General features: G+C 63.7%; 55 protein-coding genes and 1 pseudogene (2 of these 56 cut by a window edge). 26 read left to right on the forward strand and 30 right to left on the reverse strand.

Going from position 1 to position 54,876, the window contains the following annotated elements; translation table 11 throughout:
- The 3 genes in view from AC3WVQ_RS23705 to AC3WVQ_RS23715 are tightly spaced (at most 3 nt apart) and all read left to right on the forward strand, a layout consistent with a single transcriptional unit that may run on beyond the window.
- A protein-coding gene (locus AC3WVQ_RS23705; protein ID WP_492383036.1) for an amino acid ABC transporter permease crosses the window boundary here: on the forward strand, positions 1–1,064 show its 3' portion. It extends 85 nt beyond the left edge of the window; the window shows 1,064 of its 1,149 coding nt (coding positions 86–1,149); the start codon falls outside the window, past its left edge; it ends in the stop codon at positions 1,062–1,064.
- A gap of 3 nt (positions 1,065–1,067) precedes the next feature.
- Positions 1,068–2,174 (forward strand): amino acid ABC transporter permease, encoded by a 1,107-nt coding sequence (locus AC3WVQ_RS23710; protein WP_034799638.1) that lies wholly within the window; start codon positions 1,068–1,070, stop codon positions 2,172–2,174.
- Complete coding sequence (locus AC3WVQ_RS23715) at positions 2,167–3,606, forward strand: amidohydrolase family protein (protein WP_034799639.1); 1,440 nt, start codon at positions 2,167–2,169, stop codon at positions 3,604–3,606. Before AC3WVQ_RS23710 ends, AC3WVQ_RS23715 begins: the two co-directional genes overlap by 8 nt.
- A 16-nt stretch (positions 3,607–3,622) precedes the next feature.
- Here the strand turns inward: AC3WVQ_RS23715 and AC3WVQ_RS23720 are convergent, their stop codons facing one another.
- Together AC3WVQ_RS23720 and AC3WVQ_RS23725 are read right to left on the reverse strand one after the other, a co-directional pair.
- Complete coding sequence (locus tag AC3WVQ_RS23720; protein ID WP_492383037.1) at positions 3,623–4,210, reverse strand: YqaA family protein; 588 nt, start codon at positions 4,208–4,210, stop codon at positions 3,623–3,625.
- Positions 4,211–4,339: 129 nt separating this feature from the next.
- Positions 4,340–5,245, reverse strand: coding sequence for an AraC family transcriptional regulator (locus AC3WVQ_RS23725; protein ID WP_492383038.1), 906 nt, complete (start codon positions 5,243–5,245; stop codon positions 4,340–4,342).
- A 97-nt stretch (positions 5,246–5,342) separates the two neighbouring features.
- Between AC3WVQ_RS23725 and AC3WVQ_RS23730 the strand changes: the two genes are divergently transcribed.
- The gene (locus AC3WVQ_RS23730) at positions 5,343–6,086 is read left to right on the forward strand and encodes an SDR family NAD(P)-dependent oxidoreductase (protein ID WP_492383039.1); all 744 of its coding nucleotides are present in this window, start codon (positions 5,343–5,345) and stop codon (positions 6,084–6,086) included.
- Positions 6,087–6,111: 25 nt separating this feature from the next.
- Here AC3WVQ_RS23730 and AC3WVQ_RS23735 read toward each other — a convergent pair whose 3' ends face one another.
- The 4 genes from AC3WVQ_RS23735 to AC3WVQ_RS23750 form a co-directional block, all read right to left on the reverse strand.
- Positions 6,112–6,234: a hypothetical protein gene (locus tag AC3WVQ_RS23735; protein ID WP_492383040.1), complete on the reverse strand. Its 123-nt coding sequence runs from the start codon at positions 6,232–6,234 to the stop codon at positions 6,112–6,114.
- The gene (locus AC3WVQ_RS23740) at positions 6,227–6,940 is read right to left on the reverse strand and encodes a phosphate/phosphite/phosphonate ABC transporter substrate-binding protein (RefSeq protein ID WP_492383041.1); all 714 of its coding nucleotides are present in this window, start codon (positions 6,938–6,940) and stop codon (positions 6,227–6,229) included. The genes AC3WVQ_RS23735 and AC3WVQ_RS23740 overlap by 8 nt, the downstream gene beginning before the upstream one ends.
- 109 nt (positions 6,941–7,049) lie before the next feature.
- Positions 7,050–9,329: a methyl-accepting chemotaxis protein gene (locus AC3WVQ_RS23745; RefSeq protein WP_492383042.1), complete on the reverse strand. Its 2,280-nt coding sequence runs from the start codon at positions 9,327–9,329 to the stop codon at positions 7,050–7,052.
- Between the two features lie 164 nt (positions 9,330–9,493).
- Complete coding sequence (locus tag AC3WVQ_RS23750; protein WP_492383043.1) at positions 9,494–10,141, reverse strand: TetR/AcrR family transcriptional regulator; 648 nt, start codon at positions 10,139–10,141, stop codon at positions 9,494–9,496.
- A 133-nt stretch (positions 10,142–10,274) separates the two neighbouring features.
- Here AC3WVQ_RS23750 and ligD point away from each other — a divergent pair, with 133 nt between their 5' ends.
- The 6 genes from ligD (at position 10,275) to AC3WVQ_RS23780 (ending at position 16,539) form a co-directional block, all read left to right on the forward strand.
- A complete protein-coding gene (gene ligD / locus AC3WVQ_RS23755) occupies positions 10,275–12,746 on the forward strand; it encodes a DNA ligase D (RefSeq protein WP_492383044.1) in 2,472 nt (823 codons plus the stop codon).
- A gap of 26 nt (positions 12,747–12,772) precedes the next feature.
- Entirely contained in the window at positions 12,773–13,657 is an 885-nt protein-coding gene (ku, locus tag AC3WVQ_RS23760) for a non-homologous end joining protein Ku (protein WP_034799645.1), read from the forward strand.
- Complete coding sequence (locus tag AC3WVQ_RS23765; protein ID WP_492383045.1) at positions 13,657–14,739, forward strand: tetratricopeptide repeat protein; 1,083 nt, start codon at positions 13,657–13,659, stop codon at positions 14,737–14,739. The genes ku and AC3WVQ_RS23765 overlap by 1 nt, the downstream gene beginning before the upstream one ends.
- Position 14,740: 1 nt before the next feature.
- The gene (locus tag AC3WVQ_RS23770) at positions 14,741–15,382 is read left to right on the forward strand and encodes an alpha/beta hydrolase family protein (RefSeq protein ID WP_492383046.1); all 642 of its coding nucleotides are present in this window, start codon (positions 14,741–14,743) and stop codon (positions 15,380–15,382) included.
- Between the two features lie 13 nt (positions 15,383–15,395).
- The gene (gene xth, locus AC3WVQ_RS23775; RefSeq protein ID WP_492383047.1) at positions 15,396–16,169 is read left to right on the forward strand and encodes an exodeoxyribonuclease III; all 774 of its coding nucleotides are present in this window, start codon (positions 15,396–15,398) and stop codon (positions 16,167–16,169) included.
- Positions 16,170–16,332: 163 nt separating this feature from the next.
- Positions 16,333–16,539: a TOBE domain-containing protein gene (locus AC3WVQ_RS23780; protein WP_034799649.1), complete on the forward strand. Its 207-nt coding sequence runs from the start codon at positions 16,333–16,335 to the stop codon at positions 16,537–16,539.
- Positions 16,540–16,597: 58 nt separating this feature from the next.
- Here AC3WVQ_RS23780 and tsaA read toward each other — a convergent pair whose 3' ends face one another.
- Genes tsaA through AC3WVQ_RS23800 form a run of 4 tightly spaced genes read right to left on the reverse strand, consistent with a single transcriptional unit; the run spans position 16,598 to position 19,983 of the window.
- On the reverse strand, positions 16,598–17,119 hold the full coding sequence (gene tsaA / locus AC3WVQ_RS23785; RefSeq protein WP_060586264.1) for a tRNA (N6-threonylcarbamoyladenosine(37)-N6)-methyltransferase TrmO: 522 nt from the start codon (positions 17,117–17,119) through the stop codon (positions 16,598–16,600).
- The gene (locus AC3WVQ_RS23790; protein ID WP_492383048.1) at positions 17,094–17,918 is read right to left on the reverse strand and encodes an ABC transporter ATP-binding protein; all 825 of its coding nucleotides are present in this window, start codon (positions 17,916–17,918) and stop codon (positions 17,094–17,096) included. The genes tsaA and AC3WVQ_RS23790 overlap by 26 nt, the downstream gene beginning before the upstream one ends.
- Positions 17,915–18,922: a FecCD family ABC transporter permease gene (locus AC3WVQ_RS23795; RefSeq protein ID WP_060601341.1), complete on the reverse strand. Its 1,008-nt coding sequence runs from the start codon at positions 18,920–18,922 to the stop codon at positions 17,915–17,917. Before AC3WVQ_RS23795 ends, AC3WVQ_RS23790 begins: the two co-directional genes overlap by 4 nt.
- A gap of 23 nt (positions 18,923–18,945) precedes the next feature.
- Complete coding sequence (locus AC3WVQ_RS23800; RefSeq protein ID WP_060601338.1) at positions 18,946–19,983, reverse strand: iron ABC transporter substrate-binding protein; 1,038 nt, start codon at positions 19,981–19,983, stop codon at positions 18,946–18,948.
- 225 nt (positions 19,984–20,208) lie between these two features.
- Between AC3WVQ_RS23800 and AC3WVQ_RS23805 the strand changes: the two genes are divergently transcribed.
- The 10 genes from AC3WVQ_RS23805 (at position 20,209) to AC3WVQ_RS23850 (ending at position 30,697) form a co-directional block, all read left to right on the forward strand.
- The gene (locus AC3WVQ_RS23805) at positions 20,209–21,978 is read left to right on the forward strand and encodes a cytochrome c biogenesis protein DipZ (protein ID WP_268087703.1); all 1,770 of its coding nucleotides are present in this window, start codon (positions 20,209–20,211) and stop codon (positions 21,976–21,978) included.
- A gap of 9 nt (positions 21,979–21,987) precedes the next feature.
- Positions 21,988–22,728 carry a peptide-methionine (S)-S-oxide reductase MsrA gene (msrA, locus tag AC3WVQ_RS23810; protein WP_440657583.1) on the forward strand — a complete coding sequence of 247 codons (741 nt, stop codon included), beginning with the start codon at positions 21,988–21,990 and terminating at the stop codon, positions 22,726–22,728.
- Between the two features lie 181 nt (positions 22,729–22,909).
- Entirely contained in the window at positions 22,910–23,104 is a 195-nt protein-coding gene (locus tag AC3WVQ_RS23815) for a hypothetical protein (protein WP_113136220.1), read from the forward strand.
- Positions 23,105–23,167: 63 nt separating this feature from the next.
- Positions 23,168–24,493 carry an acetamidase/formamidase family protein gene (locus tag AC3WVQ_RS23820; protein WP_246810390.1) on the forward strand — a complete coding sequence of 442 codons (1,326 nt, stop codon included), beginning with the start codon at positions 23,168–23,170 and terminating at the stop codon, positions 24,491–24,493.
- 328 nt (positions 24,494–24,821) lie between these two features.
- Positions 24,822–25,619: an SDR family NAD(P)-dependent oxidoreductase gene (locus tag AC3WVQ_RS23825; protein ID WP_192444869.1), complete on the forward strand. Its 798-nt coding sequence runs from the start codon at positions 24,822–24,824 to the stop codon at positions 25,617–25,619.
- Between the two features lie 82 nt (positions 25,620–25,701).
- Positions 25,702–27,045 carry an epoxide hydrolase family protein gene (locus AC3WVQ_RS23830; RefSeq protein WP_268087700.1) on the forward strand — a complete coding sequence of 448 codons (1,344 nt, stop codon included), beginning with the start codon at positions 25,702–25,704 and terminating at the stop codon, positions 27,043–27,045.
- Between the two features lie 53 nt (positions 27,046–27,098).
- Positions 27,099–27,737 (forward strand): VOC family protein, encoded by a 639-nt coding sequence (locus AC3WVQ_RS23835; RefSeq protein ID WP_060530350.1) that lies wholly within the window; start codon positions 27,099–27,101, stop codon positions 27,735–27,737.
- An 88-nt stretch (positions 27,738–27,825) separates the two neighbouring features.
- The gene (locus tag AC3WVQ_RS23840; RefSeq protein WP_192445861.1) at positions 27,826–28,767 is read left to right on the forward strand and encodes a GlxA family transcriptional regulator; all 942 of its coding nucleotides are present in this window, start codon (positions 27,826–27,828) and stop codon (positions 28,765–28,767) included.
- 154 nt (positions 28,768–28,921) lie between these two features.
- Positions 28,922–29,974, forward strand: a complete 1,053-nt coding sequence (locus AC3WVQ_RS23845) for an alpha/beta fold hydrolase (RefSeq protein WP_060586318.1) — start codon at positions 28,922–28,924, stop codon at positions 29,972–29,974.
- A gap of 306 nt (positions 29,975–30,280) precedes the next feature.
- Entirely contained in the window at positions 30,281–30,697 is a 417-nt protein-coding gene (locus AC3WVQ_RS23850; protein ID WP_034799671.1) for an organic hydroperoxide resistance protein, read from the forward strand.
- A gap of 188 nt (positions 30,698–30,885) precedes the next feature.
- On the opposite strand, the gene AC3WVQ_RS23855 is transcribed toward AC3WVQ_RS23850, so the two are convergent.
- The 6 genes from AC3WVQ_RS23855 to AC3WVQ_RS23880 form a co-directional block, all read right to left on the reverse strand.
- Positions 30,886–32,214, reverse strand: coding sequence for a sensor histidine kinase (locus AC3WVQ_RS23855; RefSeq protein WP_268087698.1), 1,329 nt, complete (start codon positions 32,212–32,214; stop codon positions 30,886–30,888).
- Positions 32,211–32,951, reverse strand: coding sequence for a response regulator (locus tag AC3WVQ_RS23860; RefSeq protein WP_034799675.1), 741 nt, complete (start codon positions 32,949–32,951; stop codon positions 32,211–32,213). The genes AC3WVQ_RS23855 and AC3WVQ_RS23860 overlap by 4 nt, the downstream gene beginning before the upstream one ends.
- A 238-nt stretch (positions 32,952–33,189) precedes the next feature.
- The gene (locus tag AC3WVQ_RS23865; protein ID WP_060530353.1) at positions 33,190–33,429 is read right to left on the reverse strand and encodes a tautomerase family protein; all 240 of its coding nucleotides are present in this window, start codon (positions 33,427–33,429) and stop codon (positions 33,190–33,192) included.
- Between the two features lie 64 nt (positions 33,430–33,493).
- Positions 33,494–34,207 carry an SDR family NAD(P)-dependent oxidoreductase gene (locus tag AC3WVQ_RS23870; protein ID WP_492383049.1) on the reverse strand — a complete coding sequence of 238 codons (714 nt, stop codon included), beginning with the start codon at positions 34,205–34,207 and terminating at the stop codon, positions 33,494–33,496.
- Positions 34,208–34,350: 143 nt separating this feature from the next.
- Entirely contained in the window at positions 34,351–35,283 is a 933-nt protein-coding gene (locus tag AC3WVQ_RS23875; protein WP_060586309.1) for a LysR family transcriptional regulator, read from the reverse strand.
- A gap of 107 nt (positions 35,284–35,390) precedes the next feature.
- Positions 35,391–36,419, reverse strand: a complete 1,029-nt coding sequence (locus tag AC3WVQ_RS23880) for an NAD(P)H-dependent flavin oxidoreductase (RefSeq protein ID WP_435383328.1) — start codon at positions 36,417–36,419, stop codon at positions 35,391–35,393.
- A 237-nt stretch (positions 36,420–36,656) separates the two neighbouring features.
- On the opposite strand from AC3WVQ_RS23880, the gene AC3WVQ_RS23885 reads away from it, so the two are divergent.
- The gene (locus AC3WVQ_RS23885) at positions 36,657–36,851 is read left to right on the forward strand and encodes a hypothetical protein (protein ID WP_034799687.1); all 195 of its coding nucleotides are present in this window, start codon (positions 36,657–36,659) and stop codon (positions 36,849–36,851) included.
- A 15-nt stretch (positions 36,852–36,866) separates the two neighbouring features.
- On the opposite strand, the gene chrA is transcribed toward AC3WVQ_RS23885, so the two are convergent.
- The 4 genes and pseudogenes from chrA to AC3WVQ_RS23905 all read right to left on the reverse strand — a co-directional run bounded on the left by chrA (position 36,867) and on the right by AC3WVQ_RS23905 (position 40,598).
- Positions 36,867–38,273 (reverse strand): chromate efflux transporter, encoded by a 1,407-nt coding sequence (gene chrA / locus AC3WVQ_RS23890; protein ID WP_113188787.1) that lies wholly within the window; start codon positions 38,271–38,273, stop codon positions 36,867–36,869.
- 1 nt (position 38,274) lies between these two features.
- Positions 38,275–39,096: a chromate resistance protein ChrB domain-containing protein gene (locus AC3WVQ_RS23895; RefSeq protein WP_034799692.1), complete on the reverse strand. Its 822-nt coding sequence runs from the start codon at positions 39,094–39,096 to the stop codon at positions 38,275–38,277.
- Positions 39,097–39,383: 287 nt separating this feature from the next.
- A pseudogene (locus AC3WVQ_RS23900) lies at positions 39,384–40,141 on the reverse strand (alpha/beta hydrolase).
- A 190-nt stretch (positions 40,142–40,331) separates the two neighbouring features.
- Complete coding sequence (locus tag AC3WVQ_RS23905) at positions 40,332–40,598, reverse strand: hypothetical protein (RefSeq protein WP_034799696.1); 267 nt, start codon at positions 40,596–40,598, stop codon at positions 40,332–40,334.
- A 151-nt stretch (positions 40,599–40,749) separates the two neighbouring features.
- On the opposite strand from AC3WVQ_RS23905, the gene AC3WVQ_RS23910 reads away from it, so the two are divergent.
- Positions 40,750–41,079, forward strand: a complete 330-nt coding sequence (locus tag AC3WVQ_RS23910) for a YciI family protein (protein ID WP_034799698.1) — start codon at positions 40,750–40,752, stop codon at positions 41,077–41,079.
- Here AC3WVQ_RS23910 and AC3WVQ_RS23915 read toward each other — a convergent pair.
- From AC3WVQ_RS23915 to cysT, 3 genes are read right to left on the reverse strand one after another with little or no spacing between them, the layout of a single operon-like run.
- The gene (locus AC3WVQ_RS23915; RefSeq protein ID WP_064817028.1) at positions 41,076–42,224 is read right to left on the reverse strand and encodes a sulfate/molybdate ABC transporter ATP-binding protein; all 1,149 of its coding nucleotides are present in this window, start codon (positions 42,222–42,224) and stop codon (positions 41,076–41,078) included. The two genes, AC3WVQ_RS23910 and AC3WVQ_RS23915, sit on opposite strands and share 4 nt — an antisense overlap.
- A 31-nt stretch (positions 42,225–42,255) precedes the next feature.
- Positions 42,256–43,176, reverse strand: coding sequence for a sulfate ABC transporter permease subunit CysW (cysW, locus tag AC3WVQ_RS23920; RefSeq protein WP_112773461.1), 921 nt, complete (start codon positions 43,174–43,176; stop codon positions 42,256–42,258).
- Positions 43,166–44,026, reverse strand: coding sequence for a sulfate ABC transporter permease subunit CysT (gene cysT / locus AC3WVQ_RS23925; RefSeq protein WP_192358718.1), 861 nt, complete (start codon positions 44,024–44,026; stop codon positions 43,166–43,168). Before cysT ends, cysW begins: the two co-directional genes overlap by 11 nt.
- A 418-nt stretch (positions 44,027–44,444) precedes the next feature.
- On the opposite strand from cysT, the gene AC3WVQ_RS23930 reads away from it, so the two are divergent.
- On the forward strand, positions 44,445–45,050 hold the full coding sequence (locus AC3WVQ_RS23930) for an RBBP9/YdeN family alpha/beta hydrolase (protein ID WP_192358724.1): 606 nt from the start codon (positions 44,445–44,447) through the stop codon (positions 45,048–45,050).
- Between the two features lie 312 nt (positions 45,051–45,362).
- A complete protein-coding gene (locus tag AC3WVQ_RS23935; RefSeq protein ID WP_492383050.1) occupies positions 45,363–46,769 on the forward strand; it encodes an FAD/NAD(P)-binding protein in 1,407 nt (468 codons plus the stop codon).
- Positions 46,770–46,779: 10 nt separating this feature from the next.
- On the opposite strand, the gene AC3WVQ_RS23940 is transcribed toward AC3WVQ_RS23935, so the two are convergent.
- The 4 genes from AC3WVQ_RS23940 to AC3WVQ_RS23955 all read right to left on the reverse strand — a co-directional run bounded on the left by AC3WVQ_RS23940 (position 46,780) and on the right by AC3WVQ_RS23955 (position 50,214).
- Positions 46,780–47,631, reverse strand: coding sequence for an ABC transporter permease subunit (locus AC3WVQ_RS23940; protein WP_492383051.1), 852 nt, complete (start codon positions 47,629–47,631; stop codon positions 46,780–46,782).
- A complete protein-coding gene (locus AC3WVQ_RS23945; protein WP_034801977.1) occupies positions 47,628–48,419 on the reverse strand; it encodes a taurine ABC transporter ATP-binding protein in 792 nt (263 codons plus the stop codon). Before AC3WVQ_RS23945 ends, AC3WVQ_RS23940 begins: the two co-directional genes overlap by 4 nt.
- Before the next feature lie 71 nt (positions 48,420–48,490).
- The gene (gene tauA, locus AC3WVQ_RS23950; protein WP_060610805.1) at positions 48,491–49,498 is read right to left on the reverse strand and encodes a taurine ABC transporter substrate-binding protein; all 1,008 of its coding nucleotides are present in this window, start codon (positions 49,496–49,498) and stop codon (positions 48,491–48,493) included.
- Positions 49,499–49,665: 167 nt separating this feature from the next.
- Complete coding sequence (locus AC3WVQ_RS23955) at positions 49,666–50,214, reverse strand: flavin reductase family protein (protein WP_083523842.1); 549 nt, start codon at positions 50,212–50,214, stop codon at positions 49,666–49,668.
- A 188-nt stretch (positions 50,215–50,402) separates the two neighbouring features.
- On the opposite strand from AC3WVQ_RS23955, the gene ssuD reads away from it, so the two are divergent.
- Both ssuD and AC3WVQ_RS23965 read left to right on the forward strand, forming a co-directional pair.
- Positions 50,403–51,596 (forward strand): FMNH2-dependent alkanesulfonate monooxygenase, encoded by a 1,194-nt coding sequence (gene ssuD, locus AC3WVQ_RS23960; RefSeq protein WP_210187493.1) that lies wholly within the window; start codon positions 50,403–50,405, stop codon positions 51,594–51,596.
- Entirely contained in the window at positions 51,593–53,074 is a 1,482-nt protein-coding gene (locus AC3WVQ_RS23965) for an FAD/NAD(P)-binding protein (protein ID WP_268087691.1), read from the forward strand. Before ssuD ends, AC3WVQ_RS23965 begins: the two co-directional genes overlap by 4 nt.
- On the opposite strand, the gene AC3WVQ_RS23970 is transcribed toward AC3WVQ_RS23965, so the two are convergent.
- The 3 genes in view from AC3WVQ_RS23970 to AC3WVQ_RS23980 are tightly spaced (at most 26 nt apart) and all read right to left on the reverse strand, a layout consistent with a single transcriptional unit that may run on beyond the window.
- Positions 53,021–53,776, reverse strand: coding sequence for an MOSC domain-containing protein (locus AC3WVQ_RS23970; protein ID WP_090301751.1), 756 nt, complete (start codon positions 53,774–53,776; stop codon positions 53,021–53,023). The genes AC3WVQ_RS23965 and AC3WVQ_RS23970 overlap by 54 nt on opposite strands.
- A complete protein-coding gene (locus AC3WVQ_RS23975; RefSeq protein ID WP_268087690.1) occupies positions 53,769–54,476 on the reverse strand; it encodes a glutamine amidotransferase in 708 nt (235 codons plus the stop codon). The genes AC3WVQ_RS23970 and AC3WVQ_RS23975 overlap by 8 nt, the downstream gene beginning before the upstream one ends.
- A gap of 26 nt (positions 54,477–54,502) precedes the next feature.
- Positions 54,503–54,876, reverse strand: partial view of a peroxiredoxin family protein gene (locus AC3WVQ_RS23980; RefSeq protein ID WP_210187492.1) — the 3' portion only. It continues 181 nt past the right edge of the window; only the last 374 of its 555 coding nucleotides appear in the window; the start codon falls outside the window, past its right edge; the stop codon is at positions 54,503–54,505.

A 54,876-nucleotide genomic window follows, 5' to 3' on the forward strand; every position in this document is an offset into this window, starting at 1 on the left:
TGTTCAGCACCGCAAGCGCCAATCTTGCCAAGCAGGATATTGCGACCGGTTTCGGCTTCCTGGCGCGCCAGGCCGGATTTGTCATTACCGAATCTGCCATCACCTATGAGCCGACGGATACGATCGGCCGCGCGATCCTCGTCGGCATCACCAACACGGTCAAGGTTTCGCTGCTCGCTGCCCTGTTCGGCACTGTTCTCGGGCTGTTGGTCGGCATCGGGCGGCTGTCGCACAATCCGATGTTGTCGCGGCTGATGCTTGCCTATGTGGAAGCGCTGCGCAACGTGCCGCTGCTGCTTTATCTTCTGCTCTGGTATTCGCTGATCATCTCCGTGTTTCCGCCAGTCAAGCAGGCGATCGAGATGCTTCCCGGCGTCTTTCTGTCGAACAGCGGTCTGGTCACGCCGGCGCTGCACTGGCAGAGCGGTTTCGCTGCGCTGGTCACGGCCTTTGTTGTCGGCGTCGCTGCCGCCGTCGTTACCGCGCGCATTCTCGGCCGCCGCCGCATCGTAACCGGCAAGGAGCGGCCGATTGCCCTGTTCGCGACGATCGCGTTTCTGCTGCCGCTCGCCGCAACCATCCTCTTCGCAAACATCTCGGTCACCTGGGATGTGCCGGAACTCGGCCGCTTCCGCCTGAGCGGCGGCTATCATTTGCGCCCCGAATTCGTGGCGCTTCTGCTAGGGCTGACGCTCAGCGTGTCGGCCAATGTCGCGGAAATCGTTCGCGCTGGCATCCAGGCAGTCAGCAAGGGGCAGTGGGAAGCGGCGACGGCACTTGGCCTGTCGCGGGCACGCACGCTGAAGCTCGTGATCCTGCCGCAGGCGCTGCGCATCATCATTCCGCCGCTCACCAACACCTATCTGACCGTGTTCAAGAACAGCTCGCTCGCGATCGCCATCGGCTATCCGGATCTGGTGATGGTCTCAAACACGATTATGAACCAGACGGGCCAGGCGATTGAAGCCATTGCCATTTTCATGGGCGTCTATCTCGGCCTGTCGATCCTGATCTCGCTGGTGATGAACTGGTACAATGCGCGGGTCGCGCTGAGGGAGCGCTGAGCCATGACACAGGTCGACACCCTCGCGAGCAATGCGACGCTTGCGCCGAGCCGCGAAGCGCCACCGGCATCGCGCAGCCGCTGGTTCAGCGCCTATTTCGGCACGCCCGGCAATGCGCTGATCACCATCCTCTGCCTCGGCACGGTCTTTGCGCTCGCCAAGCTCGCAATCGGCTGGCTCTTCGTCGACGCCACCTTTGTGGGCACGCCGGCGGAATGCAAGGCGACCAGCGGCGCCTGCTGGCCGTTCCTGTCGGCGAAGATGCGCTACATCTTTTTCGGCTTTTATCCCTTTGAAGAGCAATGGCGTCCGCTGACGGCGATGCTTCTGTTTCTCGGCGCCTGCCTCGTCTCGATGATGCCGAAGGTCTGGGGGCGGGGACTGCTGATCGCCTGGGTCGCCGTCGTCCTGCCGGTGCTCTATGTGCTGATGGCGGGCGGCTATTTCGGCCTCACGGTCGTGCCCACGACGCAATGGGGCGGGCTGCCGCTTTCCTTCATGCTCTCCTTCATCGGGCTTGCCTGCGCGCTCCCGCTTGGCATTGCGCTGGCGCTCGCCCGCGCATCGAGCCTTCCGGCAATCCGCGTCCTCGGCGTCGGCTTCATCGAGATCGTGCGCGGGGTGCCGCTGATCAGCATCCTGTTCATGGCGACGGTCATGCTGCCCCTGTTCATGCCCAATGGCATCACCATCGACAAGCTCGTCCGGGCGCAGGTGGCGATCATCCTCTTTGCCGCCGCCTATATCGCCGAGATCGTGCGCGGCGGCCTGCAGGCGGTTCCCAACGGGCAGGTCGAGGCCGGCCATTCGCTGGGTCTGCATTACTGGCAGATCATGCGTAAAATCGTGCTGCCGCAGGCGCTGAAGAAGGTCATTCCGCCCTTGGTCAGCCTGTTCATCGGCTTCTTCCAGGATACAACGCTGGTGACGATCGTCGGTCTGCTCGACTTCCTCGACACCGTCCGCACCGCCATGCGCGACCCGCAATGGCAGGGCATCGCGGTGCTGGAGGGCTATGTCTTCGCGGCTGTTGTATACTTCGTTTTCAGCGCTCTCATGGGGGCTTACAGCCGTTTCCTTGAGCAATATTTCAGGACCACGCATGACTAAAGAGATCCACGTCATCCGCAAAGCGCATACGCTCGTCGCCTTCGACCGCAAGCTTAATGGCCATGTCTATCTCAACGACGCCGACGTCGCCTATGACGAGAAGGGCTTCGTGCATGTCGGCGGCCACTATGACGGTCCGTTCGTCAGCGAAAGCTCCGGCCGCGACCGGATGATCCTGCCGGGCTTCGTCAACGTGCATTGCCATTCCGGCGAGGAGCCGATCTCCAAGGGCATCTTCGAGGACATGGGGACGGCAGCGCTCTGGGGCAATGCGCTCTACGAATACTCCAACCTTCTGGAAATCGATGACGATGCGATCGAGGCGTCGCTGACGGTCATGGTCGGCGACCTGATGCGTAGTGGCGTCACCACGTTGCTCGATATTGCCGGCCCGCATGCGAGCTGGCTGCCGACGCTTGCCAAGAGTGGTGCACGCACCTTCGTCGCGCCGGGTTTCCGCGAAGCGCAATGGCACGTCGAAGACAGCCATCGTCTTGACTTCCGTTGGGACAGGGCGCGGGGGCGCGATGCCTTTGCGCGAGCGCTTGAGGTCGTCGATACTGCGAATGCACACCCATCGGGCCGCCTTGGCGGCGTCGTCGCACCGTCGCAGATCGAGACCTGCTCGCCGGAACTGCTGCAGGATGCGGTGGCGGCAGCGCGTCAGCGCGGCATGCCGATCACCATTCATGCTGCCCAGACCATGACCGAGCACGAAGAACTCTTGCGCCGGCACGGGCTGACGGCCGTACAATATCTTGAAAAGCTGGGTCTGCTCGGCAAGGACCTGATCCTTGGTCATTGCATCTTCGTCGACAGCCATTCCTGGACGCGACAGCGCACGGAGATCGACTTGCGTCTGCTCGCCGAACGCCAGACGACCGTCGCCCATTGCCCGGTCACCTTCTCGCGCAGCGGCATGGCACTGGAATCGGTCGGCCGCTACCGCCGCGCCGGCGTCAACGTCGCGCTCGGAACCGACAGCTATCCGTTCAACATGCTCGAAGAAATGCGCCAGGCGATGATCTGCGCGCGGCTCTCGGGCAAGTCCGTCTTCGACGTATCCACCGGCGACATCTTCGAGGCGGCGACGACCGCCGGCGCGCGGGCACTTGGCCGGGACGACATCGGCCGGATCGCCGTCGGCTCGAAGGCGGATTTCCTGGTGGTCGATCTCAGGCACCACGCCATGCAGCCGGTCTACGACCCCTTGCGCAATCTCCTGCATTGCGCGGCCGAGCGGGCGATCGAGCGTGTCCACGTGGACGGCACTTGCGTCGTCAGTGATGGCCGCCCGACCTTGATCGATTATGACGGCGCGCTCGCAAAGCTCCAGGAAGCGCAGGACTACGCTTGCCGCAAGGCGGCTGAGAACGACACGAAGGGTCGCGCAATGGGGACGCTTGCGCCGCTCTCACTGCCGCGCAGGTAATTCCGGCCGCGGTCCGTCAGGACAGAAAGCGGTGTGCGGCGAAGAGGCAGATCAGGACTGTCGCCGCCGCGCCCGCCAGCGCGCCAAGACGCCTTTCGAGGAAATCCCGGATCTCTTCGCCGAAACGGCGCAGCAGCCAGGCGAGCAGGAAGAATCGCGCGCCGCGGGCAATGATCGCCGAGACGATGAACAGGCCGAGATTGATGTTGGCGGCGCCTGAAAGGATGGTCACGACCTTGATCGGCGGCAGATGCGCCAGGCCCGAGGTGACGAGCAGCAATGCCAGCATCTCACTGTCGACCGAGGCCTTCAGATGCTCGAAGGTGTCGAGCTTGCCGTAGAACTCGAGCAATGGCCTTGCGATGGTGTCGAAGGCATAATGGCCGAGATACCAGTCGGCGATGCCGCCAAGTACCGAGCAGACCGTCGCCACGAGCGCATAGCGCCAGGCCCGTTCCGGGCGCGCCAGCGCCATCGGGATCAAGAGAAGATCGGCCGGAACCGGGAAGATCGAGCTTTCGACAAAGGCAATGATGCCAAGCCAGACAATGGCGGTTTCCCGTGTCGCGAGCGACATTGTCCAATCGTACAGGCGTCGGAGCATGAGGTGCGGTTCTCTGTTGGCCCGGGGTCCGTTTACGGGCCCCAAGGCTCGTCTATAGGCCAGAGAGCAGGGTGTAAATGTGGCTGACTTCTGTATTTGAGACAATTCTCACGAGAAGCCGTGCCGGTATTATTGGGCAGCCGCCATGCGCGCGTAGCGCCCTGGCGGTTGCCCGACATGGCGGCTGAAGGCCGTGCTGAAGGTGCTTGCCGAGCTGTAGCCGACATGTTCGGCGACGGCGGCAAGATCCAGTTCGCGTTGCCGCAGCAGGTCCTTGGCGATCGCCATGCGCCAGACGAGCAGATACTCCATCGGTGGCACGCCGACGGCGCGCGTGAAGCGCTCGAAGAAGACGGAGCGCGACAGTGCGGCCTCGTGCGCCAGCTCCGTCACGGTCCAGGGATGGGCGGGATCGGCGTGGATCTGGCGAATGGCCACCGCCAGCCGCGCATCTCCCAGCCCGCGCAACAGGCCGGGTGCCGCGCTCTCCCCTTCAATTGATCGAAGCGCCTCGACAAGCATCACTTCCACAAGGCGTGCGAGAACCAGGTCGTGGCCCGGGCGTTCGTCGCGTGCTTCTTCGCCCACAATGCGGACGAGCGTCGAAAGCCGTTCTATCCCGCGCAGATGCATCAATGCCGGCAGCAGCGAAACGAGCAGTCCGGCGTCGGGCGAGTCGAGGACGAAATAGCCGCCGAGCAGGCGCACGTCCGGTTCGCCGTCCTGCCTGCCATGGCGAACGTCGCCGACCGGTGACGGCGCCGCCTTGGGATCGATGAAGGTCGGCTGAACCGGATCGAAGCCCGAGATGGTGAAGCCGGGCGTGCGAGGCAACAACACGAAGTCGCCCGCCTGCAGCGTCACCGGCGCCGCGCCATCGACTGCCAGCCGGCACGATCCCTCGATGGCGGTACAAAAGCTCGGATGACCGAATTCGGAGTAGCGAACCGCCCAGCGGCCGGCACCGCTGATGCCTTTGGTGAACACTGTGCGTGGGCGGAGAAGCTGAATGAGCTGCGAGAGGGGATCGGTCATTTCAGGATGCTAGCAAATAAAATCAGGACTTCAAGCCGTAGAACGTCCGCAGTCCGCGCAGTACTCCGTTTCCATCGCAACCACGAAGGATACCGCTATGAAGACCGTACTGATCACTGGCTGCTCTTCCGGCTACGGGCTGGAGACTGCGCGCCGCTTTCATGCCGAAGGCTGGAGCGTGATTGCCACGATGCGCTCGCCCCGACACGATATTCTGCCGAATTCGAAGCGGCTTCGTTTGCTGGCACTCGATGTCACCGATCCCGACAGCGTCTCTGCCGCCATCGCGGAAAGCGGTCCGATCGATGCGCTCGTCAACAATGCGGGCATCGGCGTGGTGGGTGCCTTCGAGGCAACTCCGATGTCCCATATCCGCAAGGTCTTCGACACCAATACCTTCGGCGTGATGGCGATGACCCAGGCGGTGATCCCGCAGTTCCGTGCTCGCCGGTCCGGCGTCGTCGTCAACGTCACCTCCAGCGTGACGCTTGCTTCCATGCCGCTGGCCGCGGCCTATACCGCCAGCAAGGCGGCGATTAGCGGCTTCACCGGTTCGCTTGCCCACGAGCTTGCCGCCTTCGATATCCGTGTCAAGCTGGTCGAGCCAGGTTACGCGCCAACCACGCGCTTTGCTCACAACACGACGATGCGGGTCGAGGACCTGATCCCCGAGGCCTATGCCGAATTCGCAGCGCCGATCTTCGCCCAATTTGCAGCACCGTCTCTGGTGACGACCGAGGCCGACGTCGCGGAGGCCGTCTGGCAAGCGGCGAACGATTTGTCCGGCCAGCTCCATTTCCCGGCCGGCGACGATGCGGTGGCGCTGGCACAGGCAGGCTGACGAACCTGAACTCAACTGCGCGTCTTCAGGCGATCTCGGGGTAGCCGAGACGATGCGCGAACCGCGCCAGTTCCGCCACAGGCTCGTAATCGGCATCCGACAGAACCGCGAAGTCTTTTAAGGAAAGCACAGCGCGGGCCTCAGCCAAATTGGGCTCCGTGATCGCCCGTCCGAGTGAACTGCGCAGCAGCAAAAGCTCGTCGTCCGAGGCGTCGCCGCGGGTGACGAGAGGCAGGCCCGGCGTGCCTGGCAGTGGCGGTCAAGACCCGCAGACCGGCCACGCGTTCCGGATCAAAACGTTGCGTGTTGCCATAGGTCACGCAGTCGATGGTGGCCACGTCGGCAGTGTCCGATGCAACCGCATCGATGCTTGCCAAATGGCTGCCGGTTTCCGCAACAGAGGAGAAGAACCGGCCATTGCGGCTGCGGGGCGCGATCGCCGCGCGCAACAGGTTGGTTCCGGAATTGCTGATCGGATCGTTGATGGCAGCCCGTGTCCCCCGGAGATCTTCGAGGGAACGGACCGGTGCGTTTGCTCGCACGATGACGAAGCTGCACATGTCGGGCCCGTCGCAGCCCGGGTGCCCGTAGACCGGCGTAGCGACAAGGCGAACCTTGCCGCGCAAATGCCGCACGTAGGGATAGCCGCAGGTTTGCGCGAGCAGCAGCGCCGGATGAAGCCAGGCATCGGCATGATGGAGGACGGCGTCCAATCGGTCGGGCACATCCGTCAGGCCCTCGCGCCGCAGGTCGTCGCGCAGGAACGCCCAGAGCGTTGCCGTTGCGGCCGCGAGCGGCTGAGGGCTGACATACATCGCAAGGCTGGCTATCCGCATGGTTTCCCCGCGCTCCATGAGCACTCCCGCCATGGCGTAAAATGCGTTCGGCGAAGCGTCAAGGCCGTGGTCGCGGCGCCAAAGCGGTGGCAGCCATGCGTCTGGATGGCGGCGCCGATGTGCGGTGCTAGGCCGTGCGGCGAAGGCCAGCCCGCTCCACCGCGGCCGTTTCAGATCGACGTCCGCTGGATGTCGTGCGGAAGCGCTCGACCAGATCGAACAGGCCGGATGCCTGGCCTGAGAGCCTGTGGGTCATGGCGGTGCTGTCCTCGACCATCGCATTGTTCTGCTGGGTCACGGCGTCCAGCGACAGCATGGTCTGGTTGATGTGCTGCAGGTCGGTTGCCTGGTTGCGCGCGTCGCCCGCGATCTGCAGCGTCTGCTCGTTGATCGCGTGGATCTGACCGGAGATTTCGTCGAGCGCGTCGCCAGCGGCCCTGACGAGAGAAACGCCCTTCGCCACTTCCTCGGCCGACGCGGTGATGATCGCCTTGATCTCCCGGGCGGCCTGCGCCGACTTCTGCGCGAGTTCCCGCACCTCATGGGCAACGACCGCAAAGCCCTTACCCGCTTCGCCGGCACGCGCCGCCTCGACCCCTGCGTTCAGCGCCAGGAGGTTGGTCTGGAAGGCGATATCGTTGATCGTGCCGATGATCTGAGAGATGGCGACCGATCCCTTCTCGATCTGGGCCATGGCGCAGACGGCGTTCATCACCACCTGACCCGAACGATCGGAACTCGCCTTGGCCGCGGCGGCGATCGTGGTTGCGGATGTGGCGTGTTCTGCGGTGCGGCCGATGGTGGCGGTGATTGCGCCGAGCGCCGCGGTCGCTTCCTCCAGCGTCGCCGCCTGATGTTCGGTGCGCTTGGCGAGTTGGCCGATGGCGTCGCGCATCTCGCCGGTTTCACCGTCGATCTCGGCGCTTCTCGCCTTCACGTCACCGAGCGTAACCGCCAGGCTCTCCAGCGACAGGTTGAAGTCCGAGCGCAGGCGATCGAAGCCGGCGCCGAAGGGGCGGTCGATGCGGGCCGTCAGATCGCCGTGGGACAAACGTTCGAGCCCCGAGGCCAGCATTTCGACGGCCTCGTTGATCTGGCGCGATACCTCGGCCTGGGTCGTCTCGCGCCCGTGCCGTTCCTCCTCGATCATGGTTTGCGTCTCCGCTGCCTCGGTTTCGAGGCGGGCCCGGTCGCGAAGAGCGTCGCGGAAAACAAGGACGGATCGGGCCATGTCACCGATCTCGTCCTTGCGGGTACCGCCAACACCGCTGATCGTCGTGTCGCCATCGGCGAGCCGGCTCATGTCGCGGACGAGACCGGTAATCGGGTGCGTCAGTCGGCGCGAGTACCAGATGGAGATCGCCAGCGCAGCCGCGAGGACGGCAAGCGCGGTCGCGAGCGTCCAGTTGCGCAAGGCGGTAACCGCGGAAAAGGCCTCCCGCGAGGTCATGACCGCAGCAATGGTCCAGCGCGTGCCGAAAGCATCAAGATTGGTGGCCGCCATCTGGGTTTCCTCGCCGCGGAAATCCGCAAGCCTGCTGCTGACGATGCCGTCTTCCGCCGGCTGGTCGGCCACGATCCGGGCGTTCAGCATATCGTTGCCGGGTGTGGCGGCGCTGTCGGCGAGGAAGAACCCGTTACTGTCGAGCAAAATCGTTTCGCCGGTTTCGCCAAGGCCCGTGCGGTTGCCGACGATTTCGCCGATGCGCCCATCCGGCATTTCAAGGATCAGCGTGCCGATCTTGCCGTCAATCGATTCCAGGGGGATGGCGACGAACGCAGCGGGGCTGCCGCCAAGCGGGGCATAGGCTTCGTAGGACGCAAAGGCGAGCTTGCTCTTGTCCGTTCCCTCGGCCGTTTCCCGGAAGACGCGGCCAAGCCCGGTGTCCTTCCAGGCCGCGTCCTTGAGGTTGAAGCCAAAATCCCCTTTCTTGTTGAGGGCGTATACGACATCGCCGCTGAGATTGGCGAGCAGCACGTCGCGATAGCCGTGGGCTTCGGCGAAGCGCCGGAAGAACGGGTGATAGCGCGCATGCAGCGCGTCGTAGTCGTCGATGCCGGCGGAGCTGTAGAGGGCGCGCTTGTCTTCGGCGTTGGGGTTTTCCGCCAGGTAGCGGCGCTGCAATTCGCTTTCGGTCTTTTCCCCGAACTTGGCGGCTGCGCCATTGAGGTCGGTTAGCGCCTTGGCGACGGACTTCTGTGCTTGCAGATTGCGCAGGTCGTTTTCCACGGTGGTGAGGTAATGGCGTAGCTCGTTGCGGCGGGCATCGGCGAGCGCCTCCAGCTTTTCGATTGCCGCGCGTGACGAGAGATTGCCGCTGACGGTCAGGCTGGCAAGACTGGTGGCAGCAATGGAAAAGGCGGCCAGAGCCGCCGCAGCGAGAGGAAGCTTCGCGGACAAACGCATAACAATCACCGGACGTGCAAGGGGAGGAGGCCATGCCGAAGGCTGGTCGCGACGCCTCATGCGTCCGGCGGAAGGGCTTCCGCGCGGAGAGTTATACGGTCTCACGTTACAGCTTGATGACAGCTGGATGACATCGCCAAAGTTTGCCGTGGAGAGCGACGGCTCTATCTCGGCAAGGCGCCTGTCAGGAAAATGTCGGCGCAGCTTTCTGCTCGCGCCGTGATCGTCGCCTCGTCGATGGTGCCAAGGCAACCCATCATGACGGCGCGTTGCGGCTCCATCGCCATCATGCCGCGCAGCATGCCTGCGGTCAGACGCGGGTCTGCCACCGCGAGCCGGCCGTGGGCCACCTGCGTCCTCAGCCATCGCTCCAAGGTGGCACTTGTCCGCTGGATCGCCTGTTCCCAGAAGGTGGCAGCAACTTCCGGAAAGCGTTCTGCCTCGGCGAGCACCAGGCGGATGATCGCGATCGTGTCGTGCGAGAGCACGAGATGTCCGTAGGCGGCAAGCAGGTGCACCAGGCCACCCCTTACGCCCAGATCTTCCAGGTTCTCTTCATCGGCTTCCAGTACGAACTCGGCGATCCTGAGGGAGATGACGCGCTCGAAGAGATCGGCCTTGGTGGGAAACAGCCGATAGAGCGTCTTGGTGGAAACGCCGGCATTCTGAGCTATGACGTTGATGTTCGCCGCCTCGTAGCCGAGGTCGCAGAATTGCCGTTCGGCGGCGAGGACGATCACCTGGCGCGTCTCGTCGTCCGGTCGGACCTGGGGACGGCCGCGGGAGCGTGGCGTCTTCTGCTTTTCGATCATGGCGGCTTTCCAAATTCTTCGAATTTTTAGGTGAGCCGAGTTGAGAAAGCAATTGTTTTCCGAAATTTCTGTGCCGCGTGTCCTGGCCGTGGCGGATATTGCGACCTTTGCGAACACGTTCTAGCTTTGCTGCATGGCGACGTCGAAACTCACGACCTATCGTGCGAAGCGGGACTTTTCCCGGACGCCGGAGCCTGCCGGAAGAAGTGGCGGGGAGGGCAATCGTTTCGTCGTGCACAAGCACCATGCCACTGCCGATCACTATGATCTCAGATTACAGGTCGGCGACGTGCTGAAAAGCTGGGCGGTCCCCAGGGGGCCGTCGCTCAACCCCGCCGACAAACGGCTGGCTGTCGAGACTGAGGATCATCCGCTCGACTACGTCGACTTCGAGGGCGTCATCCCGGAAGGCGAATATGGCGGTGGGCCGATGATCGTCTGGGATACCGGCGTCTGGGCACCGATGGACGATATCGAAAAGAGCCTGAGAACCGGCGCGTTCAAGTTCCGTCTAGCCGGCGAAAAGCTCAATGGCGGCTGGATGCTGACGCGGCTGAAGCCGAAACCGGGAGACGACGACACGCGCAACTGGCTGCTGTTCAAAGAGCATGATCCAGCCGCCGATGCTGATGTCGACATTCTGACGGCACGCCCGGAGAGCGTGAAAAGCGGGCGGCGCATCGAAGAATTGGTCGAGCCGCCAAAGAAGCCGGCTAAAGCGGCGAAGCCGGCCGTCCTCAAGCCCGGCTCGTTGCCGGGCGCTGTGAAAGGTCCGAAGCCGCAGCGGATCGAGCCGCAGCTCGCCAGCCCGACCCCGAAACCGCCCGGGGCCTCACCGGGAGAACAGACCTGGCTGCACGAAATCAAGTTCGATGGCTACCGCACGATGGCGGATCTCTCGGATGGTTCCGTACGGCTAATCACGCGCAGCGGGCTCGACTGGACGAAACGCTACGGCGATCTGCCAGACGCATTCCGCAAGTTGCCTTGTCGGGAAGCGATGATCGATGGCGAGATCGTCGCTCTCGACGACAAGGGCATTAGCCGCTTCTCGCTGTTGCAGGAGGCTCTTTCATCCGGGACCGATGGCAAGCTCGTCTTCTATGCCTTCGACATCCTCCATCTCGACGGCTGGAATCTCGCCGAAGTTCCATTGGAAAAGCGCAAGGGTCTGCTGGCGCAGCTGCTTGAAGGGCAGATATCGAGCCGTTCCGCCATTCAGTTCAGCGACCATGTGGAAGGTGACGGGCGCGGGCTCTACGATCAGGTCGCCGAGCTGGGGCTGGAAGGGATCGTATCAAAGCGTGCCTCCGCACCCTACCGCAGCGGACGCACCCAGACCTGGACCAAGACCAAAGCGCTCAAAAGCGAAGACTTCGTGATCGCAGGCTACACCGTCTCCGAGGCGGCCGAGGGGCTGGCGGCACTGGCGCTCGGGGAGTGGGTGGGCGGCGAGCTGCACTACCGCGGCAAGGTCGGCACCGGCTTCGATGCGGCGACAGCCAAGCAATTACTCGCCCGGCTGCAAGCCTTGCGCGGGGGTGAGACCGCGCTGGACGGTGCGCCCAAGGAAATCCTCTGGGTGCGGCCGGTGCTATCCGCCCGCATCCACTACTCCAACCGCACGACCGACAATGTCTTGCGGCATGCGGTGTTCAAGGGGCTTCGCGATGTCGAGCTTTCGGCCCCGGCGACGGCGCCGCGCAAGCGGCTGATCACGGACGCCGACCTGGCGACGATCCAGGTGACCAACGCCGACCGCCGGGTGTTCGGAAGATCCGGACCGACCAAACTCGACATTGCCGTCTACTATGCGCTCGTCGGCGATTTCATGCTGCCGCATATCCTCGGACGACCGGTGTCGCTTTTCCGCTGCCCGACGGGGAAGCGGGCCGATTGCTTCTTCCAGCGCCATCCCTTCACCGGCATGCCGCCCTCCATCGTCAGCTTCAACGCGACCAATTCCGAGGGCGAGAGCAAGTCCTTCCTCTCGATCGAGGGCACGAAGGGTTATCTGGCGCTCGCTCAGTTCGGCGTGATCGAGCTTCATAGCTGGGGTTCGCGGCGCACGCGCTTGGAGAAGCCCGATCGCGTCGTCTTCGATCTTGATCCCGGCGAGGGGATCTCGTGGCGCGACGTGGTCGAGGCAGCGGTCCATATTCGCGGCGAGCTGGAAGCAATCGGCCTCGTTCCTTTCGTCAAGACGTCTGGCGGCAGCGGCATCCACGTCGTGGTGCCGGTCAAACCGAAGCTGGACTGGAAGAAGACACACCAGGCAACGAGCGCGATAGCGACGCGGCTGGCGGCGACTGCACCCCAGACCTTTACCACGACCATGGGCAAGGAAAACCGCGTCAAGCGGATCTTCATCGACTTCCATCGCAATGCGCGCAGCCATACGGCGGCCGCTCCCTATTCGCTGCGGGCACGCACCAATCTGCCGGCTTCGGCCCCGCTTCAGTGGGCGGATCTGGAGACTATCGACGCTCCGGAGGATTTGAACTATTCTTCGCTGCCTGGACTTCTGGATACTTTCGGCGATCCCTGGGCGGATATCGACGACTTTGCCAAGGATCTGCCGCTTCTGTCCGAAACGAGGACGTAATGCGTTTGGCCGCGTAGGAGACATCAATGGCGCCCAGGGCAAGTTGGAAAGGTTATCTCAAACTCAGTCTCGTCAGTTGCCCCGTCAGGCTCTATCCGGCGACCAGTTCGAGCGAGCGCATCAGCTTCAACCAGCTGCACAAGGACACCCACAACCGGATCAACATGAAGCCGGTCGATCCGGAACTCGGGCTCGTCGAGCGCTCGGATCTGGTCAAGGGCTACGAGTACGAGGACAAGAAGTACATCATCATCGAGGACAGCGATCTCGACAGCGTCAGGATCGAATCCAATCACACGATGAACATCGAGGCCTTCGTCGATGAAGGCTCCGTCGACGTGATCTACCAGGACGCGCCCTATTATCTCGCGCCCGACGGCGCGATGGCCGAAGAAACCTTCGTCGTCCTGCGCGAAGCGCTGAAAAAGAGCGGCAAGGTGGCGATCGCGCGCCTGGTGCTTTCGAGCCGTGAACGCGTCGTGACCATCGGCGCGCGCGAAACCGGAATGTTCGTCTGTACGCTGAGAAACCCGAGCGAAGTGCGCGGAACCGCTGAATATTTCGGCAATGTACCCGTTGGTCATCCGGACCCTGAAATGCTGCAGCTTGCCGAAGCCTTGATCCAGCAGAAGATGACGGTCTTCGACCCGAAGAACTATGAGGATCGTTATGAGATCGCGCTGATGAAGATGATCCGCGAGAAGCTCAAAGGTCATAAGCCGATCATTGCGGCAGCCCCTGAGCGCGGCAATGTCATCAACCTTATGGATGCGCTGAAGGCGAGCCTGTCGCAGTCGAAGCCGCCTGCAAAGAGCAAGCCCAAGGCCGAGCCGGCAGCCAAGCAAACCACCAAGGCGGCAGCGCCAGCCAAGCGGACGGCGGCAAAGCCGGCCGCGAAGAAGAAAGCCTGATGGCTGTTGCAGGCCAGACATTCGGTATCGTCGGGGCGTTGTCGGCCTTCCCGCGCCGGCTTGTGGCGCGCGAGGTCGAGCGCCAGCACGGCCACGTGCGTCGCGGCGTGACGCGCCAGACGACCTATCTGGTGTTCGGCCGCAGCCTGCTTGCCAAATCGAGCGAGGCGGAGATCGAAGCCCGTTTCGATGCCGAACATTCGTCCGGGCGGTGGCTTATCAGCGAGAACGGCTTTCTTCGCCTTTTGGGGTTGATGTCGGTGCCAGCTGCGTCCGCGCTTAGTCGCCAGTCGCTGATCGATCAGGCGAGGCTCTCGCCGCGCATCTTCGACTTGCTCTCCCTGTTCGACGCTTTCGAGCATGACAGCGAGCCCTACTCGTTCCGCGACCTCATTCTCGCCAGGAAATATGCCGAGCTGATTGCCAGCGGCGCGAGTTGGACTGCGATCGCCCGGTCCGTTCATCGCTCCGGACCGGTCGCCTCGTTGACGGCGCTTTCGCTGCACCACGGTGGCACCGATGCGATCTATGCCCGCAGCGCCGAGGGCCTGAGCGAGCTGAATGGGCAATTGCTCTTCGATCTCGACACACCCGACGATGCCGCCCTGGAAGATCTCTTCGATCTGGCCGAGGAGGCGGAAGCCAATGGCGACTACCTGGAGGCTGCGGCCTTCTATCAACGCTATCTTGCCATGGACCGGACGGATTCGGTCGCGGCCTTCAACCGCGCCAATTGCCTGAAGGCAGCCGGACGGGAGCTAGATGCGGCCCATGATTACGCCCGCGCCATCAAGCTCGATCCATCCTTCGCCGAGGCCTGGTTCAACCTCGCGGGGCTGATGAACGAACGGGGGCGGATCGACGCCGCGCGCAGGCATCTCGGGAAGGCGATCGAGATTGACGGCGACTATGCCGACGCCGTCTTCAACCTGGCGAAACTCGAATTCGATGCCGGCGATCTCGCGGAGGCGAAGCGTTGGTGGACCCGCTATCTCGAACTCGATAGCGATAGCGAATGGGCGCGAACGGCGGAGCGCGGCGTGCAATATGTCGACCTGCAGAGCCGCCCGAGAACAGGCTGATATGGGCGACAAATTTCTCTTCGACGGACCCGACGATGCCGCGGTCACCATCCTTCTTGCCCATGGCGCCGGCGCGCCGATGGATTCGGCTTCGATGACCGCGACCGCAGGGACGCTTGCGACGGCAGGCTTTCGCGTTGCACGCTTCGAGTTCGGCTATATGGCGGCAAGGCGCACCGTTGAGGGGCGCAAGCCGCCGCCTCGCGCCGACACGCTCAATCCGGAATATCTCGCCGCCATCGAGGATCTGGACGTCAAAGGCCCACTTATCATCGGCGGCAAGTCGATGGGGGGACGCGTCGCGAGCATGATCGCCGATCCGCTGCATGCGGCCGGCAGGATCACCGGGCTGCTCTGCCTCGGTTATCCCTTCCATCCGCCAGCCAAGCCCGAGCAACTGCGCACCAAGCACCTGGCCAGCCTCAAGACGCCGACGCTGATCTGCCAGGGAGCCCGCGACGAATTCGGCACGCGCGAGGAAGTGCAGAACTACGTGCTTTCCGATGCGATCGAAGTCCTGTGGCTCGAGGACGGAGACCATGATCTCAAACCGCGCAAGAGCATTTCCGGCTTTTCGACCGCCGATCATTTAAGGACCTTGGCCGATGCGGTGGCAGCCTGGGCTGCCCGGCTGACACGCTGATCCGATCGCCGGAATGAAGATCGCCACCTTCAACATCAACGGCATCAACAGGCGGCTCGACAACCTGATCGCCTGGCTGGGCGAGGCGGAGCCGGACATCGTCTGTCTGCAAGAGTTGAAGGCGCCCGATCGCCAGTTCCCGCGCTCGGCGATCGAAGCGGCCGGCTACGGCACCGTGCGGCAGGGACAATCCGCGTGGAACGGTGTGGCGATCCTCGCCCGAGACAGCGAGCCGGTGCTGACCCGTGTCGGGCTCGACGGCGACCCGTCGGATGCCGAGGCGCGCTATATCGAGGCTGCCGTCAGCGGCATCCTGGTCGCCTGTCTCTACGCGCCCAACGGCAACCCACAGCCAGGCCCCAAGTTCGTCTACAAGCTTGCCTGGCACGAGCGTCTGGCCAAACATGCCGCCGAACTCTTCGCCCTCGATCTGCCGGTCGTGCTTGCCGGCGACTACAACATAGTTCCGGAGCCGCGCGACATCTACCCGACAACCTCCTACGACGACAATGCGCTGGTCCAGCCCGAAAGCCGCGCCGCATTCGGCGAACTTCTCGACCAGGGCTGGCTCGATGCGCTGCGCAAGATCCACCCGACGAACCAGCTTTTCACCTTCTGGGACTATCGCCGGAACCGTTGGCAGCGCGACGCGGGGCTTCGGCTCGATCATATGCTGCTCAGCCGCAAGCTTTCCCGCAAGCTTACCGGTGCCGGCATCGACCGGGAGGTTCGTGGCATGGAGGGTGCGAGCGATCATGCGCCGGTGTGGATCACGCTCCGCGATTGACCTGACAATGCTGCGGGGAAACTGCACGTCCATGCGCGACGGTGATACTGTTTCGCCTCGAACGCCGCTATTCGCAGCCGCGATCCGGGCTAAACCCCGTCTGGCCTAGCGGCTGAATGCGGTGACCGCGACATTCAGCCTGGTCAACACGAAGGAGAACCGCATGAAAATCAGCGCGCGCAACCGCCTCAAGGGCAAGATTGTCGAAGTCATCAAGGGCGCAACCACCGCCCATGTCCGGATCGACGTCGGCGGCTCGATCGTGACTGCAGCGATCACCAACGAGTCGGTCGACGAACTTGGCCTGAAGGTCGGCGGCGAAGCCTACGCGGTCATCAAGGCCTCGGATGTCATGGTCGGCATCGACTGATACGCTCGCGGCAAGGGCGCGCGGATCGACCGTCGCGCCCTGCCAAATCGCGACCGGATCACGCCTTCTGGCAGTAATGCGCGTTGCCGTCGCCGGTCTCGAAGTCGCCGCGCTGCGGCGGCGCAATCGGCTTGAACAGAGTCCGGTCGGGCTTGAGATCGATGAGTGGCGTACCGTCGAGGCAATCAAGGCCGCGCACGAGAAGGCTCGAGCCTTCCACGGCTTCGAGCTTGACGATCGAGGTGCCGATCGGGTTCGGCCGAACCGGCGAGCGCAGTGAAAATGTTCCGTGCACTTCGCCGTTGCTGGCTGGGCTTTGCAACACCAGATCGCGCCGCGAACGGTCGAGCCAGTAGAGGATTTCCAGCCGCTCGAACGCCTCCACGCCTTTCAGCGCCAGGACCCAGGGTTCGAAGATTTCGATACGGCAGACCGGGCCGTCATGCCGACCCTGGCGAGGGGTTTCCATGCGCGAGGTCCAGGGCGTGGAAATGCGGCCGATAAAGACGAGACCGGCGTCGGTTGCCGCGGGTGGTACCACGGCCACCTCGTTCTCACGGATTTCGTTCTGGCGGACCATGGTCAGTTCCTTTCCTTATAGAGGGGGTGGTGAGGCGCGGCGCACAGAGACGGGCGTCGCTGCCGTCGATCGAGCCGATCACCACATCGATGTCGTAGAGTTGTTTGAGAGCGGCGGGCGTCAACACGTCCTTGGGTAAGCCGAGCGCGATGAGTTTCGAGGCGTGGAGAAGGGCGACGCGGTCCGCGACCAGGAAGGCGTGATCCGGATTGTGCGTCGAAAGCACGACCGAAAGCCCGCGTGCCGCCAGCGCTCGGACATGCGAAAGCACCCGCATCTGGTTGCCATAGTCGAGATTGGCGGTCGGCTCGTCCATGACGAGGATGGCGGGTTCCTGCGTCAGTGCGCGGGCAATCAGCGCCATCTGGCGTTCGCCACCGCTGATCTCGGTATAGGGGCGCATGGCAAGGTGGGCCACGCCGAGGCCGCCGAGGGCTTCCATGGCAATCCGACGGTCGCGAGTGCCAGGCGATGAGAACGGCGCGAGGTGAGGGGCTCGCCCCATCAACACCACCTCCAGCACTGTAAACGGGAAAAGTGCCGCATGCGCCTGCGGAACATAGGCGATCTGCCTGGCGCGTTCGCGCCGCGACCAGGCGGAAAGCGGTCGACCGTCCAGGAGAATATCGCCGGCCTTGACCGGCAGGAGACCGAGGACGGTCTTGAACAGCGTCGTCTTGCCGGCGCCGTTGGGGCCAAGCAGGGCCAGAACCTCGCCGGACTCAAGCGACAGGGAGGCATTCTCGCCTACCGTGCGTCGGCCATAGCCGAAGGCGAGATTCCTGATGTCCAGCGTCATTGCCAGGCCCTCCGGCCGGAGGCGAGCAGCCATAGGAAGAAGGGCGCACCAACGGCAGCGGTCAGGATGCCGAGCGGCACTTCGATGAGCGCGATGCTGCGCGCCAGCATGTCGACAACAAGCAGATAGGCAGCACCAGATATCATCGAGGCCGGCAGCAGGCGGCGGAAGTCCGGGCCGACCAGCATGCGCGCGATGTGCGGGATGACGAGGCCGATCCAGCCGATGACGCCGCTGACGGAGACGGCCGCCGCAGTGATCAGCGTTGCCGCCGCGATCAGCAATGCGCGGGTAAGACGCGTGTCGACGCCCAAGGTCTGGGCTTCCTCGTCGCCGAGCGTCATCAGGTTCATGCGCCAGCGAAAAAGCACCAGCGGCACCAGCCCGATCAAAAGCGACGGCAGGATCGAAACGACGTCGAGACGCGTGATCGCAGTGAGGCTGCCGAGCAGCCAATAGGTGATCGCCGGCAACTGGTCATAGGGATCGGCGAGGATCTTGATCAGCGATATGCCCGCACCGACGAGGGCGCCGATGGAGATCCCTGCCAGAACGAGCGTCAGGGCCGGATCGCGTCCGCGGATTGCCATGCCGACGGCATAGACGGCGGCGACGGCGAGCAGCCCGCCGGCGAAGCTGATCGCCTGGATTGCCGGGACCGGCAGCGACAGAAAGATGCCGATGACGGCGCCGAGACTGGCACCGCCGGAAACGCCAAGGATATCCGGCGAGACGAGGGGATTGCGGAAAAGCCCCTGATAGGTGGCGCCGGCTGCGGCAAGTGCTGCGCCGATCAGGATCGCACCCGCCACCCGAGGCAGCCGCACGTTCCAGAGCACGGTTGAAAGAACGGGGTCGCTCGACTGTCCCGATAGGGCCGCGTGCAGCGCCCCGGCGATCTCCGACGGGCCGGCATATTTGCCGACCGACATCGACACCAGGGCGAGCAGGAGGAGGGGGCCGACGAGGAGCCAGAGATTGCCCTTGCGCCCGTCGGCCAGCATGCCCGATGTTTCCTGCCTCCTGTTCATTTCGAAGCCGGCACCGCCCCCTTCAGGAGCGTGGCCACTTGTTCGTCCGCCAGGTCGACCTGGTAGAACAGCTTGTAGAAATCGCGGGTCTCAGCCTTCAGGTCCCCCTTGAAGCGGTCGGGATAAAACAGCTTCTGCAGCCAGACGACGCCGATCACTCGGTTGATCGCAGGCGGCGAGTCGAACCAGCCGTAAGGCAGGGACGGCGCGGTGAAGACACGACCGGTCGTGATTGCCTTCACGTCGGCCCAGAGCGGGTCCTTCTTGGCCGAGGCTGCGAACTTTCCGCTTGCCGCGATGATGACGTCCGGGTTCCAGGAGAGGATCTGTTCGAGCGACACCTGGGTCAGGCTGCCCTTGCCGGCTGCCGCCGCGACGTTTTCGGCGCCGACGGCTTCCAGGATCTCGACATTGATCGAGCCAGAAAGCCCCGTTTCTAGCCCTTCCGGGCCGCGGCCATAATAGACGCGCGGCCTTTGATCGGCCGGTATCATGGCGAGACTGTCGTTCAGATCCTTGATCCGCTGGTCGGCATAGGTTGCGAGCGTTTCGGCGCGTTCGGCCACGCCAAGCAGCGCGCCGACGTCGCGCAGCGTCTTGCCGCTATCGGCGAAGCGTCCATCGATCAGCACGTAGGGAATGCCGGTCTGCGCCTGCACCTTATCGGCCAGCGAGCGGTAGGTGTCGTTGACGGTTCCAACGTCGAGGATGATGTCCGGCTTGGCGGCAAGCACCGCCTCGACGTTGGCGCTGCCGCCCTTGCCCGTGAGTTGGCCATAGGTCGGCAGGTCGCGGACCGACGGTAGCAGATATGCCTTTTGCTCCTCCGTCGGCTCGCGCACCCAGCCGGCGAGCTTGTCCGGCGCCAGAACATAGGTGAGCACCGAGGCCGGCGGGCCGGCAGCAAGCACGCGGGTGATGGTATCGGGAACCTCAACCGTCCGCCCGGCGGCATCGGTGATCGTACGCGCCTCGGCGGCGCCTGAGGCAAGGCCGAGCACGGCTGAGAAGATTATCGCAAGAGATTTCAACATGAAGGCCACGATAGCGAGAGGGATCGGTCAGGCCGCACTATGGCATGTCGTTATATTTCATGGAATATATTGATTGCGCGATTTGCGACGATCGGGAGCCACCCTGATGCACTGAGATACAATTCCGCTCCTGTCGGAAACATCCGCGATACGTCTCGATGGTCCTCTGCCGCACGTGACAAGCGATCTGTGCCTCGGGCATTGATCCCATGCGGAGAGACGGTGATGATCCTCTTTGTTGTAGCCTATCTTGCCGGCGTGCTGACGATCGTCAGCCCATGCATCCTGCCGGTGCTGCCATTCGTGTTTGCCCGCGCCGGCCAACCCTTTTCCACCAGCATTCTTCCGATGCTGCTCGCCAAGATCGTGACCTTTGCGGGTATCGCCTCGCTTGCAGCCCTAGGCGGCAACTGGGCGGTGCAGGCGAACGCCTATGGCCGCTACGCAGCGATCGCGATGCTCGCAGTCTTCGGCGTGACGCTGCTCTCGACGCGGGCTGCCGCCTTTGTGACCGGTCCGCTCGTGGAACTCGGCAACCGATTGTCGAGAAAGGCTGCGACCGGGGAGAAGGGCAGCATCGGCGGCTCGATCCTCCTTGGCGTTGCGACCGGATTGCTCTGGGCGCCCTGCGCCGGACCGGTGCTCGGTCTGGTGCTGACCGGGGCGGCGCTGAACGGCGCGAATGCGCAGACCACGCTGCTGCTTGTGGCCTATGCGGCCGGTGCTGCGACCTCGCTGGCGCTCGCCGTCCTGGCCGGCGCCAGAGTATTCGCGGCGATGAAGCGCTTCCTCGGCCTCGGCGACCGCATCCGCCAGGGTCTCGGCGTCGCGGTGCTCGCCGGTGTTGGCGCGATCGCGCTGGGGCTCGACACCGGTCTTTTGGCGCAGCTTTCCTATGCCAGCACGTCGGGCGTCGAACAGTCGATCCTCGATCGCCTGCGCAGCGGTGCTTCGCCCGTGGACGTCGCAAGCACCCGCATGACCCTTGCCGCAAAGGATACGCGACAGGCGGCCTATCGCAGCGACCTTCCGGTGGAAGGGCAATTTCCGTCGCTCGACGGCGCGGTTCAGTGGCTGAATTCGAAGCCGCTGACGCCGGCCGAGCTCCGCGGCAAGGTCGTTCTCGTCGATTTCTGGACCTATTCCTGCATCAACTGCATCCGAACCATCCCTTACGTTCGGGCCTGGGCGGAGAAGTACCGGGACCAAGGTTTGGTCGTCATTGGCGTGCACGCCCCCGAATTCGCCTTCGAAAAGCAGATCGGCAACGTCGAGAAGGCGGTGCGCGATTTCAAGATCACCTATCCGGTGGCGATCGACAACAACTTCGCCATCTGGCGCGCCTTCTCCAACAGCTACTGGCCGGCCCACTACTTCATCGATGCCGAGGGGCAGATCCGCTACACCCATTTCGGCGAGGGCGACTATGAAGGGTCCGAGCGGGTGATCCAGGATCTGCTGGCGGAAGCCGCCGGCAAGAAGAAGGCCGAAGACGATCTGGTGAAGCCGAATGCTAGGGGTGCCGAGGCCTCGCCGGACCTGGCACGCCTCGGATCCGGCGAGACCTATGTCGGTTATGCGCGTGCCGCAAACTTCGTCTCGCCCGACGGCGTCTCGGCCAACACGTCCGCGCGATACACGGTCGGCAAACCGGGGCTCAATGAATGGGGGCTGACCGGCAACTGGACGGTCGGCGCCGAAGAGGCACGCCTCAACGAGGCCGGCGGCGGCATCACCTACCGGTTCCGCGCGCGGGACCTGCACCTGGTGCTCGGCCCTGGCGCCGGCGGCAGGCCGGTCCCGTTTCAGATTACCATCGATGGGGTGGCGCCGGGCGCGGACCATGGCGCGGATATCGATGCGGCCGGCAAAGGTACCGTTACGGCGACCCGCCTTTATCAACTCGTCCGCCAGTCCGGAGCAGCCCGGGAGCGGACCTTCGAGATCCGCTTTCTCGCACCCGGCGCAGAAGCCTTCGTTTTCACCTTTGGATGAGAGTTTGCCATGAGTGACAATGAAAAACGGCGCGGGCGCACCTGGTCCGCCTTCACGCGACGCCTTCTCGTCGCCGCAACCATGGTCGGTGGCGGATTGATCTTCGTTCTCAACGGGCCGCCGTCGGCGGCACAGGAGACCAGGCCTGTGCCGATGGCGCTCCACGATATCGCGCCGACGGACGGCCGCCAGACGGCGGTCTTTGCCGGCGGTTGCTTCTGGGGCGTGCAGGCGGTGTTCCAGCACGTGGCCGGCGTCGCGAGTGTCACGTCAGGATACGCGGGCGGCAGCGCCGCGACGGCGACCTACGAAAAGACGGAGACCGGCGCCACAGGGCATGCCGAAGCGGTGGAGATCACGTTCGACCCGAAGCAGGTGAGCTACGGCAAGCTGCTCGAGATCTACTTCTCCGTCGCTCATGATCCGACGCAGCTTGGTGGGCAGGGACCCGATAGCGGACCGCAATATCGATCGGCGATTTTTCCGCGCGATGAAAAGCAGGCGAAGGTTGCCACCGACTATATCGCGCAACTGGATGCGAGCGGCGTTTTCAGCCGCCCGATTGCGACGACCATCGAGGATGGGAAGACCTTTTACCCGGCCGAGGCGTATCACCAGGATTACGTCTACAACAATCCCGGCCAGCCCTATGTGGTCATCTACGAGAAACCGAAGATCGGCGCGCTGCATCGTCTGTTTCCGGGCCTCTATCGGCAGAAGCCGGTGCTTGTGGCGGACAGCGCTTCTTAGCTGATGAGGCGCCGTGAGGCGTCCCAGAGGACCGAGCCAGATCCGCCTTTTACAAAGGATACAGTTTCGCGGCCTACTGCACACATCCGCGATACGCCCAAGAGACACTCTGGCCGCGAGCACGTTTCGAGCCTTCGGCGACGAAACGCCGCTGCTGACATCAATAACGGAAGGAGCCATCATGCGTATCTTCGCGACAGTTTTCGCCATCGCCGCGCTCGCGGCGGCACCATGCGCCTGGGATAGCGACCCGAGAGAACCCTCGCTTCTTGCCGCACTCGTCTCCGTTTCCGGATCTGCAACGGTTGCTGAGAAGGGAGCAGGATTGCTGCAAGAGGCGCCGCACGAGGAGTTTGCCGATCCGTTCTTCGACTGACGATAGTACCGCCGAGACGGGCGGCCCGAACCTTTGATGCCAATCAACCTGGAGGAAAGTGACATGCTGGAGAAAACGAGAGAGCGCCAGACGACCGGGGCTCGGACAGTATTTGTCAACGAGTTGACCAACGGGATACTCGACCCCGCCGAGCCGATGCTGGGGCCTGTCGCCGATGGCGGTGTCATCATCGCGAACACGGCGCCGGGATGTTGGGGGCCGATGATCACGCCGGAGATCCGCGGCGGACATGAGGTGACGCGCCCTGTGGCGGTCGCGGGCGCTGAAATCGGCGACGCCGTTGCCATTCGGATCCGATCGCTGATCGTCACGTCCGCGGCGACGGCCTCGGGCAACGACGAGGTGGTGGCTGGTCGCTTCAACGGTGATCCCTTCTGCGCGGCCGTTTGCCCGGGCTGCGGCACGGAATGGCCGCGCACGCGCGTGGAGGGCATCGGCCAGACTGCGATCCGCTGCGAGAAGTGCGGCGCGGACGCGACGCCCTTCATCTTCACCAACGGCTACACGATCGCCTTCGACGATGAGCGCCAGGTGGGGCTGACCGTCGGCAAAGCGACTGCCGAGACCTTTGCCACGGATGCGGAACGGCTGCTGGCCCTGCCGGACGGCTCGATCCAGCATCCGATCCTGACCTTCGCGCCAGCGGACCTCATCGGTGTTGCCACAAGGCTTCGGCCATTCCTCGGCCAATTGGGCACGACGCCGTCGAAGGCGATGCCGGACTCGCACAATGCCGGCGATTTCGGCCAGTTTTTGACCGACGCACCACATGCTTACTCCCTGACCGCGGACGAACTCGTCCAGCATAAGACTGACGGCCACATGGACGTGAATACCGTGCGGGAAGGCGCGATCCTGATCTGCCCGGTCAAGGTGCCGGGTGGTGGCATCTATATGGGGGACATGCATGCCCTGCAGGGCGACGGCGAAATTGCCGGCCATACCTGCGACGTCGCCGGCACGGTGACGCTGGAGGTCCATGTCATCAAGGGGCTCAAGATCGACGGGCCGATCCTTCTGCCGGTGCTGGATGATGTACCGTTCCTTGCACGTCCGCTCGACGAGGCGGAACGCACGCGGGTGGCGGCACTTGCCCGCAAGCACGGTGTCCGAGAGGTGGAAGCTGACGCCCCGGTCACCTTCATCGGCACGGGCGCGAACCTCAACGATGCGACCACGAACGGGCTGGAGCGGGCGGCAGACCTGCTCGGTCTCAGCGTTCCCGAAGTGATGAACCGGGCAACGATCGCAGGTGCAATCGAGATCGGCCGCCATCCGGGCGTGGCGCGGGTAACGTTTCGTGCCCCGCTCAGCCTGCTCGACGCAAAGGGCATCGGCGCGTTCGCGCGCAGTCTCTACAATCTCTGAGCCTCCTGTATTTTCAGGGAGTTGCTTGCAGACGATAACGGGGCCGACGTCATGTCGGCCCCGTTTCGCTTTCTGACGCTAAGGCGCAGTGGCAGAAACCCCAGGGCATTTCGTATCGGTTTACCGCCGTCCGCGGCCGTTCAAACATTGCGATACACAGACGCCGCTTCCGAACACATCGCGGATACACAGCACACGCATGGTCACGGCGAAATTTGGTTCGCGTCCGCCCAGGCGGGTTATGTCCTGAAAAGACGGAATTATGACATTTGAGACGCGATCTTTCGGCCGTACCATCGAGGCTCCAACCCAAGCAAAGGAGCTTGAAATGAGCAAATCAAAAGGCACTGCACTGATCACCGGTGCTTCGTCCGGTATCGGCGCGATCTATGCTGACCGCCTGGCACATCGCGGATATGACCTCATTCTCGTCGCGCGCAACCGCGTACGCCTCGACGATCTAGCCCGCCGGCTGGCGGACGAAACCGGCCGCGCCATCGAAGTCGTCGCTGCGGACCTCGGCAACAGGGATGATGTCAGGCGGGTCGAGAAGATCCTCGAAAGCGATGCGAGCATCACGATGCTGATCAACAATGCCGGGGTCGGCGCGACGGCGCCGCTGCTCGCCTCCGATGTCGACAAGATGGACGAGATGATCACGCTCAACGTCAGCGCGCTGACGCGGCTGACCTATGCGGTGGCACCCGGATTTGCGGCGCGCAGCACTGGCACGATCATCAACATCGCCTCGATCGTCGGCGTGGCGCCGGAAGTTCTGAACGGCGTCTATGGTGGCACCAAGGCCTTCGTCCTGGCCTTCACCCTGTCGTTGCAAAAGGAACTTGCCGACAAGAATATCCGCATCCAGGCCGTGTTGCCGGGTGCGACCGCCACCGATTTCTGGGGCATTGCCGGCACCCCCATCGAACACGTGCCGAGCGAGATCGTCATGCGCGCCGAGGACATGGTGGACGCGGCACTTGCCGGCCTCGACCAGGGCGAAGTGATCACTATCCCAGCGCTGCCGGATGCCGCTGACTGGGCAGACTATGAGGCCGCACGGCAGAAGCTGATGCCGAACCTTTCCAGGAAAACGCCGGCTGCTCGCTACCGTATCGGGAGCTAGCGCCCGCTCACCTTCCGGCAACCTCCCAACCCGGACTTTCGAGGCGGTTCCCCGCCTCGCCAATCGAACCAGGAGAATGATGATGTTCAGACGTTCCATGCCCATTGTCCAAAACCGCCGACTGGCCGCCTTGGCATTGTCGGGCGCGATCGCGATCCTGCTTCCTCCGCTCGCCGCTCAAGCGGCGGGCGTGTCCGCCGGCGGCGACTTCCAAATCACGTCGGCTGCCAAACCGGCCACGGACGAATCCATCCGCCCTTTCCAATTCCACGCCAGTGATGCCGCACTTGCCGACCTCAAGCAGCGCATCGCGGCGACCAAGTGGCCGGATCGCGAACTGGTGGCGGACGGCACCCAGGGCGTGCGGCTTGCCACCATGCAGAAGCTCGCCGACTATTGGGCAACAAACTACGATTGGCGCCGCGTGGAGAAGACACTCAACGACCTGCCGCAGTTCGTGACCAACATCGACGGCGTTGACATCCACTTCATTCACGTGCGCTCCAAGCATAAGAACGCGATGCCACTCATCGTCACCCACGGCTGGCCGGGCTCGATCATCGAGCAGTTGAAGATCATCGATCCCCTGACCAATCCGAACGCGCATGGGGGCACGGAAGCCGATGCTTTCGACGTGGTCATCCCCTCGCTTCCCGGCTACGGCTTCTCCGGCAAACCGACGGAGCGCGGCTGGGACCCTGTCCGGATCGCGCGCGCCTGGGCAGTGCTGATGCAGCGTCTCGGCTATTCCCATTACGTCGCGCAGGGTGGCGACTGGGGCGACGCTGTTACCGAGCAGATGGCGCTGCAGCAGCCGGCGGGCTTGCTCGGGATCCACACCAACATGCCGGCGACCGTGCCTGACGAGATCCAGAAGAGCCTCGATGCCGGCCAGCCGGCACCAGCGAACCTTTCGGCCGACGAGCGCCGCGCCTATGAGCAGCTCGACTTCTTCTACCGGAACGGGCTGTCCTATGCGCAGGAGATGAGCAAACGTCCGCAAACGCTTTATGCGATTGAGGATTCGCCGATCGGGCTTGCGAGCTGGATGCTCGACCACGATGCCCGCAGCTACGAGTTGATCGCCCGCGTCTTCGATGGCAAGCCGGAAGGGCTGACGCGCGATGACGTGCTCGACAATGTCACGCTCTACTGGCTGACCAATACCGCCGTGTCGTCGGCACGGCTCTATTGGGAAAACAAGCTTGCCTTCTTCCAGCCGAAGGGCGTGCAGATCCCGGTGGCCGTCAGCGCCTTCCCGGACGAGCTTTATCAGGCACCAAAATCCTGGGCGGAGAAGGCATTCCCCAAGCTCATCCATTATAATCGTCTCGCCAAGGGCGGGCACTTTGCAGCCTGGGAACAGCCGCAAGCCCTAGTCGACGAGTTGAGGGCTTCATTCAAGTCACTGCGTCAACCGAGCTGACAGGAAGAGGCGTGCGAAAGCGCGCCCCACCGTCGCAACAAAGGAGAAGTGTCATGACAGGTGCAGATAGCAACAACAGAGCACCATCGGTCGATCTGAAGTTCGAGGTCGCCGTCATTCCGGTCGCGGATGTCGATCGCGCCAAAAATTTCTACGGTCGCCTCGGTTGGCGGCTCGATGCCGACTTTCCCGTCGGCGATGCGTTTCGCGTTGTGCAGTTCACTCCCCCGGGCTCGCCGGCATCGATCCACTTCGGCACCGGGCTGACCTCGGCTACGCCCGGTTCGGCGAGCGGCCTCTATCTGGTCGTTTCGGATATCGAAGCCGCGCGTGCGGAACTCGTCGAACGGGGCGCCGAGGTCAGCGACATCTTCCACCGCGAGGGCCCCGGAAAGCCAGCGATCAGCGGACGCGATCCCGCGCGCCGCAGCTACCGCTCCTATGCCACCTTCAGCGACCCCGACGGCAACGGCTGGCTGCTGCAAGAGGTGACCGAACGTCTGCCCGGGCGTGTGGATACCGAGGTGACGGACTTTGCTTCCGTCGGTGACCTTGCGGCGGCCCTGCGTCGCGCTGCCGCCGCCCATGGCGAGCACGAGAAGCGCAACGGTGGTGAGCACGACCATAACTGGCCGGATTGGTATGCGGCCTACATGGTGGCCGAACATGCGGGCAAGCCGCTTCCCGAATGAGCGCCGGCCATGACCGTCGCGTTTCCTCCATGGCGTAAATCTGCTATAAGCGGCCATTCCAGACAGAGTCGGACAGGGGTGGTGTGAGATGCACAGGATCGGCTACGTCGTCTTTCCGGGATTTCAGCTCATGGGGTTCGCGGCGGTCACCGCCTTCGAGATCGCCAACCTGACGCTTGGCGAACCAGCCTATGCGATCGAGTTGCTGTCGGAGGCCGGCGGCGAGGTCAAGGCGTCCGCCGGCTTCGGCGTGCTCACGAAGGCCTTCGACGACGCGGTCTATGACACCGTCATGTTCGGCGCGGGCACCGTGATCGAGCCGGTAACGCCGGGACTCGCCGCCTTCGCGCGCCATGCCTTGGAGGTCTCGCGCCGGGTGGCAGCCCCTTGCACAGGCGCCTTCATGCTCGCCGAGTCAGGACTGCTCGACGGTCGTCGCGCCACGACCCATTGGGTGTTCGCCCGTCAACTGCGCGAGCGATTTCCCGAGGTCAAGGTCGAGGAGGATCGTATCTTCATCGTCGATGGCAGCGTGTGGACCTCGGCCGGCATGACGGCAAGCATTGATCTCGCGCTGGCGATGATCGAGAAGGACCATGGCGAGGATGTCGCCCGTCAGGTGGCACGCAAGCTCGTCGTCTATCACCGGCGCGCCGGCGGCCAATCGCAGTTTTCCGCCCTGCTGGAACTCGATCCGAAGTCCGACCGCATTCAGAAGTCGGTCAATTACGCCAAGGCGAACCTGCGAAACGTCCTCTCGGTAGACGAACTCGCGGATGCCGCAGGCTTAAGTGCGCGCCAGTTCAGCCGCGCCTTCCGTTCGGAGACCGGCCAGTCGCCGGCAAAAGCGGTCGAGCATCTGCGGGTGGAAGCCGCGCGGCTCCTGATGGAGCAGGGGCGTCACTCGATGGACGTGATTGCCGAGCAGACCGGTTTTGCCGATAGCGACCGCATGCGCCGGGCCTTCCTGCGCACGCTCGGGCAGCCGCCCCAGACGATCCGCCGCAATGCACGCGAAGGCGTTGCCTGACAGCAATAACCTGCCTTGAAAATGCGATTGTATCGCCGTGTATCCAGCCCCTGCCGTTTCTACACGTGCTTTCAATAGGACGCCGCCAAGCACACGCCCCAGATACACCAGCACTCCATTCGTGATGCCAGTTCAGTTCCCCGGAGGGTAGTCAATGTCGGACGAAATCAACCACCCGCGCCGTCGTTTCATCGGCGCAATCGCACTCTCGTTGGCGGCAACGCAGTTCGCATCGGCTGGCGCGGTCAGAGCGCAAGCGGGAGCCGGTGAGGCGCCGCGCCTACCGGCCGTCGCCCCGGGCACGAACAAGTCCTTCCCCGTCCTCAAGCAGATCGATGCGGGCGTGCTCAACGTCGGCTACGCCGAACTTGGCGCCAGCGATGCTCCTGCCGTGATCCTGCTGCACGGCTGGCCCTATGACGTTCACACCTATGTGGACGTGGCGCCGGTGCTCGCCAATGCCGGCTATCGCGTCATCGTTCCCTATCTGCGCGGCTATGGCACGACCCGGTTCCTGTCTGCCGACACTCCGAGGAACGGCCAGCAGGCTGTGATCGCAACGGATATCATTGCCCTGATGGACGCGCTCAAGATTGAGAAGGCGGTCATCGGCGGCTGCGACTGGGGTGCGCGAACCGCCAACATCATCGCGGCCCTGTGGCCCGAGCGCTGCAAGGCGCTGGTCTCCGTCAGCGGCTATCTCATCGGCAGCCAGGAGGTGAACAGGAAGCCGCTTTCGCCGCAGGGCGAACTTGCCTGGTGGTACCAGTTCTACTTCGCCACCGAGCGGGGCTATGAGGGCTACAAGCAGAACCGAAAGGAATTCGCCCGGCTGATCTGGAAGCTTGCCTCGCCCAAGTGGAACTTCGACGACGCCACTTTCGACAGGAGTGCCGAGGCGCTTGAAAACCCCGATCATGTCGATATCTCGATCCACAACTACCGTTGGCGGCTCAGCCTGGCCGAGGGGGAAGCACAGTACGACGACCTCGAAAAGCGGCTGGCGCAGTTCCCTACCATTACCGTCCCGACCATCACGCTTGAGGGCGACGCCAATGGCGCGCCGCATCCCGATCCCGCCGCCTACGCCAAGCGTTTTTCCGGCAGATACGAGCATCGGCTGCTTGCCGGCGGCATCGGCCATAACCTGCCGCAGGAGGCGCCGCTCGCTTTTGCCGAGGCAATTGTCGCCGTCGATCGTTTCTAGTTTTTCTCCCGCAGATTGCGTGGAGGCGCGGGGATCCGGTTCGCCGGCCCCGCGTTTTTTTGTGCGCGGTGATTGGAGACAGGGCCCGCCGGATGCGGCGCCGCGTCATGCTGGTGTGGCGCAATGGGCGACAACCACTTTCGGATGGACTTCGTATCAGCGTGTATCGGCGCCGGCACCTGGGCAGGTTTCCATACATTTTCGGGCGTCGATGAAACATCCGATACATTTTGAGGGCGCCAGATGCGTCTCGACAGTCGCAGGGCAATCGGGCCCGGACGGCAAACCTGTTGAAAGGAAAACACCATGAGCGCAGCTGAAAAGGTACTCTACACCGGCAAGACCCACACGACCGGCGGCCGCGACGGCGCTGCCCGCAGCGACGACGGACGCCTGGACACCAAGCTTTCCACGCCCGGCAGTTCCCGGCCGGGGACGAACCCGGAGCAACTTTTTGCCGCCGGTTGGTCCGCGTGTTTCATCGGCGCGATCGGTCTGGCGGCTGGCCAGTCGAAGGTCGCGCTTCCCGCCGACGTCGCCGTTGATGCCGAAGTGGATCTGCTGAATCGCGACGGCGGCTACTTCCTGAAGGCACGGCTGAATGTCAGCCTACCGGGGATCGACGCCGACGTCGCGCGTCGGCTCGTCGATGCCGCGCACCAGACCTGCCCCTATTCCAAGGCGACCCGGGGGAACATTGACGTGACGATCAATCTCGTCTGATCAGCACTACCTCTTGTCACCTCCGGAGCGGCGACCGTCAGGGTCGCCGCTCTTTTGCATCGGCCATGGGCGTGGCCGAGCCCGGCAAGCTTTGTCTTCTTGAGCTTTTGATCTCAATCGTGACATTAGGAAAATAATATATGCGATTGTTTTATATCGCATTATACGGCGTTTTATGAAACTCCTCTCTACTGAGGGCGGATCACCAGCTCGCCCAAAAGGCCGCCGCCGTCACGATTGCGCAAGGTCAGAGACGCGTTGATGGAGACTGCCAACTGCTGGGCGATGGCGAGACCAAGTCCGGTCCCGCCGGTCTCGCGATTGCGGGAATCCTCCAGCCGGACGAAGGGTTTCAAAACGGCGCCCAGTTGATCATCCGGGATGCCCGGCCCGCGGTCGAGCACGCTGATAACCACCGTATCGTCAGCAAGCCGCCGTGCCTCGATCTCGGCGCTGCCTGCGAATTTGAGCGCGTTGTCGACGAGGTTGGTGAGAATGCGCCTGAGCGCCTGCGGCCGGGTTGTGACCGTGCCGCCATCGATATCGCTGGCGCTGACGGACTTGCCGGTGTCCTGATAATCGTAGACGAGGCTTTCAATAAATGAGGCGAGGTCGACGCGCGTCGATTTCTCGACATTGCCGTGGGCGCTGCGGGCATAGGCAACGCCTTCTTTCACCAGGCTTTCGATCTGGCCGAGATCCTGGATCAGCTTCTCGCGATCGGCGAAATCCTCGGCCATCTCCGCGCGCAGTTTCATGCGGGTGATCGGCGTCTGCAGGTCGTGGGAAATGGCTGCAAGGATCTGGACACGTTCTTCAAGATACTGGGCGATGCGGTCGCGCATGGCATTGAAAGCGGTTGCCGCATAGGCGACCTCCGTCGGGCCGGTCTCACTGAGCCGCGGCGTGTTGCGGTTTGGGTCGAGCGTGTCGGCCGCTGCGGCAAGGTTGACGAGCGGGCGGACGGCCTGCCGCATGGCAAACCAGCTGCAGAAAAGCAGAAGCGCGAGTTGCGCCAGCAGCACGTAAGGCAGCCAGTCGGCGAGCGGCATGACCCCCTTGGGATAGACGTCGATCGTCAGCGGCGAGCCGTCGCTCAATGTCAGATGCGCCTGCACGTGGCGGCGATCGCCAGGGATCGTCTCGACGGTGACCGGATATTTCGGGCCGGTCGCGCGCTGGATGTTGGCGGAAAGCTCCGCGGTGGCCGGATCGACCGACGCGTTGCCGGGCACGCCCGGTCCGAGAATGAAGCCGTAGTTGTCGCGGCTGAGGCGCTTGAGCCAGGAGGCACGCTCGTTAGCGGGCAGGCGGTCGAGGATTGCGATCGAGGTCGCTATGTCGTTTTCGAGCGTGTTGAACATGACAGACTTGGCTGACATGTAGCGCTCGAAGAACAGAACTGTGAACGACATCACATGTGCGATGGCGAGGCCGGCCAGCAGAATAACAAAGAGCCGCGCCCTGAGCGTGCGCGGCCATAGTCGAAAGCCTCTTTCAGCAGCGTTCGCGGTCATTCGCGCGCCTCCACGATCTCGATCGGCACCGAGAAGACATAGCCTTCGCTGCGCACCGTCTTGATGTAGGCCGGCTCGCGGGCGTCGTCGCCGAGTCGCTGGCGGACCCGGCTGACGAGCAGGTCGATCGAGCGGTCGAAGAGATCGGCCTCGCGGCCTTGCGTGAGATTGAGCAGCTGGTCGCGGTTGAGCACGCGCTGGGGGTGGTCGATGAACACCTTCAGCAGCCGATACTCCGCTCCGCTCAGCGCGATCACGGTGCCATCAGCATCGATCAGGTGCCGCGCCGTCGTGTCGAGCTTCCATCGGCCGAAGCGCAGCAACTGCCCGGCCTCCGAAATCTGCAGGTTGGGCGGCAGCATGCGCGCGCGCCGAAGCACGGCCTTGATACGGGCCAGCAGTTCGCGCGCGGAGAATGGCTTGGAGAGATAATCGTCGGCACCCATTTCGAGCCCGAGAATGCGATCCATCTCGTCCGAGCGGGCGGTTAGCATGATGATCGGGATCGCTTTATGCTTGCCGGCGCGCAGCTCGCGGCTGAGCACCAACCCGTCGTCGCCCGGCATCATCACGTCGAGGACGATCAGATCGACGGTATCGCCTTCGAGGAAGCTGCGCATCTGTCGCCCGTCGGCGACCGCGGTCGCGCGCAGGCCGTTTTTCTTCAGGTAGCTCGACACGAGTTCCCGGATCTCTCGGTCGTCGTCGACAATCAGCACATGGTCGATATGCTCCATCGAGCAAACTCCTCAAGTCGGTTTGGTCTTCGCATGGTGCCGCCGCTTCTGGGCGAGGGGGCTGTGCCACTTGCTCTGTCTGGTTGACGCTCTGGATATGTCGTCGGTGTGTTCGCAACATCCAGACTTGCATGCGAATGTAATGCAAGCGCCTGCAGATACATTTCGACACAATTTCACAAAGGAAACCCGCCGCTTGCTGTCAAGCGGCGGGTCGTGGGAACTGTGGCTGATCGCGTCAGGCTTTAGCTTTTGCAGCAATCTGCGCGCGATACTGGGCGGTGGGCAGGCCGCCCCAGCCCCAATTGTCGAGGTCGACTTCCTCGATGACCACATAGGTCGATTCCAGCGGCTTGTTGAGCACGTCGAGCAGCACTTGGCTGACGCCTTTGATGATCTCGGCCTTTTCCTCCGCCGTCACCGTTTGACGCTCCGGCGTGGTGCCCTCGCGGGTCACCTGAACTGTTACGATCGGCATTGCCGTCTCCTTTCTGGAACTTGATGGCACCCAAGGTGCCGCGTTTGTTTGGAGAGTTACGGGCCTACCAGCGTCCGGCGTTCTGGCCGCCGTCCACATGCAGGATCTCGCCCGTTACGAAGCCGGCACCCTCCAGGTAGAGAACGGCGTCGACGATATCGCGGATCTCGCCCATTCGTCCGACCGGGTGAAGTGTCGAAAGCGCCGCATGCGTTTCCGGCGCGTGCATCGGCGTCTTGATGATGCCGGGCGAAACCGCGTTGACGCGAATTCCTGAAGTCGCGAATTCGATCGCGAGCGCCTGGGTTACCGAATTCAGGCCGCCCTTGGTGATGGAGGCGAGCGCGGCGGGCACGCCGGCGATCGGCTGGTTGACGAGGCTGGTAGTGATGCTGACGATGTGGCCGGAGCCCTGCTTCAGCATCTCGCGGGCGGCGTGCTGGGTAATATGGAAGAAGCCGGCGACATTGACGCTCATGTTCAGGTCGTAGTCTTCCTGGGTGAAGTCCGTGAACGGCTTGGCGGTGAAGACGCCGGCATTGTTGACCAGGGTGTCGATGCGGCCGAACCGTTCGAGGCCCTGGCGCACGACGCGCTCGGCGGTCTCGGGATTTCCGATATCGCCTGCAACGGCGAGGATGCCCGCATCCGCGCTCTCCCTAATCGAGCGCGACGTGGCGATGACACGGTAGTTGCGATCGCGGTAGGCCTGCACCAGGGCGGCGCCGATACCCTGCGATGCACCGGTGATGATGGCGACCTTCTGTTCGTTGCTCATGGATGTGATCCTTCTTCGATTGCAACGGGCGTTCGTGCAGCCCGTCCCTTCGCCCTCGGCGTTGGTGCAATCAGATTTAGACCCATCCGATCTGTGCGAGAATTGACGACAATCGGCAGTCAATAAACCGAAATTCGGCATAATCAGTCAAGCGTGCCAGCTTCCATCGCCATGCGTGCGAACTCGGTCCTGAGACGCGGCAAGGCGAAATCCGCGAAGGCGCGAACTTTGGGAACCGACATGCGGCCCTGCGGTGCAAGAAGATGAACCGGCATCGGCGGATGCTCGGCATCGGCCAGCACGATCTTCAACTGTCCGTCGTGGACATGGCGCGCGACATGGTAGGAGTAGAGCCGGGTAAGGCCGGTGCCCGCAACGGCGGAATCGACCGCTGCGCGCACGCTGTTGACGATGTAGCGCGGCGTGAACTGTACCGTGCGCGGGATCAGCGAACCTTCGGCCGGCGTAAAGGTCCAGGAATCAAGGCCGAAATTGGTGAAGGCGACGATCTGGTGCTTGGCGAGGTCTGCCGGCTCGTCGATGCGGGGATGACTGGCGAGATAGCGTGGGGAAGCGACGACGACGCGCCTGATATCGCCGCCGATGCGTGTTGAGATCAGCGAAGAATCCGCGAGGTGCCCTATGCGCAGCGCGATATCGACGCCTTCGTCGACAAGGTTCACGAAGCGGTCGAGCAGCAGCAACCTGGCCGAAACCGCCGGGTAGAGATTGAGGAAGTCGTCGAGGATCGGGCGCAGCATCTCTTCACCGAGGATCGGCGGCGATGAGATCGTTACCGTGCCGCGCGGAGCCGCGCGCTCGCCGCCTGCGAGCATATCGGCCTCTTCGAGATCGACCAGCACCCGCCGGCAGGCGGCTGCATAGCGCTGGCCCGCTTCACTGAGTTTCAGCGAGCGGGTCGTCCGGTGCAGCAGTTCGACACCGACATGGGCTTCGAGCAGGTTCAGCGCGCGGCTGACGGCCGTTGGCGATCGCTTCAGCCGACGGGCCGCACCCGCAAGGCTGCCTTCGTCAATCGCCGTGACGAAGACCTTCATCGCATCGATACGATCCATTCTGCCGACTTTCGCAAGAGATGACGTCAATCAGCAAGAATTCGTCTGCAAGACGGCGGAAGTAAAGGGCCGACAGCACTGCATAGGAGAGTGCTGTAACTTCTGAGCTACGCCGGAAAGAGGCGAGCGATCAAATCGGACGCGGAGCCCTGCCAAAGCTCGCCCTTGCCGGTTCCCGACCACAAGGACAGAAAGTCTGGCGACCCCTTCGCGGTGGACGCCGCTCTGATGTCACGCGTGAACTTGTTCTGGGCCGGAAAGGGCATTACGGCGGCGGCATCCACCTCGTTCATGAAACGGTTTTCGACGCCGCGCGCAAACCGGCCGGAAAAGGCCCGCGTCGTTCGCGTCTTCCGCTCCGTGCCCTCTAGCGCCGCGCGATAGGGGGCCGACGTCCCAGCTTCGGCGGTCTTGAGGAAGGCCGTACCCATCTGCACGGCGCTGGCGCCTTTTGTCAGAACGGCTTGGATGTCGGAACCCGTCATGATCCCCCCCGCGGCGATGAGCGGTACCTTGACCTTTCCCAGGCTCCAGGCGAGCAGGTCTTCAAGGCCGATTTCGCTGTCCTCGGCGGACGGGTCGAAGATACCTCGATGCCCGCCGGCCTCGTATCCCTGCAGCGTGATGGCATCGACGCCGCTCTCTTCGAGTGCCAGGGCTTCCTCGGGCGTCGTTGCCGTGCCGATGATCAGCATTCCTGCGTCACGAGCAGCGCGCATGTGCTCGGCGGGCAGAACGCCAAAGACGAAGCTCAGCGCCGCAGGCTTTGCCCGCAGCACCGCCTCGAACTGCGCGTCGAAATCCTCTTCGTAGGGCGCTGCAAATTCCGGCGTGGGCAGGCCGAGTTCGACGCGGTATCCCGCCGTCGCGCGCCGGGCGCGCTCGAGCGCCGCGGCGTCGATCTTCGGCTGCGGATGCTGGATGAAGAGGTTTATGGCGAAGGGACAATCTGTCCGGGCACGCACGGCCTGGGCGAACTCTACGATCGCCGGCGGGCTCGAATAGGCCGCGCCGATCGAGCCGAGCGCGCCGGCGGCGGAAGAGGCTGCCACGAGCGCCGGCGACGAAGGACCTCCGGCCATCGGCGCGACGATCAGGGGATGTCTCAGGCCGAGTTTCGAAAGGGTGCCCTGCATAGTCGTGTCCTCGCTGCGTGTTGCCTGCCATCTGGCAGCGCTGCAGAGGTAGGGTGAGCGGTTACGGACGCAAGGGCAGGCGCCACAGTTTACCCGAATATCTTGTGGGTCGCTCGCGGCAGGTATGGCGGAGGCGATGGCCCCCTCGGGACCGTCGATCGCGCGGCATCTGTTGCAACACAGTCGGTTGACTGGCACTGTCGCTCGGTGGCGAGAGACCTTTCCAAGGAGCCCGCGATGTCGCGACAGACGGACAAGCAAGAGACACTTCCGAGCCTTGTCGAACACTACCGGCCCGTGCAGCTGAAGGCCGTGCTTGCGGCTTGCGCAATAAAGCACCGCGAGCCTCCGCCGCCATTACCGGAGGAGCGCCACTACGGATCGCAATTGCCGGAGGGATTTCACCTGCCGCAATCTGTCTACGACGACTGAGCGCCGGCTCCGCCCTCAGTTCGTTGCCAGCGTCCAGGCCATGCCGGCGAGCGCGCAGGCAAGCAGCGTGGTTATGACCGACACATTGAAGCGGAAGATCGCCACGCCGGCCGCGAGCGTCAGCAGCAGTGACGGCAACACCAGCGACCCTAGGACCGGAATATCGAGCGCCAACGGCCCGAGCGTCCAGGGGGCGACTTCGGCAAACAGCGTGTGCAGGCCAAACCAGACCGCAAGGTTGAGGATGACCCCGACGACGGCGGCGGTGATCGCCGACATGGCGCCGGTCAGCGCGACGTTGTTGCGCAACCGCTCGATGAAGGGCGCGCCCAGGAAGATCCAGAGAAAGCAGGGAACGAAGGTGACCCAGGTCGTCAGCATCGCTCCGAGGGTCGCAGCCGCCATGGGCGAAAGCGTGCCGGGATCGCGATAGGCACCCATGAAGCCGACGAACTGGACGACCATGATCAGCGGCCCAGGCGTCGTCTCGGCCATGCCGAGCCCGTCAAGCATCTCGCCCGGCTTCAGCCAGCCGTAGTGCTGCACCGCTTCTTGGGCGACATAGGCAAGTACGGCATAGGCGCCACCGAAGGTGACCACCGCCATCTGGCTGAAGAAGAGGCCAATCTGGCTGAAGACGTTGCCCGTGCCGAGAATGGCGACGAGCAACGCCAGCGGCACCAGCCACAGGGCAAGCAGGATCGCCGAGATCCGCAGCGACCAGGCGAGGTTCGGGCGCGCATGCGCGGGAATTTCGTCGCCGAGCACGGAGTCTTCGTCCTTGAGCACCGGACCCGTGCCGGCCTTGTGGCCTCCGCCGATGCGAAAGAAATCCGAGCCGGAACGTGCACCGATGTAGCCAAGCACCCCGGCTGCAAGAATGATGAGCGGGAAGGGGACCCGGAAAACGAAGATGGCGATGAAGGCGGCTGCGGCAATGCCGATCATCACCTTGTTCTTCAGTGCTCGCCCGCCGATGCGGAAGACGGCCTGAACGACGACCGCGAGCACCGCGGCCTTCAGACCGAAGAAAAGGCCCTCGACGACCGTGACATTGCCGAAGGCGGCGTAGATGTAGCTCAGGCCCAGGATCGCGAGGAACCCCGGAAGCACGAAGAGGATGCCGGCGACAAGGCCGCCGGCGGTGCGATGCAGGAGCCAGCCGATATAGACGGCAAGCTGTTGCGCCTCGGGTCCCGGCAGAAGCATGCAGTAGTTGAGCGCGTGCAGGAAACGGTGTTCGCCGATCCAGCGCTTTTCATCGACCAGGATGCGGTGCATGACGGCGATCTGTCCAGCCGGCCCGCCGAAGCTCAGCGCCGCAATCCGCGCCCAGACCCGGACCGCTTCGCCGAAGGAGATGCCGTGGCTTTCCCGTTGCCGCGCCGGTCCCGGCGCGGCCCTGTCCGCAATGTCGGTCATCTCAGGCGTCCTTCTTGGCCGAGGGCCAGTTGTGGGTCTCGTTGGTAGCATCCCGGCACCAGCGATAGAAGGCGTCGTAGAGCAGCATACCGGCGTCCAGCTGTTCCAGATCGTCCGCATACATGCGCGAAAGCCCGAGCGAGGCAGCAAGCAGGCCAGAGGCCTCCGGCGCGAGTTCCAGGCGGGCGGTATCGGCAGCCCGCACGATCCTGGCGAGCCGCAGCAACGGGGCCGTGGCAAGCCCGAATTCCTCGACCATGACGTCGAAGGTGCAGCGCTCGCCGCGGTGGCTCCAGCGCACGGGCGCGTCGATGTCGAACGGTGTCGCCCGGAAGCGCTCGCCGACCATCTCCACTTCCGACGGCGCTACGTAAAGGAAAACGGCATGCGGATCGACGAAGCGCCGGATCAGCCAGGGGCAGGCGATGCGGTCGATCTTCGGCCGCGCCCGGGTGACCCAGACCGTGTGCCCTTGGGCGTTCCGTTCCGGTAGAGCCGAAGACGGCACGGCGGGGCTGCCGCCTTCGACCCACGCCTCGAACCCGCCTTCGAGCACATCGGCGGAGATGCCGGCATTGCGCAGCCAGGCGGCAACGCCATGGCTGAGCTTCTTGCCCTGCTGGCAGATGACGATCGCCGACGCTTTGTCGACGTCGTGTGTCCAGTCCTGCACAGTGCGATAGTCGCGCCGGGCGGATCCCGGGACGAGACGTGGATCGGCGTCGAAGTCCTCGTCGACGCGAACGTCGATCAGCGCGGGACAGTTCGGCGTGCCGATGAGGCGAGCGAGTTTTTCCGATGATATTTCGAGATACGACGACATGACGCGTCCTCCGGATGAGCGGTTCTATGGACGCGATGCTTCGGCTGGCGCCTCATGGGGTGATCGCACCCCCATCCGCGAAGTTTGCCGCCGTTGGCCGCACGCTGTCAAGCCGCGCTTCGGCGGCGACTTTACGGGACATGGCGAAAGCGCTTCGCACTGAGGCGTGATCCGAGGCAAACTACCGAAGGATTGTTACAGGTCTTTGGCGGCAGATCTCAGTTACCGTCAAGGAAGCGACCTGAGTGCCGAAGGTCACACTCAGGTCGCGGAGAACGGCATTCGGGCTATTTGCCGGCCTCGTTGGCTGCGGCCTCGATGACGCCCGCAACCTTCTCCGGTTGCGACGCAAAGACAGCGTGGCTGGCCTTGATTTCGGTCACCTGGCTGCCGGCGCGCTTGGCCATGCTTCTCTCCAGGTCCGGGTTGATGGCGCGGTCATCGGTCGCGACGATCGACCAGCTTTTCTTGGTGCGCCAGGCGGGGTCGCCGACCTTGGCGGCGAAGACCTCCTGGCGGCAAGGACCTGCGATTTCGCCGCAAAGGCCGCCTCCGCCGCAGGCAAATCGGCGGCGAAGTCGGCCGGAAACGCCTTTGGGTCGAGATAGAGATACTTGCCGTCCGGGGTTTCGCGCACGCTCATGGCGGCCGCAGGTTTCGATCCGGCGAGCGCTGCAAGGTTTTCGCCCTTGTCGGGCTGAAAGGCGGCCACATAGACCAGGCCTTCGACCTTGCTATGGTGTCCGGCCTCGGTGATGACCATGCCGCCATAGCTGTGGCCGACGAGCAGGGTCGGGCCATCCTGGAGATCGAGGATGCGGTTCGTCGCCTCGATGTCCGCGCCGAGCGACGTCAGCGGCTCCTGGACGACGGTCACGTTGAAGCCGCGGCGCCCGAGGATTTCGGAGGCTTCTCTCCAGCCGGAACCGTCGGCAAAAGCGCCGTGAACGATGACGATGTTCTTGATCTCGGCTGCTTGCGCTGCGAAAGCGACGACGCTTGTCGCCAAGGCAAGCGCGATGGTCGGGAGGATGCGGTGGTTCATGCGATCGTTCCTTCTTCTGTTCGTGAGGCAACGATCGCAATCTGTTCAGGCGAGGTATCCCGGATGTGTCGGTCTTCGCCGCAATATGTACCGCATTGTAGCGGCTCAATCTCGACGCCATGGCGAGAGGCCGAAGCGCGGTCTTTCACCCTGCGTGGCAAGGTACAGAGGCACACCGCGCGAAGGCGCGCTACGATTCAACCAGGATCACAAGCGATGACGGCACAACCCCGTCATAGGCCATGGCGTCCACCGCAGCCTGGCTTTGCATCGCCTGCGAGAGGGCGCCAATATCGGGAACATCCATCATGACGGCCACGCGCGTCGGGTCCTTTGGGTCGACGAAGGTCCGGATGTTGGTGATGCCGAGCGCGCCGAAGAGTTCCTTGCGTCTCGGCGATTTCAGCCAGTGATCGGCGCCTTTGGTAATGTTGTGATGGGCGATGATGGTCGGTATCGGATCCTCCCTCTTTTGACGCTGTGCACCGGCGTCGCAACTTTCCCGGCGCATCCGCGTTCCTTCAACGGAACGGCCTGAAGGCCGGGCTGTCAATTAGCCCGTCAGAGGTAGGCGCGTTTTTTCTCTGGCAACTTGAAGGAAGAGGTTCATGCCGAAATTTATCACCATCGGATACGGCGATCGCGCCGGCTACGATCGCACGGCGGCAGTGGTGCGCGATGCGGCGCATGCGCATGACGCGCGACTTCAGGCCGATGGCGTGTTGATGGGGATTGCCGGCGCGCCCGTGCAGGTGCGCAATGCGGATGCGGCGCGGGTCGAAACCAAGAATGGTCCGTTCCTGTCATCCCCGTTGCCGGTGGCCGGTTTCGCGGTGATCGAAGCGGCCGATCTCGACGAAGCCATCGCCCTGGTTTCGCAGACACCCTGCGCCGTTGCTCACGGCGTGGTCGAAATCTGGCCGCTTAAACTTCCTTAGGGAGTCGCCCAGGAGACCTGAGCGGCGAGCATGGATTCGGCCTCATCGGCCGTCTGGCGCTGGGATTCCGTGGCTCCGGCCGGAGCGATCTTCATCTCCGGTCGACCTTCCCTGAAGATCTTCCACTTTGTTGGTCGGAAGGCGATGCGGCTGTGGTCGCCGGCAGCGGCGCGCTCGGGCGAGAGTTCGATCTCGACATGCGGATGGTTGCGGCCAAGGTCGAGTTCGAGATGACGGGTGCCGGCAACCCGGCGGCTGGCGGCAACGAGGCCGGCAAGGCAACCGCCGGAGCCGTCGACCAACTCGATGTCATGCGGGCGGAAGTGCAGTTTCGCGGGGCCGTCGGGCTCGGACGGGGCGCGCAGCCCGATCGGCCGATCCTCGAACCAGATCTCGCCGTTCTGCAGCGTAACATTGAGGCAGTTCGACTGGCCGATGAAGCCGTAGACGAAGGGCGAGACCGGATGGTCGTAGATCTCGTCGGGGGTGCCGACCTGTTCGATCACGCCCTTGCTCATGACGACGACGCGGTCGGCGAGCTCCAGCGCCTCGTCCTGGTCATGGGTGACGAAGATCGTCGTGTGGCCGGTGCGGTCGTGAATGTCGCGCAGCCACTTGCGCAGTTCTTTCCGGACCTGTGCGTCGAGCGCGCCGAAGGGCTCGTCGAGCAGAAGCACGTTCGGTTCCACCGCCATGGCGCGGGCGAGCGCCACACGCTGGCGCTGGCCGCCCGAGAGCTGCGCCGGATAGCGCTTGTCGAGGCCGGAGAGCTGGACGAGGTCGAGCAGATCGAGCGCGCGCTTGCGGATCTCGGCCGAAGGCGGGCGGCGATTGGAGGGCCGCACCTTGAGGCCGAAGGCGACGTTGTCGAGCACGGTCATGTGGCGGAACAGGGCATAGTGCTGGAAGACAAAGCCGATGTTGCGCTCCTGCACGGTCTTTTGCGAGGCATCCTCGTCGCCGAAGAAGATCGTGCCTTCGGTCGGGCTTTCGAGCCCGGCAACGAGACGCAGAAGTGTCGTCTTGCCGGAGCCGGAGGGGCCGAGCAGCGCGATCAGCTCGCCGGAGCGGATGTCGAGCGAGACGTCGTCGAGCGCCGGGAAGCGGCCAAATTCCTTGCGGATGTTGTGAACGCGCACGTCCATGACAATACCTTTCGAATGCCGGCTTTCCCGGTCAGTGCCTGCGGCTGGCGGCGATCTCGGCGCTGTAGCGGATCTCCAGCGCCGTCTTCAAAATCAGGGTGATCAGCGCCAGCAGCGCCAGCAACGCCGCCACCGCGAAAGCGGCGACGAAGTTGTATTCATTATAGAGGATTTCGACCTGCAACGGCATGGTGTTGGTCTCGCCGCGGATATGGCCGGACACCACCGAGACGGCGCCGAACTCGCCCATGGCGCGGGCGTTGCACAAAAGCACGCCGTAAAGCAGCCCCCATTTGATGTTGGGCAGCGTCACATGCCAGAAGGTCTGCCAGCCCGATGCCCCGAGAGACAAGGCTGCCTCCTCGTCGCTACTGCCCTGTTCCTGCATCAACGGGATCAGCTCGCGGGCGACGAAGGGGAAGGTGACGAAGACGGTGGCGAGCACCAGGCCCGGCACGGCAAAGAGGATCTGGATGCCGTGGCTCTGCAGCCAGGGACCAAGGACACTGTGCGAGCCGAACAGAAGCACGAAGACGAGGCCGGAGATCACCGGCGAGACCGAGAACGGCAGGTCGATCAGCGTCGTCAGGAAGGCCTTGCCCTTGAACTCGAACTTGGCGATCGCCCAGGCGGCGGCCACGCCGAAGACGAGGTTGAGCGGCACGGCGATGGCGGCGACGATCAGCGTCAGGCGGATGGCGGAAAAGGTTTCGGCATCGCCAAGGGCCAGCACGAATTCCGTCACGCCCTTGCGCAGCGCCTCGGTAAAGACGGCGGCGAGCGGCAAAAGCAAAAACAGTGCGACGAAGGCAAGCGCCGTGATCGTCAGCGTCAGTCGGGCAAAGCGGCTTTCGGAGGTGGCGGCGGCCAGTTCCGGCAGGGCGGCGCGAGGGCCGGAGGCCGGACTGAGGCCGGGACTGGGTGCTGAGGCGGCGGTCAGGTCATGCGACATAGACATATCTCCGCCGGCTCCAGGCCTGGATCGAGTTGATGAGGAGCAGCATGGCAAACGAGATCGCCAGCATGACCGCGGCAATTGCTGTCGCAGCCGCATAGTTGAACTCTTCGAGCCGGATGACGATCAGCAGCGGCGCGATCTCGGAGACATAAGGCAGGTTGCCGGCGATGAAGATCACCGAGCCGTATTCGCCGACACCGCGGGCAAAGGCGAGCGCAAAGCCGGTGAGGCCGGCTGGCAAGAGCCCCGGCAAAAGCACCCGGCTGATCGTCTGGAAGCGGCTGGCGCCAAGGGTGGCGGCAGCCTCCTCCACTTCCTTATCGATCTCCTCCATGATCGGCTGCACGGTCCTGACCACGAAGGGCAGGCCGACGAAGATCAGGGCAATGACGATGCCGGCCGGGGTGAAGGCGATCTTGAGGCCAAGCGGCTCCAGGAACTGGCCGATCCAGCCGTTCGGGGCATAGAGCGTCGTCAGCGCAATGCCGGCAACCGCGGTCGGCAGCGCAAAGGGCAGGTCGACCATGGCGTCGATCACCCGCTTGCCGGGGAACCGGTAGCGCACCAATACCCAGGCGAGGATGACGCCGAAGACGAGATTGATAACGGCAGCGATAAAGGCCGTGCCGAAGGAGATCTTCAAGGCATTGAGCGTGCGCGGATCAAGCGCCAGCGCCACGAACTGCGCCCAGCCGAGCCCGCTGGCGCGAAACACCAGACCCGACAACGGGATCAACACGATCAGAACCAGCCAGCTCAGCGTGATCCCGAGCGACAATCCAAATCCAGGCAAAACACTCGGCTGGCGAAATCGCCACCGGTCCCCATTGCGTCGCTCCGTCACCTTTCGGTCACCTCTTAGCCCCGCAGCCGCGAGCGGCTGCGCTATCCCCTCATCCAAACCGATCTTCAAACCGCCGGTTGGCCGGCTTGTTCGAGCGCCGGTATCTTTCGGCGCCAAACTACCAATTTCATGGGCTCCAACAACGCAAATTTTTGACGCTTCGGCGGCCGGAAGGGAAACTGATTTTCGCTTCTGACCGCGTCTCAAGAAACACTCTGCTCCCAACTTTGTTCCATGCCTGACATCTAAAATGATGGAAGGCAAACGATGCAGCTGAAAAGTTATGCTATAGAATTTATAGATATTGAATGTTCCTTGCTTACGCGCTTTGTCCCACTCTTCCATAATCAAGCCATGAATCGGGCGCGGCAGAATGCGCGGCCGTGACCTTGAAACATTCTTGTAAGCGGCTGATGTCATGGCAACAACGCTCATCATTCCCGGGCTGTTCGGATCGGGCAGCGGCCACTGGCAGCGCCATTGGCTCAATGACAATCCGCAGGCGGTTCTTGTCGAACAGGACGATTGGGATCGCCCGAGGCTCGATCTTTGGCGCAACAGGCTCGAACACGAGATCTTCCGGCATGGAACCGTCGACCTCGTGGCCCACAGCCTCGGCTGCCTTCTGGTCGCCAATCTCGTGCGGCGCCCGCTCGCCCGGCAGGTGCGCAGCGCCTTGCTCGTCGCGCCGTGCGATCTCGGTCCGACCGATCGGCTTCATCCGGGCGCCATCGATTTCGGGTCGATGCCCGACCTGCCCTTGCCTTTTTCGAGCCTCGTCGTCGGCAGCCTGAACGACCCCTATATGCCTTTCGACCGCCTGCGTCATTATTCGACCCGCTGGGGGAGCCGCCTCGTCGATCTTGGCCATGCCGGGCACATCAACATTGCCAGTGGTTTTGGCCGCTGGTCGCATGGCTATGACCTATTGAGGGTGTTGAACGGGATTTCGCGTCGGGAGTTTGCACGTGCGCAGCCGGGCGAATTTTCAGAGCAGTTACCCTTGCCAAACGGCGTGGCTTGAACGCTCCAGAGCATGGCGACGGAGACCGCTTTGCGTGGTCGTGTCACACGGCCCTTGATGTCGGCGCCGTTTCGCGCTCTAATAACGCACAAAGTTTATAGAGTATACCGTCTAGGGATGCGCATGCGCCAAGGTGCCAGGCCAGCCGGGATAGGACATACGGGCTCGACCGTCCTTGCGGCGGACGATATCTTCTCGCGACCCTGCAGATGGTCGCCGATACCCTCACAATTCGGTCGGTGTCTGCGTTGAGGACCGAAACAGCCATGCATTTCAAACTTTGCCGGCGGGGCCGGCCATAGGAGAGTGCACATGACTGTCCATGGATTGTTTGCCAAGACGTCTCCGACGGAAATGGCTTCCAGGGGCAAGCCGCATATCGCCATCGTCGGCCGCGGTTTTTCCGGTGTAATGATGGCTATCGCGCTGATGAAGTCTGTGCGGGCCGCCTTTCACGTCCATCTCTTCGACCCGCAACCGACGATCAGCGGCGGGCAGGTCCTGGCCGCCGCCCAGAGCGGCGAAATCCTCAACAGCCGCGTTCGCGACCTTTCGGTGGCCGCCGGTCAGCCCGAAGACTTCAACGACTGGCTCTCGGCCAATGCCGAGTTTCGCGCCGCCGTGCCGGCCGCCATTCCCGGGTTCCAGCAGATCTTCGTGCCGAAGAGCATCTTCAGCGACTATGTTTACCAGCGCTTCTCCGAGGCGCTGACGCGCCGGCCGGATATTTCGATGCAGCTCTCCTGTCAGGCGGTGCTTGGTCTTCGCAAGCAGGCTAATGGGCGCTTTCTCGTGGTGCAGGAGAACGCGACGGTGGAATGCGACGCCGTTGTGCTGGCGACTGGTTTTGGTTTGCGCCGCGGCGAGATGGAAGTTGCCGACGAGGAAAAGCCACTGGTGCGCGCCCGTCGTCTCGTCGTGCCGCGCCACACGGTCCTGCTCGGTAGCGGAGTCCGGGTGGTCGACCGCCTGCTGCAGCTTCGCGATAACGGCTTTGCCGGCGAGGTCACCATCCTCTCCCGCCATGGTTTCCTGCCGCAGCCGCATACCCGTCTTTCGGCAGCGCCGACATTTCCGGTCGAGCCGATGCCGACGCGGCTCGGCGAGATCGTTCGCTTCGTCCGGCAGGCCTGTGCCGAGGCAGAAGAAGCAGGGCTCGGCTGGCAGGCGGCCATGAACGGCCTGCGTCGACGGGCGCGGTCCTTGTGGCAGGCGCTGCCTGAGGAAGAAAAACATCGCTTTAACCGGCACCTGCGGTCGATCTACGACAGCCACCGCAATCGCCTGCCGGCACCCCTCTACCTGCGTCTCCGGCAGGAGCTTGCCAGCGAGCGGACCGTGCTACGCAAGGGCTGGGCCGGCCGGCGCCGTCCGGAAGGGTTGATGGTGCGCTTTGCCGGTGAAAGCCAGGAGACGCTGCTGTCAGCCGACCAGGTGATCGACTGTCGTTGTTCGGCGCCTGACCTTCAGGCGCCGTTGATGCAGAGCCTTTTTTCCGGCGGCCTTGCCGAGCCCGACGAACTCGATCTCGGCATTGCCGTCAGCCCGGCGGGCGAAGTGCTCGCGGGCGGAGCCCCGACGCGCGATCTCTACGCAATTGGGCCGCTCGGCGTCGGCAGCCTGCCCGACATCGATCTCGTGCCGGAAATCGTCACGCAGACCTATGCCGCGGCGCGACTGATCGCAACCCGGAACCGGGTCACTCTGAAGACTGGCTAAGGCTTGCCGCTTAACGCCGCGTTGCCCAGGGCACCAGCCAGCGCTCGATGAGGCGTGCCGCCAATTCGAACAGGAAGGCGACAGCGGCGATCACGACGATACCGGCGATGACCACGTCGGTCACAAGGAACTGGGCGGCGGACTGGATCATGAAACCGAGGCCGCGGGTTGCGGCGACGAGTTCGGCCGCCACCAGCGTCGACCACCCGGCGCCGAGCGCGATACGGGTTCCCGTGAGGATCGAGGGCAGGGCGCTCGGCACGATGACATGGCGCAGCACCTGCAGCCGCGACGCGCCGAAGGAGCGCGCCGCATTGACGTGATCGGCCGACGCGGAACGGACGCCCGTTGCCGTCGAAAGGATGACCGGCGGTAACATCGCCAGTGCAATCACCGCAATCTTCGACGCTTCGCCGATGCCGAGCCAGATGATCACCAGGGGAAGATAGGCAAGCGGCGGCAGCGGTCGCAAGCATTCGACGATCGGATCGAGGATGCCTTTGCCGAGACGGCTCGCTCCGATGGCAAGGCCGGCGGGAATGCCGGCGACGAGGGCGACGGCAAGCGCGCCGAAGATCCGCAGCAGGCTGGCGCCGACGTGCTCAGCGAGCGTCGCATCGACAAAACCGGTGATGGCAAGGCTCCGGAGTGCCTGGTAGACGGCAACCGGTGACGGCAGGAACAGCGGCGAGACGAAACCATAGCTGGAGGCAAGGCTCCAGAGGAAAAGCAGTGCCGTAATGGTCGCGAGCGAAATCCAGACAAGTGGCAATGGTGGTCGGTCGGCGCTCTGTTCCGGTTGCTCGTCTAGGTGACGTGCCGTCGGCATGATGGGCGGCAGGCCTTCAACCGAGATGCTCATGCGGCAATTCCTTCTTCTTCGGCATGGATGAGCACGGTCAATTCGTCCTGCAGGCGGCGAAAGGCGGCTGAGCTGCGGATTTCCGAAAGCGGTGTCCCTGCGAGGTGATCGCGGCCGAAGGTCGTGAAGATTTCGCTGGTGATCCGGCCGGGGTTGGGGGCAAGCACGATAACCCGCGTTGCCAGCAGCAGCGCCTCCTCGATGCTGTGGGTGATCAGGAGGGCGCCGACGCGATTCCGTTGCCATATGTCCAGAAGAAAGCCCTGCATACGGCTGCGGGTCAGCGCGTCGAGCGCGCCGAGCGGCTCGTCCATCAACAGAAACTTCGGGCTGGAGGCGAGCGCACGGGCAATGCCGACACGCTGGCGCATGCCGCCCGACAGTTCCCAGACATGCCGCTCGGCTGCATCGCTGAGCCCGACCTGATCGAGAAGGGCTCGCGCCCGCCGAAGCCGATCCGCCTTGGAAAAACCGCGCAGGCGCAGGGGAAAGGCGACATTGTCGAGGGCAGTCAGCCACGGATAGAGTGCATCGTCCTGGAACACGACGGCGCGCTCTGCCCCTGGGCCGGCGACCGGCGCGCCATCGAGCCGAACGCGGCCGCTGCTTGGTTTCACGAAGCCAGCAGCAAGATTGAGAAGGCTGGTCTTGCCGGAGCCGGAGCGGCCGATGACGACAACGAACTCGTCGTGGTCGATCGACAGATCGATCGATGCAAGCACCGGCGTGTTACGGCCGGCATCGGCCGCGTATCGCAATGTGACATTCTCAAGCGAGAGGACGGACATGCTGTTCTCCTGGCATGGCGAAGTGCGCCCGCCCGAAGATTTCATCCGGGCGGGCAGCAATTGAGTGAACGTCAGAACGAGAGCTTTGCCGCTTCCTGCGCCCAGCGGGCGGAAACGTAGGGCGCGTAGTCGGGGAGGACTGCCGGGATCTTGCCCTGTTCGAGCAGGAAGGCCGAGGTCTGGGCGATCGCCTTGACGGTCGCGCCGCCGAGAAGATCAGCGCTCGCCTGCTCTTCGAGCGAAGGGAAGTAATAGCCCTTTAGCAGGTTCGGCACCTCCTCGGGCTTTGCACCGGTGAGCCGTGCGATCTTCTCGGCCTGGGGCGAGCCCGCGCTCCAGGCCTCCGGCTTGGTGCGGTAGTCCGCATAGGCGTCGCCGGTCACCTTGACGAAGCCGGTGACGATTTCAGGATGTTCCTCGGCAAACTTCTTGCTGACGATCCAGGCGTCGAAGGTCGGGCCGCCCCATTTCGCGACGTCGCTCGATGTCGCAAGCACGGTCGCGGTCTTCTTGATTTCGGAGAGAACCGGATCCCAGACATAGGCGCCATCGATATCGCCGCGCTGCCATGCAGCGGCGATCTCCGGTGGCCGGAGGTTGAGGATTTCAACCGCCTTCGGGTCAATGTTCCAGTGTTTCAAGGCGGTGAGCAGGCTGTAATGCGCCGTCGAGACGAAGGGCGTTGCAATCTTCTTGCCGGCAAGCTCTTCCGGCTTGTCGATTCCCTTGACAGCCAGCGCCTCTGCGTCGCTGATCAGGCCGACGACGAAGATTGTTTCAAGCGGAATTTGGCGGCTCGCGGCGGCGGCCAGCGGCGAGGATCCGACATAGCCGATGTCGATCGACCCGGATGCAAGTGCCGCAATCACGTCTGCGCCACCGTCGAATTTCTGCCAGGTGATCTTGGCGCCGGTCACCTTCTCATAGGTCCCGTCTGCCTGCGGCACGCGCGACGGCTCGACGATGGGCTGGTAGCCGATGGTCAGCGTCGTTTCGTCCGCATGGGCTGGAAGGGAAAGCTGGCTCGCCGCCAAGAGGGCGGCACTGGCGGCAAGAAGGGTGCGTCTGCGGATCGTCATCGTATGCTCCTCAACGGTTGCGGCTTCCTCGGGAAGTCCTCACATTATGTTGATTAAAAGCATGGATTTTATGTAGATAAATTATTCCGCTTTTTGTGGCTTTGCAGAGAGCCCATTCCAAATTTGAGATCCGTGGCAGCGCTCTGTGCCATGCATGGAAAGCAGCGTCAGAACTGCACGCCGCCGTAGCGGCCGTTGTGGTAGACGATCGGTTCGCCGGTCCCCGCGCTAATCGCCACCACCCGACCGAGGATGATCGCATGGCTATGGCGCTCGATGATCTCCTCGACCTCGCAATCGATGGCGGCAAGCGCGCCGGCAAGCGCCGACGCGCCGCTGGCAAGCCGGATCCATTCGGCGCCATCGTAGCGAGCGGCGCCCTTGGTGCCATCGACACCGGAGAAACGCTCGGCGACCCTTTGCTGTTCGCGCGACAGAAGGTTGACGCAGAAATGCCGATAGCGCTCGATGACCGGCCAGGTGGAGGATGTGCGGTTGATGTTGACGATCATGGTCGGCGGATCGACGGCGAGCGCGGTTGCGGAGGTCACGGTGGCGCCGGTACGCTCTTCGCCTATCCCTGCGGTGATGACGGAGACGCCACCTGAGAAGTTGCGCATGGCCGCCTTCAGCGCCGGCGTGGTGATCGACCCGTAACCATTGGCGGTCGGAACGATGGCATCGAATGCGGGAGAAGCGGCAAGCGCGATGGTCATGGCCAAATCCTCGAAAAATTTAATCTAATTCCCGGTCGCTCACGGCTGATGCGGGAAAAATTTTTCCTCACATCAAGGATGATCGTCCGAATTCTTATTGTCAATAAATTTTATAGAGTTTATGCTTTTTGGCAATCGAGGGACGCTCTTGCGTGCCTCCGAAGGAACCTGCGAGGAGGCTTGCGCGAATGGGAATTGTGCCCGACGAAATCCCCGAGAAGATCCCCGAGAAGATCAATGTGCTCTGGTTTCTGCCGACCCACGGCGATAGCCGCTATCTCGGAACCACGCGCGGCGGCCGAAACGTGGACCTCAATTATCTCAAGCAGGTCGCGCAGGCCGCCGATACGCTCGGCTACTATGGCGTGCTCATCCCGACGGGGCGGAGTTGCGAGGACAGTTGGGTGGTCGCTTCGGCGCTGGCGCCGCTCACTGAAAAGTTGCGGTTCCTGATCGCGGTTCGGCCCGGCCTGCTTTCGCCCACGCTCGCGGCACGCATGACGGCCACGCTGGACCGTCTCTCGGGCGGACGGCTGCTGATCAACGTCGTTACCGGCGGCGATCCGATCGAAAACAAGGGCGACGGCATACATCTCGCGCATGGCGAACGCTACGAGGTGACCGAGGAATTCCTGAACATCTACAAGGCCGTGCTTCGCGGAGAAGAGGTCGATTTCAAGGGGAACCACTTCGATATCGAAGGCGGGAAGCTCCTGTTTCCGTGCGTACAGCAGCCCCACCCGCCGCTTTATTTCGGCGGCTCCTCCGGCAAGGGCCAGGAGGTGGCAGCGCGTACGATCGACAAGTACCTGACCTGGGGCGAGCCGGTCGAGGACGTTGCCCGCAAGATCGCCGAAGTGCGCGCCCTGGCCGAAGCCGAGGGCAGGGACGTTACCTTCGGCATCCGCCTTCATGTGATCGTTCGCGAAACCGCAAGGGAAGCGTGGCAGGCCGCCGACGAACTGATACAATATGTGGATGACGACACGATTGCTGCCGCACAGAAGGTGTTCGAGCGCATGGATTCGGTTGGTCAGAGCCGCATGAGCCGCCTGCATGGTGGTCGCCGTGACAAGCTCGAAATCGCTCCCAATCTCTGGGCCGGCGTCGGTCTGGTGCGCGGAGGGGCAGGAACGGCGCTCGTCGGCGATCCCGATCAAGTCAGGGCGCGCATGGAAGAATACCGACAAATCGGCATCGACAGCTTTATCCTGTCCGGTTACCCGCATCTCGAAGAGGCCTATCGGTTCGGTGAACTGGTTCTGCCGCATCTGCCGCTGGCCCACGCCATCCCGGCACGCGAGACGTCGATCAACACCGGGCCGTTCGGCGAAACCATCGCCGGCGATCATCGCCCGAAGCTGAAGGTCTCCCAGTCGTGACAGCTGTGCGGCGACCGGTCATTGCCATTGTCGGCGGCGGCTTCACCGGCGCAGTGGTCGCGGCGAACCTTGCACGCCATGCCGCCAGCGACGGCGCCGCCATCGTGGTCTTCGAGCCGCGAGACCGGCTCGGCGCCGGGCTTGCCTATGATAGCGGCAATCCCGCCCATCGCACGAATGTGCCTGCGGCCCGCATGAGCCTCGTTCCTGATGATCCTGACGATTTTTTGAACTGGCTGGCGGCCCATGGCGAGCCGCGCGGCGACCCGGACGCAAGGGCGGCCGATGGCCATCTTTATGTGCGGCGGGCGGTGTTCGGGCGATACGTCGGCGCGTTCGTCGCGCCGTTCGTGCGGAGCGGCAAGGTCGTGCACCGGCGCGAGCGCATCGCGCGCATCGAGCGGCGTGGAGCGCGCTGGAAGCTGACCTCCGACGCTGGGACGGAGCTGCTGGCCGACATCGTCGTGATCGCCACGACGCATCCCTCGCCTTGTGCGCCGAAGCGCGTTGCACAGGCGCTCGAAGGCCACCCGCGTTTCGTCGCCGACACTACGGTCGCCGGGTCTCTTACCTGCCTTCGTCCCGATGATCACGTTCTGGTGCTTGGAAACGGCCTGACGGCGGCGGACGTGATTGCGTCGCTGAGGCTCGCCGACCACCGCGGCTCGATCGTCGCCCTGTCGCGCCGCGGACTTCGTTCGCGAGGCCACGCGGGAAGGGCACAGGAACCCTTCGGCGATTTTGTCGGTACCCCGGCGCGAACCGCGCTAGAACTGCTTCGACGCGTGCGCCTGGCGGTGCGGCAGGCCGCTCTGGCGGGGCTCAGCTGGCATGCGGTTTTCGACGCTTTGCGTAGCCAGGGCGGACAAGTCTGGCGGGCGTTGCCGGTTGCAGAGCGACGCCGCCTCGTGCAGCGCCTGCGACCGTTCTGGGACGCCCACCGGTTCCGCGTGGCGCCGCAGATCGATGACGCGATCCGACAGGCAATCGAGACGGGACAGTTGCGTGTCCTCGGCGCTTCGATCGAAGGCGTCGAGCGCTACGGTCAGGTCATCGCGGTCGATATCCGTCACCGGCAGACGCGCATCCGGGAACGCCTGTTGTTCGATGCCTGCGTCGTGACGACCGGTCCGGCGCATACGGGTGTTCTTTCCAGCCAGGACTGGCTCGCGGATCTGGCGTCGAAGGGCTGGCTGCGCCTAGACAGTGTCGGACTGGGGCTTGCCTGCGATGAGGCGAGTCGGGCGATCGGGACGAGTGGCGTGGCCGAGAGATCGCTGATCGTTGCCGGGCCGCTGGCGCGCGGCACCTTCGGCGAACTCATGGGCCTGCCACAGGTCAACGATCACGCCATCTTCATTGCCGATGAGATCGCCGAGATGCTGGCGCGGCCGGACAGGGCCGCCACCAGCCGCAGGTCGGCGTCATCCGTTCGGCAACGACTGGTCACGACCCTCGACGGCGCCGCCAGGCGTTGAAGCCGGAGCCTCGCCGTCGAGCCGGCGGGACCAATCTTCGACAGCCCGCGTCTGCAGGCGCTTGGCTGCATAGTCCCGCCAATTCGGGGGCAGGATGGCGAGATCGGCGATTTCGGACAGGGCATCGCAGTTGAGCGTATCGACATAGAGATAGTGCCACAGCCGGGCGATCGTCCATTCGGGATAGCGCCGCTCGACGAGTTGCATCCGCTCACCGGGCGAAACCAAGCCGGTTTCGATGACCCGGTAGTACCATCCCGTTCGGCCGGTCTGCTGGACGCGGCGGGCCATATCCGGCAGATCGAAACGGCGGTTCAGCTTCCAGCAGGGTTGCCGGCCCTGGCTCACCTCGAGAAGGGCTTTACCAAGGCGAAACCGGTCGCCGACCGCGACATCGCTTTCCGTCAATCCCAAGGCCGAGATGTTCTCGCCGAAGGCGCCCGGCTGCTCCAGCCTGGTTACGCTTCCGAGATCCTTGACCCAAGCCTCGTAGTGGTCGCGCGGGTAATGATGCACGGCCTTATCCGGGCCACCGTGCCTCTTCAGATCACCCTGATGGTCGCCGGCAAAGCCGGTTGTACCGAGATGTACCGGCCCGAGAGCCGGGTGTTTGTCGATACCGCTTAAGGTTCCGCGGTCGTCGATCGGCGTGAGGGTGCCGATGAGCAGGGCGTCGAGCGCAATCGGGGCCTGCTCAACCATCGATGTTCTCCAGCCATTCGCCGATCATCGACGCGGCCGCCGCCTCCAGGCGAGGCCCGTGACGTCGGGCGTCGGCGCGTAGGCCCGGCACGCTGAGCCCGGCGGTCGCCAGTTCGCAGGCGTGACCGACGAGCCAGCGTTCAAAGGCCGCGCCGGCTTGGGCCTCCGGGTGAAACTGAAGGGCGAGCACTGTATTGCCGCGCGCGAAGCCTTGCTGCGCGATCAGCGATGTCGAGGCCAGCAGGTCAGTGCTGGCCGGCAGGTCGTAGGTGTCACCGTGCCAATGCAGGACGGAGACGTCGGCGAGATGGCGGAGAGCCGAGGCCTCGCCTGCGGCGCTAAGGCTCAGCGGCGAAAACCCGATCTCCTTCAGGCCGGAAGGGTAGACGCGGGCACCGAGCGCGCGGGCGATCAGCTGGGCGCCGAGGCAGATTCCGAGCGTCGGCCGGTTGCCGGCAAGACGTGCCTGAAGCATGGCGATTTCCCCGGCGATGAAGGGATAGGCCTCGTCTTCATAGACCCCGATCGGACCGCCGAGCACGATCACGAGATCGGGCTCCAACGGATCGAAAGAGAGGTAATTTTCGTCGCCGACATCGCGGTACTCGATTGCGAATCCCGCCGCCCGCAGCGGTCCGGCAAAGCTGCCGAGATCTTCGAAATGCACATGTCTGAGGGCGAGTGCCATTCTGGTCGTCATCGTCTGTTCTCCCATGCTCAGAGGTTCTAGCCGGCCCGCGCGTCGGGCACGCATCCTTCGCTCGTGCACCCGGCTGAAGTGGCGGTGGCCGCGCTGAAATCGGGGATCGGGGCGGAAAGGAGTGTCGCAAGACGCGCGCCGATGACCATGTCGTCTTCGATGCCGAAGCGGTGGTGTTCGACATGACCGTCGCGTCCGATGATGATTGCCGTCGGCGTGCCTCGCATGCCGTAGCGCTCCATCGTTTTCGGTATCGGTCCCTGCTCGGAAGGCTGGTCGACGGCGATCGGGAAGGTCAGGCGATACTCATGAATGAAAGCCTTCAGCGCCTCGGGTGTCATGACCGCGTGATGCTCGAACACCGAATGCAGGCCGAGGACCTGAAGATCGGTATCCCGAA

The sequence above is a fragment of the Ensifer sp. EB106-05-01-XG146 genome (genome assembly GCF_058791875.1).

Excerpts from the sequence above, each read along its gene's own strand:
- AC3WVQ_RS23710 (WP_034799638.1), top strand. The coding sequence starts at position 1,068 with ATGACACAGGTCGACACCCTCGCGAGCAATGCGACGCTTGCGCCGAGC.
- AC3WVQ_RS23715 (WP_034799639.1), top strand. The coding sequence starts at position 2,167 with ATGACTAAAGAGATCCACGTCATCCGCAAAGCGCATACGCTCGTCGCC.
- AC3WVQ_RS23720 (WP_492383037.1), bottom strand. The coding sequence starts at position 4,210 with ATGCTCCGACGCCTGTACGATTGGACAATGTCGCTCGCGACACGGGAA.
- AC3WVQ_RS23725 (WP_492383038.1), bottom strand. The coding sequence starts at position 5,245 with ATGACCGATCCCCTCTCGCAGCTCATTCAGCTTCTCCGCCCACGCACA.
- AC3WVQ_RS23730 (WP_492383039.1), top strand. The coding sequence starts at position 5,343 with ATGAAGACCGTACTGATCACTGGCTGCTCTTCCGGCTACGGGCTGGAG.
- AC3WVQ_RS23740 (WP_492383041.1), bottom strand. The coding sequence starts at position 6,940 with ATGGAGCGCGGGGAAACCATGCGGATAGCCAGCCTTGCGATGTATGTC.
- AC3WVQ_RS23745 (WP_492383042.1), bottom strand. The coding sequence starts at position 9,329 with ATGCGTTTGTCCGCGAAGCTTCCTCTCGCTGCGGCGGCTCTGGCCGCC.
- AC3WVQ_RS23750 (WP_492383043.1), bottom strand. The coding sequence starts at position 10,141 with ATGATCGAAAAGCAGAAGACGCCACGCTCCCGCGGCCGTCCCCAGGTC.
- ligD (WP_492383044.1), top strand. The coding sequence starts at position 10,275 with ATGGCGACGTCGAAACTCACGACCTATCGTGCGAAGCGGGACTTTTCC.
- ku (WP_034799645.1), top strand. The coding sequence starts at position 12,773 with ATGGCGCCCAGGGCAAGTTGGAAAGGTTATCTCAAACTCAGTCTCGTC.
- AC3WVQ_RS23765 (WP_492383045.1), top strand. The coding sequence starts at position 13,657 with ATGGCTGTTGCAGGCCAGACATTCGGTATCGTCGGGGCGTTGTCGGCC.
- AC3WVQ_RS23770 (WP_492383046.1), top strand. The coding sequence starts at position 14,741 with ATGGGCGACAAATTTCTCTTCGACGGACCCGACGATGCCGCGGTCACC.
- xth (WP_492383047.1), top strand. The coding sequence starts at position 15,396 with ATGAAGATCGCCACCTTCAACATCAACGGCATCAACAGGCGGCTCGAC.
- AC3WVQ_RS23780 (WP_034799649.1), top strand. The coding sequence starts at position 16,333 with ATGAAAATCAGCGCGCGCAACCGCCTCAAGGGCAAGATTGTCGAAGTC.
- tsaA (WP_060586264.1), bottom strand. The coding sequence starts at position 17,119 with ATGGTCCGCCAGAACGAAATCCGTGAGAACGAGGTGGCCGTGGTACCA.
- AC3WVQ_RS23790 (WP_492383048.1), bottom strand. The coding sequence starts at position 17,918 with ATGACGCTGGACATCAGGAATCTCGCCTTCGGCTATGGCCGACGCACG.
- AC3WVQ_RS23795 (WP_060601341.1), bottom strand. The coding sequence starts at position 18,922 with ATGCTGGCCGACGGGCGCAAGGGCAATCTCTGGCTCCTCGTCGGCCCC.
- AC3WVQ_RS23800 (WP_060601338.1), bottom strand. The coding sequence starts at position 19,983 with ATGTTGAAATCTCTTGCGATAATCTTCTCAGCCGTGCTCGGCCTTGCC.
- AC3WVQ_RS23805 (WP_268087703.1), top strand. The coding sequence starts at position 20,209 with ATGATCCTCTTTGTTGTAGCCTATCTTGCCGGCGTGCTGACGATCGTC.
- msrA (WP_440657583.1), top strand. The coding sequence starts at position 21,988 with ATGAGTGACAATGAAAAACGGCGCGGGCGCACCTGGTCCGCCTTCACG.
- AC3WVQ_RS23815 (WP_113136220.1), top strand. The coding sequence starts at position 22,910 with ATGCGTATCTTCGCGACAGTTTTCGCCATCGCCGCGCTCGCGGCGGCA.
- AC3WVQ_RS23820 (WP_246810390.1), top strand. The coding sequence starts at position 23,168 with ATGCTGGAGAAAACGAGAGAGCGCCAGACGACCGGGGCTCGGACAGTA.
- AC3WVQ_RS23825 (WP_192444869.1), top strand. The coding sequence starts at position 24,822 with ATGAGCAAATCAAAAGGCACTGCACTGATCACCGGTGCTTCGTCCGGT.
- AC3WVQ_RS23830 (WP_268087700.1), top strand. The coding sequence starts at position 25,702 with ATGTTCAGACGTTCCATGCCCATTGTCCAAAACCGCCGACTGGCCGCC.
- AC3WVQ_RS23835 (WP_060530350.1), top strand. The coding sequence starts at position 27,099 with ATGACAGGTGCAGATAGCAACAACAGAGCACCATCGGTCGATCTGAAG.
- AC3WVQ_RS23840 (WP_192445861.1), top strand. The coding sequence starts at position 27,826 with ATGCACAGGATCGGCTACGTCGTCTTTCCGGGATTTCAGCTCATGGGG.
- AC3WVQ_RS23845 (WP_060586318.1), top strand. The coding sequence starts at position 28,922 with ATGTCGGACGAAATCAACCACCCGCGCCGTCGTTTCATCGGCGCAATC.
- AC3WVQ_RS23850 (WP_034799671.1), top strand. The coding sequence starts at position 30,281 with ATGAGCGCAGCTGAAAAGGTACTCTACACCGGCAAGACCCACACGACC.
- AC3WVQ_RS23855 (WP_268087698.1), bottom strand. The coding sequence starts at position 32,214 with ATGACCGCGAACGCTGCTGAAAGAGGCTTTCGACTATGGCCGCGCACG.
- AC3WVQ_RS23860 (WP_034799675.1), bottom strand. The coding sequence starts at position 32,951 with ATGGAGCATATCGACCATGTGCTGATTGTCGACGACGACCGAGAGATC.
- AC3WVQ_RS23865 (WP_060530353.1), bottom strand. The coding sequence starts at position 33,429 with ATGCCGATCGTAACAGTTCAGGTGACCCGCGAGGGCACCACGCCGGAG.
- AC3WVQ_RS23870 (WP_492383049.1), bottom strand. The coding sequence starts at position 34,207 with ATGAGCAACGAACAGAAGGTCGCCATCATCACCGGTGCATCGCAGGGT.
- AC3WVQ_RS23875 (WP_060586309.1), bottom strand. The coding sequence starts at position 35,283 with ATGGATCGTATCGATGCGATGAAGGTCTTCGTCACGGCGATTGACGAA.
- AC3WVQ_RS23880 (WP_435383328.1), bottom strand. The coding sequence starts at position 36,419 with ATGCAGGGCACCCTTTCGAAACTCGGCCTGAGACATCCCCTGATCGTC.
- AC3WVQ_RS23885 (WP_034799687.1), top strand. The coding sequence starts at position 36,657 with ATGTCGCGACAGACGGACAAGCAAGAGACACTTCCGAGCCTTGTCGAA.
- chrA (WP_113188787.1), bottom strand. The coding sequence starts at position 38,273 with ATGACCGACATTGCGGACAGGGCCGCGCCGGGACCGGCGCGGCAACGG.
- AC3WVQ_RS23895 (WP_034799692.1), bottom strand. The coding sequence starts at position 39,096 with ATGTCGTCGTATCTCGAAATATCATCGGAAAAACTCGCTCGCCTCATC.
- AC3WVQ_RS23910 (WP_034799698.1), top strand. The coding sequence starts at position 40,750 with ATGCCGAAATTTATCACCATCGGATACGGCGATCGCGCCGGCTACGAT.
- AC3WVQ_RS23915 (WP_064817028.1), bottom strand. The coding sequence starts at position 42,224 with ATGGACGTGCGCGTTCACAACATCCGCAAGGAATTTGGCCGCTTCCCG.
- cysW (WP_112773461.1), bottom strand. The coding sequence starts at position 43,176 with ATGTCGCATGACCTGACCGCCGCCTCAGCACCCAGTCCCGGCCTCAGT.
- AC3WVQ_RS23930 (WP_192358724.1), top strand. The coding sequence starts at position 44,445 with ATGGCAACAACGCTCATCATTCCCGGGCTGTTCGGATCGGGCAGCGGC.
- AC3WVQ_RS23935 (WP_492383050.1), top strand. The coding sequence starts at position 45,363 with ATGACTGTCCATGGATTGTTTGCCAAGACGTCTCCGACGGAAATGGCT.
- AC3WVQ_RS23940 (WP_492383051.1), bottom strand. The coding sequence starts at position 47,631 with ATGAGCATCTCGGTTGAAGGCCTGCCGCCCATCATGCCGACGGCACGT.
- AC3WVQ_RS23945 (WP_034801977.1), bottom strand. The coding sequence starts at position 48,419 with ATGTCCGTCCTCTCGCTTGAGAATGTCACATTGCGATACGCGGCCGAT.
- tauA (WP_060610805.1), bottom strand. The coding sequence starts at position 49,498 with ATGACGATCCGCAGACGCACCCTTCTTGCCGCCAGTGCCGCCCTCTTG.
- AC3WVQ_RS23955 (WP_083523842.1), bottom strand. The coding sequence starts at position 50,214 with ATGACCATCGCGCTTGCCGCTTCTCCCGCATTCGATGCCATCGTTCCG.
- ssuD (WP_210187493.1), top strand. The coding sequence starts at position 50,403 with ATGGGAATTGTGCCCGACGAAATCCCCGAGAAGATCCCCGAGAAGATC.
- AC3WVQ_RS23970 (WP_090301751.1), bottom strand. The coding sequence starts at position 53,776 with ATGGTTGAGCAGGCCCCGATTGCGCTCGACGCCCTGCTCATCGGCACC.
- AC3WVQ_RS23975 (WP_268087690.1), bottom strand. The coding sequence starts at position 54,476 with ATGACGACCAGAATGGCACTCGCCCTCAGACATGTGCATTTCGAAGAT.